Below are 57,671 nucleotides of genomic sequence, written 5' to 3'. Positions count from 1 at the left end.
TCATCCTGGAGGCAACTGCTGTAACTCCGCAGGGACGTATTTCTCCGCAGGATCTGGGAATATGGAGCGATGACCATATCGCAGGCCTGAGAGAATTAACCGGGCTAATGAAAGAACACGGGGCATCAGCCGGAATACAGCTTGCACATGCCGGCAGAAAAGCGACTGTCGAAGGAGAAATTCTCGCCCCATCGGCTATTGCTTTTAATGAAAAAATGAAAACGCCTAAAGAAATGACAAAAGAAGAGGTGTCCGAAACTGTAGAGTCATTCAAAAGAGGTGCTGAAAGAGCGAAAAAAGCCGGCTTTGAAGTAATTGAAATCCATGCGGCACACGGCTACCTGATTAATGAGTTTCTTTCACCGCTAAGCAATAAGCGAAGTGATGAGTATGGGGGATCAGCCGAAAACCGATACCGTTTCCTCCGTGAAGTCATTGAAGCAGTTAAAACGGTTTGGGATGGGCCTTTATTTGTTAGAGTATCAGCACATGATTATCATGATGAAGGGTTAACTGCAGAGGATTATGCAGAAATGGGCAAATGGATGAAGGGGCAGGGAGTGGATCTTATTGACGTAAGTTCCGGAGCAGTAGTGCCGGCTAGAATAAATAGCTACCCGGGCTACCAGGTCAAATTCTCTGAAACCATTAAGGAAGGTGCCAATATTCAGACTGGTGCGGTCGGGCTGATTACATCCGGCCTGCAGGCCGAAGAAATCCTGCAAAACGGACGGGCAGATTTAATATTCATTGCGAGGGAATTGCTGAGAGATCCTTACTGGCCTCGTACGGCAGCAAAGGAACTTGGGGCAGCAATTGAACCGCCTAAGCAATATGAGCGCGGATGGATTTAAGTTAAAATATAAAGAGAAAAGGGATGGTGAACCACCATCCCTTTTCTCTTATATAATCTGCAGTGAATCAAGGAATACAATGATGATGACCAAAGGCACCACATAACGCAGAAGGAAATACCACACGGAAAAGATCCCATTCAGCGATTTTGAACCTTGAATTAATTCATTTCTCAGCAGGTCCACCTTCATTTTGTATGAAACAAAAATAGAAATGAACAGCGCCCCTACCGGCATTAATACATTGCTGACAAGAAAATCAGCACTGTCAAAAATCGTTTTGCCGAAAATTGAAATATCTGATAGGCTGCTGAAGGAAAGTGCCGATGGGACTCCCACGATAAAGATTGCCAATCCTGTCAGCCATGCTGCACGGTTTCTTCCACTGCCCTTCTTATTCGTCAGAGCAGCCACCACAATCTCGAGCATTGAAAAAGCGGAAGTTAAGGTTGCAAATAAAAACAGTGCAAGGAATAGAAGCAAGAAAACTCGTCCAAACAGAATCTGATCAAAAACAGATGGCAGGACAATGAACAATAAACCAGGACCTGCAGCAGGCTCAAATCCCAGTGAGAAAACTGCAGGAAAAATAGCCAATCCGGCTAGAATTGAAATAAATAAATTCATTCCGACAACGGAAAAGGCCGGCTGCATCAGATTTTCATTTTTAGATAGATAAGAGCTGTACGTTACCATTACCGATACCCCGACACTTAGAGAGAAAAATGATTGACCCATCGCATAAAGGACAGTTTCAGATGTTAAATTTGAAAAATCAGGCTTTAAAAAGAATGAGACGCCTTCCATGGCATTATCCAATGTTAGAGATCGTGCAATCAAGATAATAAATAAAACGAACAAAGCCGGCATCATAATTTTGCTGACCTGCTCGATACCCTTCTGGATGCCCTTAGCCACCACTAAAACAGTTATGAATAGGAAGATCCCTTGTGCCGCTACAACAGACACAGAGTCTGACACCGATGCGCCAAATAGCTCTTCGTAATTGCCGGCTCCATTCATAGAACCGGTAACCCCGTAAACAATGTACTTCAGAATCCACCCGCCTATCACACTATAAAACGATAAAAGCAGAAAACAGGTAAATACGCCAAGGTAGCCAATCCAGTGCCACTTAGTTCCCGGAGCAATATCCTTATATGCCGAGATTGCCTCTTTCCCCGTGCTGCGGCCGATCACAAACTCAGCCAGCAAAAGCGGAAAACCAATTAAAAGGGAAAATAGCAGAAATAATAATATAAATGCTCCGCCGCCGCTTGTTCCCGTCACATACGGAAGCTTCCAGATAGCTCCAAGTCCGATTGCCGAACCGGCCGAGGCTAAAATAAATCCAATCTTCGATGACCATTGCTCATTTTGCTGCATGCCTGTACCTCCATAATTTAAAAATAAGAAAGTTTAAAGTTCCGAAATTCAATAACTGTCTAGCTCAAGACTCCAATAAACGGTGCCTGCAGCTGTTCTTAATAGAAACCGGCCGGATTTCCATTTTAAGATATTCTTCCAAAAAAACAAAAAAGCCACCTACTTCAAAAGGGACGCGAATCAGATTCACGCGGTACCACCCTTTTTGAAAGCATGTGACTTTCCACTCGAAATATAACGGATTAACCGTCTTTTCTGCTATATTGCAGAAAAGAAAAGCTCCAAGATGAAATTCATCTTATCTTTGTGCCAGTTTCCACCATCCACTGGCTCTCTATAAACAGGGAGATAAGACTTAATAGAGTCTCTTCATAGCTTTTTAATATAATGTTTTAAAGTATAAGTGTGATTATATTATGCCTGCAGGAAACCGTCAATGCCAAATTTGAAAAATTCAATTTTTCAAGTCATTACTTTTCGTTCCAAATCCGCCTCCAAACCGCACCCTCACTATCTGCCTTAATTTCGAAAACATCCGGGTTGCTCATCTTCATAAGATGCTCGAAGCCTGCATTTTCATCGAAATAGCGCAGCAGCAAAGTGGATAAATTGCCATGGCTGACCAGAACGAAATGATTTTCTTTAGAAGCAATTAATTCACCCAGCAGGGAAGCAGCTCGTTCCATACCTGACGAATGGGATTCTCCACCTTCGAAAACCAGATCAAAATCGGAAAAGCTTTGCTTAAGCTTCTCCTGCCAATCATCAAAAAGAATGGAGCTAAGCACCCTTTCCCCCAAACGGCTTTCCTCAACAATCTCAAGCTTTCTCGACTGTGCGAGCGGCCGGATAGTTTCAATCGCCCGCACAAAAGGGCTTGAGTATATGCGATGAATTTCCTTGCCTTTAAAGAAATCAACTAGTTTTAACGCCTGTTCCCTTCCGCTTTCTGTCAATTTAGCGGAAAAAGGCTGGCCCTCAGCCTTTGCATGGCGCACGATATAGAAAGTTTTCAATTAATTCTCCTCTCCTTTATCAAGCGGTATATGAATTTCTTTAAAGTCCTCAGCCATTACCGTATTGGGGAAAATTGTCTGCGATTCCTTCACAAGCTGTTCCCAATCCTGGCGTTCATATCGTGAACTGATATGATTCAGGCAAAGTTTCCTTGCGTTCGCCTTGCGAGCGACTTTGGCAGCCTGCAGGGTTGTCGAATGAAAATAATCGTATGCAAGCTTTTCTTCCCCTTGCGAGAAGGTTGCCTCATGAATTAATAGATCAGCATGAGCAGCTAATTCAATTGCCGCATCACAGATTCTGGTATCTCCCAGAACCGTGATAATTCTTCCCTTTTGAGCGGGGCCCAGAAAGTTCTTTGCTTCCAGAATACGCCCATCCTCAAGCTCTATATTTTCGCCATTTTTTATTTTCTTATATATTGGACCCGGTTTGATTCCCGCTTCGGCAAGCTTATCCGCGAGCAATGTTCCCGGACGGTCCTTTTCAGTGACCCGGTAGCCATATGAAGGAATCCCGTGCTCGAGCAAGCGCGCTTCCACCTTAAAGTCTTTTTCATCCAATATAGTGCCATCACTGATTTCAGCAACTTTCAAAGGGTATTTCAGGTATGTGCCGCTGACAGAGAGCGAGACTTCAATATATTCTTTCAGCCCTTTTGGTCCATAGAGAGTCACCTCAGTATCACCGCCCTGAAAAGAGCGGCTGGACAGCAATCCGGGCAAGCCATAAATATGATCTCCATGAAGATGGGTAATAAAGATTTTTTCAATTCTCCTCGGTTTAATGCTTGTATGTAATATTTGGTGCTGAGTAGCTTCCCCACAGTCAAAAAGCCAAATGCACCCTCTTTCATCCAGGAGCTTTAAAGCCATCGAAGATACATTCCTCAGTTTTGCTGGAATTCCCGCACCCGTACCCAAGAAAAAAACATCCATTGAAAAAAACAGCCTCCTTTCCGGCAGTTCGGATTAAAAACCTGTCAGGCCTTGCCAGTTCGAATATAAACAATATACCATAGCATCCTCGGAATTCATTCTAAAACAATTGGTTTTTGTTTTATTTGACAGGATAGTTCCTGGCCTTTAGAAAGAAACTATGTTAAAAAGGACAAACTTAATATTTGCGAAAATAGCTTTAAACAGATACAATTTTATACTTGTACAGACGTTTTTTTTCGAATGCAATATAACAGCTTTTTCTAAAGCTGCTGGCGGACAAATGTCAGTCCAGCCTTACATACAGAAATTTGTCGAAAAGAGGTTCTAGAATCGTGAAATCAAACGAAAAACCGACCGCATTAATAATGATATTTGGGGCAACGGGGGATTTGGCAAAAAGAAAATTGTTTCCCTCACTTTACCGCTTGTACAAAAAAGGCAGGCTGTCTGAACGTTTCGCGGTAGTCGGGATTGCCAGAAGGCCGCTCTCGAATGATGAATTTCAGGCAAGTGTCAAAACCTCTGTTGAGTCAGCTATTAAAGATAATGGAGAACTTGATGATTTTATTTCTCATTTTTACTACCATTCGCATGATGTGACGAATTCAAGCTCCTATTTGGCATTAAAGAGTATGGCCGAAAAATTGGATACTCATTATTCCCTTGAAGGCAACCGCATTTTCTACCTCGCCATGGCTCCTGAATTTTTTGGAACCATCGCAGAGCATTTAAAAGCCGATGGCCTGACGGATGTGGACGGCTTTAAGCGTCTTGTCATTGAAAAGCCTTTTGGTCATGATTTGGAATCAGCGAAACAGCTTAACAAGCAAATTCGAAAAGCTTTTTCAGAAAATGAAATATACCGGATTGACCACTACTTAGGAAAAGATATGGTGCAAAATATTGAAGTTATCCGTTTTGCCAATGCCATTTTCGAACCTTTATGGAACAATCGCTACATCTCAAATATCCAGGTTACATCAAGCGAAGTATTGGGTGTAGAAGAACGCGGCCGTTACTATGAAAAAAGCGGTGCTCTTCGTGACATGGTTCAAAACCATATGATGCAAATGGTTGCCCTCCTGGCAATGGAACCTCCAATCCGGCTGACAACGGATGAGATCAGATCTGAAAAAGTGAAGGTATTAAGAGCCATGCGTCCGCTTGAAGGGGATCAGGTGAAAGAATACTTTGTCCGCGGCCAATATGGAAAAGGCCAAATAAACGGACAGGAAGTCCCCGCTTACAATGAAGAACCGATGGTGGATGAACAATCAAACACCGAAACTTATGTTGCTGGCAAGCTGATGATTGACAATTTCCGCTGGGCAGGTGTGCCAATCTACATTCGCACTGGAAAAAGAATGGCTGCAAAATCAACGAAAATTGTTATCCAGTTCAAGGATATTCCGATGAACTTATATTATCAGACTGAGCAAACGTTAAATCCGAACCTTCTGGTCATCCATATTCAGCCTGAAGAAGGAATTACCCTTTATTTGAATGCACAAAAATCAGGTCAAAACATGGAAGCCACACCAGTAAAATTAAACTTTGCCAACAAAGGCATCGATGATATGAATACGCCTGAGGCCTATGAAAGGCTATTATATGATTGCATGCGAGGAGACGCAACCAACTTTACCCACTGGGATGAAGTGGCCCTTTCCTGGAGTTTTGTCGACAAAATTTCCGACGTATGGGAAAACACTAAAGAAGGTGGCTTCCCTAACTACGAATCCGGTTCAATGGGTCCAAACGAAGCAGACCAGCTGCTTGAAAAAGACGGTTTCTTCTGGTGGCCAGTAACAGACCTTGATGTTGAACAATGCTAAATAATTTTCGACCCCCCTGCCGCGGCAGGGGGGTCGTTTAGTGAATGCCATAATTCAGCTTCCTGCAATACAAAAAAACAGCGCCTTTTGGACGCTGTTTTTATATTACTCCATCCAATTGGTATGGAAGATGCCTTCTTTGTCTGTACGCTGATAAGTGTGTGCGCCAAAGTAGTCACGCTGTGCCTGAAGAAGGTTAGCAGGCAAAGTTTCTGTGCGGTAGCTGTCATAATAGGACAGCGCAGCAGAGAAGCATGGTACAGGGATGCCGTTTTTCACAGCCGTACTGATAATTTCACGGGTAGCATCCTGGTAGCTTTCCACGATTTCCTTGAAATACGGATCAAGAAGCAGGTTCTTTAAACCAGGCTCACGGTCATATGCTTCCTTAATTTTTTGAAGGAATTGAGCACGGATAATGCATCCGCCGCGGAAAATCATAGCAATATCGCCGTATTTAAGATCCCATCCATATTCTTCGGATGCTGCTCTCATTTGAGCAAAGCCTTGTGCGTATGAGCAGATTTTGCTCATGTAAAGGGCTTTGCGGACACTTTCGATAAAGGCTTTTTTATCGCCGGCGAATTCCGATGCGGCTGGCCCGCGCAGAACTTTGCTTGCGTTGACACGCTCTTCTTTCATAGCAGAAATGAATCGGGCAAATACGGATTCAGTAATGATTGGAAGCGGTACACCGAGGTCAAGCGCACTTTGGCTTGTCCATTTGCCGGTTCCCTTTTGGCCAGCTGTGTCAAGAATGACATCTACCAGCGGCTTGCCGGTTTCATCATCTTTTTTCGTGAAGATATCAGCCGTGATTTCAATTAGATAGCTGTCAAGCTCACCTTTATTCCAATCGGCAAATACTTCATGAAGCTCCTCAGCAGTCAAGCCAAGCACATTTTTCAAAAGAAAATAAGATTCGGAAATCAGCTGCATATCACCGTATTCAATGCCGTTGTGGACCATTTTTACATAATGGCCTGCCCCATCCGGACCGATGTATGTTGTGCATGCTTCACCACTAACCTTTGCCGCGATATCTTGAAAAATCGGGGCAACCAGCTCGTAGGCTTCTTTTTGGCCGCCAGGCATAATCGAAGGCCCTTTTAATGCGCCTTCTTCACCGCCGGATACTCCTGTACCGATGAAGTGGATGCCCAGCTCGCTTAATTCCTTATTGCGGCGCTGTGTGTCCACAAAGAAGGTATTTCCGCCATCAATCAGAATATCCCCTTTATCCAATAAAGGCTTTAACTGCTCAATTGTCGCATCTGTCGGACCGCCTGCTTTAACCATAAGCATGATTTTACGCGGTTTTTCCAGGGAATCCACAAACTCTTCAAGTGTATATGTACCTTTAAAATTTCTTCCTTCCACTTCTCTAAGCATCTCATCCGTTTTTTCACGTGAGCGGTTAAAAACGGATACAGAGTAACCTCTGCTTTCAATATTCATGGCAAGATTTTTGCCCATTACGGCTAAGCCGATAACACCAAACTGTGATTTCGTCATCTTTTTATTACTTCCCTTCTAGCCTTTATGCGTGTAATTGCTTGTTCAAAAAAAGCTTTCTTAAGAGTTTTTATGAACATTTAATCCAATAAAAGAATCCACTTTACTTTAGCAAGATTCCTATTCTTATTCAACTTTCCTGTCTTAGTTTAGCTTATAGCCGCCTGAAAAACTCATGAAATATCATCTTTTTCTTTTTTATTGCCCCTTTCAGGCATACTATGCAAAAAGTCTTTATTAAAGCTGGTATCAGTGCCGATTTTGGGGCGGGTCAATTTCATTTCCGAAAGTGCACCTGCATTGTCGATTATTTTAGTTCCGTATTTCTTGCGCAAAAGTTCCATTGTCTGAAATAACGGCTCCTTTCTGGCATCCTTTTCAAAACTGAATAGATCCAGCTGTTTAACCGCCTGTTCGGGATAAACAAGGTCTGTTCCTGTAATGCCCAGCAATCGTACTGCATTTCCATTCCAATGTTTTATAAAAAGCTCTTTTGCCATTTGATAAATATCTTCATCCTGCTGAATCGGATTCTTCAGTTTGCGGCTTCTGGTAATGGTTTTCCGGTCCTTATACCGAATGGTAATCCCCAGAGATACCGCCATTACTTTTTTCCTTTTCAGTCTGGAAGAAACCTGTGCAGCCAATTTTTCAAGCACCTGAAGCAGCTCTCTTTGATTTGAAACGTCCCTTGGCAGTGTAGTCGAATTCCCCACACTTTTAAATTCAGAAGCCGATTCCGGATCGACTTTTCTAAGATCTTGGCCATTAGCTTTTTGTTTCAGTCTCGGGCCATTGATGCCCAGGGCTGCTTTTAAATTAATTTCATCCGCTTTTGCCAATTCGCCGATAGTGGTGATGTTGAGATTTCTCAGCTTTTCCCCGGTTTTCTTGCCGACTCCGTGCATTTCTTCCACTTGCATTGGCCATAGAATATGCGGTACATCTCTTTTTCTGAGAACAGTAATCCCCATTGGCTTTTTCATGTCAGAAGCCATCTTGGCTAAAAATTTGTTGGGAGCAACACCGATGCTGCAGGGCAAATCGAGCTGCTGAAAGATCTGCTTCTGTATCGTCTCGGCAATCTCTATTGGGCTCCCAAACTCATAGCTGTCTGTTATGTCCACATATCCTTCATCAATGGATACAGGTTCAACAAGGGAGGAATATTCGTGCAATATATCAAACATTCCCATAGAAGCTGCACGATATCTCTCAAAATTTGGCTTCATTATAATCAGCTGGGGACAGAGCTTTTTAGCCTCCCATAGAGGCATGGTGGTTTTTACGCCGAAGCTCCTTGCCTCATAGCTGCAAGTCACAATTATTCCGCGCCTCTCCTCCGGATTGCCTGCGATCGCTAAAGGCTTGCCCTTTAATGTGGGATCATAAGCCATTTCAACCGAAGCATAAAAACTATTCATATCAACATGGAGGATAACTCTCCCGTTTTTTGGATACATTTGTTTCATGCCGGCACTTCCCTGTAAAAATAATTCAATTCTATTTTAGCAGAAATTTTTCTTTTCTTTTATTAGAAGGATTTTATAAAAGCAAAAACAGAGAATCTTGATCCCCTGTTTTTATATTCGATCACTATGCTGTTGTGTGCTGCGTTTTCATATACTCCTTTATTTCCCTTATTCCTTCCAGAGATTCCACCAGCTTTGCAGGGTCGATTATGGTAATCAGCCTGCTTTCGATATTGGCTACACCTGTAAAATAATTGGTCTTTTGATAGGCAATCAAACCTGGCTGTTTCAGGCAGTCTGCTGGAATATCGAGAATTTCCTTGGCTTCATTCACTAGCACTCCGAATGATAGCTCGTCTGTCTGCAGCACGATCATTCTTGCTGAGTCGCTATCGGGCAGTGTCCGGCTGTAAAGAATTTCTTCAAAATCAACAACGGGAATTAGCTCTCCCCGGACTTTAACAATTCCTCTTACATGACTAGGCAAATGAGGAATCGGTGTAATGCCCTCCATTTTTTCAATTGATATAACAAAAGGAATGGGCGTGGCATATTCCTCATTTCCTGCACAGAAAACGACAGCTTTATTATTTTCAGTCATTCCATTTCCTCCTCGGAAACTCTTATGTATAGAACTAATATACCATAGCCATTATTTTCTAACTAGTGAGGAAACTAATTGAATTCAGTAATATAAAAAAGAGAACCGCATCGGGTTCCCTTTCTTTAAGCTTACGCTTAGACTTCTTCGATAATGGCAATAACCATTTCAGCCAATTTATTTAATTCTTCAATAGGCATGCGCTCATTGGTTGTATGAATTTCTTCATAGCCAACAGCAAGATTGACTGTAGGAATTCCTAAACCGGCAATAACGTTCGCATCGCTTCCGCCGCCGCTGTGAAGAAGCTCGGAGCTCCTGCCAATCTTGGCAGCGGCTCTGCGGGCTACCTCAACGACATGGTCGCCTTCGCCAAATTTAAAGCCAGGGTACATAACCTGAACATCCACTTCAGCTTTGCCGCCCATTTCTTCGGCAGCACTTTCAAAAGCTTCTTTCATTTTAGCTACCTGCTGTTCCATTTTTTCAGGAATTAATGAACGTGCTTCTGCTAAAATATCAACATGATCACACACGATATTCGTCTGCTGGCCGCCTTCAAAACGCCCAATGTTAGCCGTTGTTTCTTCATCAATGCGGCCAAGCGGCATTCTTGAAATCGCTTTCGCTGCCATAGTGATAGCAGAAATGCCTTTCTCAGGGGCTACACCGGCATGTGCTGTTTTCCCTAGAATAGCAGCTTTTACTTTTGCTTGTGTCGGAGCGGCAACGATAATATTTCCCACTTTTCCGTCACTGTCCAGTGCATAGCCGAACTTCGCTTTAACAAGTGAAGGATCGAGTACCTTCGCTCCGACCAGTCCGGATTCTTCACCAACTGTGATTATAAACTGGATAGTTCCATGAGCAATATTCTGCTCTTTCAGGACTTTAACAACTTCCAGCATAACAGCAAGTCCTGCCTTGTCGTCGGCACCCAGGATCGTTGTTCCATCTGTTACAACATAGCCGTCCTTAATGGAAGGTTTAATTCCTTTTCCAGGAACAACCGTATCCATATGGGAAGTGAAATAAATTGTGTCTGTTCCTTCTTTAGTTCCCTGAAGAGTGCAGATGAGGTTGCCTGCACCGTGTCCGGTCTGTGCAGTTGTATCGTCTTCGTACACCTCAACCCCAAGATCCCTGAATTTTTTCTTCAGGACTTTTGCAATTTGAGCTTCATACTTTGTTTCAGAATCAATTTGCACCAGTTCCAGAAATTCGTTTAATAAGCGTTCCTCATTAATCATTTATGTACAAACCTCCAAATTTAAGCTTACTAAGCAAGTATAACTCCAAAATTTTGGCACAGCAAATAAGGAATCATTTATAGCGGAATATTTCCATGCTTTTTATGCGGCCTGCTTTCTTTTTTATTTCGCAGCATTTCAAGCGCCTGAATGATCTTGATTCTCGTTTCTCGCGGATCGATGACATCATCCACCATGCCCCTGCTTGCCGCCACATATGGATTAGCGAACTTTTCTCTGTACTCCTCGATTTTTTGTGCTCTGGTGGCCTCGGGATCTTCACTATTCTGGATTTCCCTTGCAAAAATAATGTTGGCTGCACCTTGAGGACCCATTACGGCTACTTCCGCATTCGGCCATGCAAATACAAGATCTGCGCCGATAGATTTACTGTTCAGGGCAACGTAGGCTCCGCCGAAAGCTTTTCTTAAAATAACAGTAAGCTTTGGCACTGTTGCTTCTGAGTAAGCATAGAGAATCTTTGCACCATGCCGTATGATCCCGCCATGCTCCTGTTTAACACCTGGGAAAAAGCCTGTAACGTCCTCAAATGTAATAAGAGGAATATTAAAGGAATCACAGAACCGGATAAACCTTGAAGCCTTATCGGAAGAATCAATATCAAGTCCTCCTGCCATTACCTTCGGCTGATTGCAGACAAGTCCCACCGTTTCACCCTTGATTCGGGCAAGCCCGACTACAATATTCTTAGCAAAGTCACGCTGTACCTCCATAAAAGTATCTTTATCCACTACCTGTTCAATGACTTTTCGGACGTCATATGGACGAAGGGCATCAAAAGGAATGGCGTCTGTCAGATCCGGACGGTAATCATCGTCCTCATCCCGTTCTGACAATGGCGGTTTTTCCTCATTATTCTGTGGAAGGTAGCTTAAAAGACTTCGCACCTGCTCAATAACTTCCTCTTCGGACTCGCCTCTAAAGTGTGCGTTTCCGCTGATTGTGTTATGCACACGGGCACCGCCCAGATCCTCCGGTGAAATTTTTTCCCCAGTTACCGTTTCGATTACTTTTGGGCCAGTTATGAACATCTGGCTCGTTTTTTCCACCATGAAGACAAAATCCGTGATCGCTGGAGAATAAACCGCTCCGCCTGCACAAGGCCCCATAATGACGGAGATCTGAGGAATCACTCCTGAATAAATGGAATTCCGGTAGAAAATATGGCCGTACCCATCAAGGGAAACAACACCTTCCTGAATTCTGGCACCTCCGGAATCATTCAAGCCTACAAATGGAGCCCCATTTTCTGCCGCCAAATCCATTACATTGGCAATTTTTTTTGCATGCATTTCCCCAAGGGCACCGCCAAAAACAGTAAAGTCCTGGGAAAATAAGAAGATAGGCCGTCCGTTGACTTTACCATAGCCCGTTACAACACCATCGCCGGGGCCTTTTTGGTTTTCCAATCCAAAATCTGTGCTGCGGTGCTCAATAAATGGATTCAGCTCAACGAATGTGCCCGGGTCAACTAATAAATCGATTCGTTCACGGGCAGTCAGTTTCCCTTTTTCATGCTGTTTTTGTATACGTTCATCCCCTCCGCCCAGTTCGACTTCCCTGCGGCGGTCGTATAACTCATTTATTTTCTCATAGATGTCTGCCATGCTTTATTTCAATCCTTTCTTTTCACAAAATTCGTATAATATGCCGCCTGTTGATTTCGGGTGCATAAAGGCTACCTGGGCACCGCCAGCACCAATCTTCGGTTCATCCTGCAGCATCCTGATGCCCTGTTCCTTCATTTGATTAATGCGTTCCTGTATGCTGTCAACACCTAATGCTACATGATGAAGACCTTCGCCTCGCTTCTCTATAAACTTGGCAATTGGACTTTCTTCACTTGTCGGTTCCAGCAGCTCAAGTTTCGTTTCCCCTGCTTTAATAAAAGCAACCTTTACCCCTTGACTTTCCACTTCCTCAATTCCGAGAAATTCTAGCTGCAGCGTTTCAGTATAAAATGGAAGCGCTTCATCAAGAGACCTGACTGCAATCCCTATATGGTCCACCTTCTGGATCATCTGATTTCCTCCTCATGGATGTCGGATATTATCAATTTCCCGCAGAATGCGGGCATATTTTAAGACTATTATTTAAATATTCGTTAAAAATGTCGAAAATCCTTTTAAAAATTGAGCGGTTGTTCAATTTGAAGATTCTTAGTAAAATAATAGTAAGAATTGGGACGAGGAGGAATAGAATGTCAAATAAGAAAATGACAAAGGTGATTGTTTATTTAATGATATTTGCAATGCTCGCATCTACACTCATTATGGGAATGTCGATGTTTTTATAACAGAAACTATGTAGATTTTTTCAGCTGCTGCGGATGGCCATTCCGGGCAGCTTTTTTTGTTTTATCCAACATATTTTTAACAGGTTATCTAATTTATCTAACATATTTTAGAATTTATTTTACATCTATAACACTTTCCAGTCATACAAGGCATTAAAAAACTGCATCCATTCAGATGCAGCTGTACATTCTTTTAATTATCTTTTTTTATTGCGCCGTATTCTCTTCCTAGTTCGTCAAAGTTTTTGGTTGAGGTGACTACTAAGATCTTTGTTCCAATCGGCACGGATTCATATAACGACTCGACAGCTTCATTCTGCAGTCTAATACATCCATTGGAGACATATCTGCCGATGGACGATGGATCGTTGGTTCCGTGAATGCCATAGATTCTGCCATCTGTTTCCTCTGCGTCAAACCCAATCCATCTTGACCCTAGCGGATTACGGGGGTCACCGCCTTTAATTTCCTTTTTCCTATAGTAAGGATCCGCTGCCTTTACAGTAACAGTAAACAGGCCTTCAGGTGTAAGATCATCCGTTTTCCCGGTTGCAGCTGAGATGACATTCTGGACATTATTATCCTGAATATACGCAACTTCATTAGTCCGTTTATTGACAATTAAAAATGGATCTCCTGGCAGCGGGTTGGGTCCCAAAGGCCAGATTGGGGAAAATGAAAAAAACATGATGGCCGCTGCAGCAAACTTCAGCATGATCATTCACGCTCCAATTCCTTTTCCTTAGTTTGCTTCTGCTGTCCTGTCTTGATTCATTTCCCTATCCTTTAATCCTATAAAAGAGCTTTTTATAATTAAATACTGTTCCATTTCTTTTACAAAGTGAAGCAGCGCAGCCCGTGCCTCAAATTCCTCTCTTGTCTTGGGGAGCTCCATATTTTCAAATGAAACTCTCATTCGGTATAATTTCTCCAGAAATTGAATGGCCGTATTCCCTGGATGAATGTGGTCCGATAACTCCTCAATAAAGTCAGCAATCATCTCCCCCTGTTCAACAGGCAATGCAATGGACGTAACACTTGGAAGAACACGCTCAATAATCTCAAATTGTTTTTCCCTCATTTTAAAATAGTGATAATATAAATTATCATTCCTTCGGAAATGGTTTTCGACATCTCTGAAAGCCAATGTTTTTGCCTTATCGATCAATTCCATCGTTTCAGTGATTTCTCTGCCATCCCAGCTGCTCTCATGTGTGCGCAAATACTTCACGATTTCATCAAAGATTATCTTAAAGTTATCCTCTATCTCGAGTCTATACTCCTTAAGCTTCGATTCCAGACTGGGCATATAGAGGTTTGCGATGAGCGCCACACCAATACCTACAGTAATAATGCCCAGTTCATTCAGCAGGAGTTCCTTTGAAACTTTCCCTGCAGAATAAATATGCAGAATAATAACGGAGCTTGTCACTATCCCATCACTGGCCTTTACCATGACAGCTGCGGGGATAAAAAACAAAAGCAGCAGTCCAATTACAAGCGGATGGTAGGCAATCCCCTCAAAAAACAAGGAAGAAAACACCATTGCCATTAAGCAGGCAAAAAAACGGTCCCATGAAGCGCGCAGAGACTTTTTCTTCGTTACTTTTATGCATAAAATAGTTAAGATTCCTGCAGAGACAAAATTATCAAGCTGCAGCATTTGTGCAATCATAATGCTAATGGAAGTTCCCACGGCAGTCTTGATTGTCCGGTAGCCAATTCTGTACTTCATTTAGTCAAACTCCTATATTCATTTGCCCGCATCAAATTATAAGAAGGCTGTTAGTTTTGAGAAAAGCGAAAGAGAAGATGATCCTTTTGATCATCTTCTCCCATAGCATATATCGATTATAGCATTTTTTGCAAGAAATCCCTTGCACGTTCACTCTTAGGATTAGAAAAAAATTCTTTAGGTGAAGAATCCTCTACAAGCACGCCGCCATCCAGGAAAAGCACCCTGTCTGCCACTTCACGGGCAAATCCCATTTCATGGGTTACAATTGCCATTGTCATGCCTGTATGGGCTAAATTTTTCATAACGTCCAGCACTTCTTTCACCATTTCCGGGTCAAGAGCGGATGTCGGTTCATCAAACAGCATGACATCAGGCTTCATAGCAAGAGCTCTGGCAATCGCGACCCTTTGCTTCTGTCCCCCGGATAACCGATTTGGATATTCGTATGCTTTGGCTGATAATCCGACCTTCTCCAAAAGCTCGATCCCTGCTTTCTCAGCGTCCGATTTCGAAACTCCCTTAACCTTCATTGGTGCATAGGTCAGGTTTTGCAGAACCGTTTTGTGTGGAAATAAATGAAAATGCTGAAAAACCATTCCCACATTTTGGCGCACTTTCATAATGTTCGTGCTCTTATCCGTAATGTTCTGCCCGCTAATCATGATCCGGCCGTCTGTAGGCATTTCCAGGAGATTGATGCAGCGCAGCAATGTTGACTTGCCGGAACCGGATGGACCAATAATTGCTACTACTTCGCCATCTTGAATACTGGTAGAAATACCTTTAAGAACTTCAAGTTTACCGAAATGTTTATGCAAATTTTCCACTTTAATCACTGCGTCTCATTCTCCTTTCGATCCCTTTTCCAAGCACAGTCAGGATCATAACCATAATGTAATAGATAAGCCCGGCAATCAGTATTGGTTCGAAGTATGAAAACTTTTCGCCTCCCACGATGTAAGCCCGGCGCATCACGTCTGTAACACCAATAACCGTTACGATTGCAGACTCTTTTGTCAGGGTAATAAACTCGTTCATCAAAGCAGGCAAAATGTTTTTCATCGCCTGCGGGAGAATGATATCCATCATGGCCGGCCTATATGGTACACCTAAAGCCATGGCCGCTTCACTTTGGCCCTTATCTACGGCCAGGATGCCGGCCCGGATAATCTCCGAAATATAGGCTGCTGAGTTTAGTCCAAAAGACAAGACGGCAGCTGTGGAAGGATCAATTTTATACCCGATCAGCTGTGGTGATCCATAATAAATGAGCATTAGCTGAAGAACAAGAGGTGTTCCTCTAAAGACGGATGTATAGGCATCTGCAATCCACCCAAGAGGTTTAAATCTGCTGATTTTAAAGAATGATAGAATAATGCCTAAGACAAAACCCAGTATCCCTGCCATAGAAACTATTTGAAGCGTGACGCCAATGCCTTTCAGTATATATGGAAGGGAGGGGATGAACTGCTGAAAATCCAGATTCACTATCTTTCCATCCTCTCTATAAGTAGTTTATTAGTTTTCGAGAAGAATAAAGCGTCCAAAGGAAAATATGCCTTGGACGCCAATTCCCAGCGGAATTATTTGTTATCAAACCATTTTACGATTAGTTCTTCCAATTCACCGTTTTCTTTCATCTTCAAAAGCTCTGCATTAAATTTTTCAGTTAAATCGCTTCCTTTAGGAAAAGCAATGGCCGAACCTGCCTCCGCTTCAGCTTCTTCGATAGTAAAACCGGCTAAATCTTCATTTTTTTCAAAGTATCCTTTAGCAACAGTGTCTTCAATCATGGCAGCATCAAAACGGCCTGCCATAATTTCCTGAATCAATTCAGGGATGCGATTGCGGTTTTCCACAGTCATATCAACTGTCTCACCAATTTCTTCTGCTTTATCTGCCTGGATGGAGGCAAGCTGAACTCCTAAAGTTTTTCCGTTCAAATCTTCCAATGACTCAATTCCGCTTCCTTTTTTTGAGACGATCATGTGGCTCGCTGTATAATATACATCACTGAAATCAACGTTTTGTTTGCGCTCTTCAGTAGGTGTCATACCGGCCAGAACAAAATCAACCTGGCTTGTTTCCAATGCAGGAATCAATCCGTTAAAGTCCATATCCTTTACTTGTATCTCATAACCCAGTTTTTCAGCGATCGCTTTGGCCAAATCCACATCAAAGCCGATAATTTCTTCCCCTTTTGCGGAATCTACATATTCAAATGGCGGATAATCCGCTGACGTGCCCATTGTTAATACTTTTTTATCTGAGTTTTCCCCTGATCCGCTTCCCGTGCTGGCTTCTTCACTTGTGCCGCATGCAGCTAATACACTGACTAAAAGTATACTTAAAGCAAACATGATGACTTTTTTCATTTTAGTTTCCCCCTATAAAATATGAATAATTTCTGCATAACTATTAATAAATATTCACTAAAATGAATTTTAACAGATTTTTATATTTATGCAATAACATTTTTAAATATTTATACAAAGTTTAATTATTCAGACAAGTATACACACAAAAAAAAGTCCCGAAATTCGGGACCTTCCGCTATTTAAAGCTCTTCGCAATATTTCTCAAAGGTATCCTGCAGTTTTTGAACAACAGCCATTGGCTCATGTCCTTCAATTTCATGGCGCTCGATCATCGTGCATAATTCTCCGTCTTTAAGAAGAGCAAAAGATGGTGATGATGGCGGATAACCGGTAAAATAAGATCTTGCTTTTTCTGTTGCTTCTTTGTCCTGGCCGGCAAATACAGTAACCAAATGGTCAGGGCGCTTATCATAATGCAGGGAATGCATGGCCGCCGGACGGGCAATTCCGCCTGCACACCCGCAGACTGAGTTCACCATTACAAGTGTTGTGCCTTTTTTATTAAGGGCTTCATCCACTTCTTCCGGTGTCGTTAATTCTGTATAGCCAGCATGCACAATTTCCTGCCGCGCCTGCCTTACAACATCATTCATAAATAAATTGAAATCCATATTCATAATCATCGCTCCTCTGCCAAATTTCTTTTTCACTATATACATAATACCAAGACAAGAACAAATTTTACAATCAAGTCAATTTTTCGAATAAAAAAGTTTAGCTTTTGGGTTATGGGGGAAAGATAAAACTACAGCTAGATCCATACCCCTAAACTCCCTAGATTCGCCAGTGCCCGCAAGGCACTGGCCATTTTTTTGTATGAAAAGCTGCCCCGGCGCGGGCAGCTTTATCTTTTCGAATAGATATTAAACAATTCTTCCACTGCAGATGTAACCGTCCTGTTTCCTGCGATGACCTCGTTTTCGATTTTTGGAAGGAGCGGCTTTACTGCAGGATGATAAAAAAAGCTGAATTGAAGCTGATCGAGGATCATGGAATGGATCCATTGTTTTGTCTGGAGTCTTCTTCTTTCCTCAAACACGCCTGAGGCTTTTGAGGTATCTTCAAATGTTTTGATTACTTTCCATATCTCAGGGATGCCCTGATTAAAAACAGAAGAGCAGGTATAGGCTCTGGTTTGCCATCCCTTTGTAGCAGGCTGGAGAAAATGAAGAATACGGTTATATTCTGCTTTTGTTTTCTCGGCCAATTTTTTATTGCTTCCATCGGCTTTGTTGACAATTACCGCATCCGCCAGTTCCATAATGCCTTTTTTCATTCCCTGCAATTCATCGCCTGCCCCTGTCAGCGTTAATAGCATAAAAAAGTCAACCATGTCCCTGACAATGACCTCACTTTGTCCCACACCGACTGTTTCGACCAGAATTACATCAAAGCCTGCCGCTTCACACAGAAGCATGGTTTCTCTTGTTTTCCGGTGGACTCCTCCCAATTTCCCTGCTGAAGGGGAAGGCCTTATGAATGCATTTGGGTTTCTGGACAGCTGCTCCATTCTCGTTTTATCGCCAAGGATGCTTCCGCCGCTCAAGCTGGAGCTCGGATCGACAGCAAGCACCGCTACTTTTAATCCTGCATCACATAGGTATGTCCCAAATGATTCAATGAATGTGCTCTTACCTGCTCCCGGCACCCCTGTTATCCCAATCCTGAGCGATTGTCCTGAATGGGGCAAAAGTTTGAGCAGGATTTCCTGTGCATGACGAAAATGATGTTCTGCATTACTTTCAATCAGAGTGATCGCTCTGGCAAGCACACCTCTGCTGCCATTCAAAATACCTTCTTCCAGAACGTTAAGATCAGGGAGGGCGGCAGATTTTTTTTGAAACCTGCCTTTTTTCTCAAATTTCAGCTCCGGCTCACCTGTATCCACACCACCGCGGACAATGCTTGAAAAATTATCTGCTTTTTCTTCATCAAACCATTCCGGTTTCTTATCCTCAGTCATTTACTGGGTCACTTCCTCATACCCGAGACGGCTGTATATCTCCCTGATGACTTTTTGGGCTGCCACTGGAATGACGGTGCCCGGGCCAAAAATGGCAGAAGCACCATGCTCATATAAATACTGATAATCCTGTGCCGGAATAACCCCGCCAATGACGACAATAATATCTTCCCTGTCCAGTTTTTTCAGTTCAGCGGCAAGCTGCGGAAGAAGGGTTTTATGTCCGGCAGCAAGTGAACTGATGCCAATGACATGTACATCATTTTCTACAGCCTGCATGGCTGTTTCTTCCGGTGTCTGGAAAAGAGGGCCTATATCCACATCAAAGCCGAGATCGGCAAAGGCAGTGGAAATGACTTTTGCTCCTCTGTCATGTCCATCCTGCCCCATCTTGGCAATCAGAATCCGCGGCCTCCTTCCCTCATTTTCAAGAAATTCATCTGTCATCTGCTTCACTTCTGCAATTTCATCTTCGTTGGAAAAAGCAGAACTGTACACGCCGCTGATAGAACGGATAATTGCTTTATGGCGATTGGCCACTTTTTCAATCGCTTCAGAAATTTCCCCAAGAGTGGCTCGAACCCTGGCTGCATTTACTGCTAGCTCAAGAAGATTTCCTTCCCCTGTATCTGCAGCTCTAGTAATAGCTTCCAAGGCTTCAGCAACTTTCTCATTATCGCGTGAAGCCTTCAGCTGCTCCAGCTTCTCGATTTGCTTTAATCGGACAGCTGTGTTATCAATGTCAAGAATATCAATCGGCTCTTCTTTTTCCAGCCGGTATTTATTCACACCTATTATGGTTTCTTTACCGGAATCAATTTGTGCCTGCCTTCTGGCAGCCGCTTCTTCGATCTTCATTTTTGGCAATCCTGTTTCGATCGCCTTGGCCATTCCGCCAAGATTTTCGATTTCTTCAATATGCTCCCAGGCGCGCTTAATTAACTGATCTGTTAAAGCTTCAACATAATAAGAGCCGCCCCAAGGATCAATTACATTCGTGATCCCTGTCTCTTCCTGAAGGTACAGCTGCGTATTTCTAGCTATACGGGCAGAAAAGTCTGTCGGCAATGCAATGGCTTCATCCAGTGCATTCGTATGAAGGGATTGTGTATGGCCCATTGAAGCGGCATGCGCCTCAATGAGAGTCCTTGTTACATTATTAAACGGATCCTGCTCTGTTAAGCTCCAGCCAGAGGTTTGAGAATGCGTTCTAAGTGCCATTGATTTTGGATTATCCGGCTCGAAGGTCTTCATCATTTTTGCCCATATGAAGCGGGCTGCCCGCATTTTTGCCACTTCCATAAAGTAATTCATGCCGATTGCCCAGAAAAACGAGAGCCTTGGTGCAAAGGAGTCGATATCGATTCCAGCTTTAAGGCCGGTTCTTACATATTCGAGACCATCTGCCAGCGTATAGGCAAGTTCAATATCAGCAGGAGCCCCCGCTTCCTGCATATGATAGCCAGAAATACTGATGCTATTGAACTTAGGCATGTATTTTGAAGTATATTCAAAAATATCGGCAATGATCTTCATGGACATTTCCGGAGGATATATATATGTGTTGCGCACCATATATTCTTTTAAGATATCATTCTGGATCGTTCCAGAAAGTTTCTCCTGGCTTACTCCCTGCTCTTCCGCTGTAACAATATAAAAAGCCATGACAGGCAATACCGCTCCATTCATCGTCATGGATACAGACATTTGATCTAAAGGTATCCCATTAAACAAAGTCTTCATATCCAGGATGGAATCAATGGCCACGCCAGCTTTCCCGACATCTCCCTCGACTCTTGGATGATCTGAATCATAGCCTCTATGAGTAGCCAGATCGAAAGCGACTGATAAGCCTTTTTGACCCATTGCAAGGTTGCGCCTGTAAAAGGCATTACTTTCCTCTGCAGTAGAGAAACCGGCATACTGCCGGACAGTCCATGGCCTGTTCACATACATGGTTGAATATGGCCCTCTTGTATAAGGGGGCAGTCCAGGCTTATCGTTTATGTGCTCCATGTCTTTAAGATCTTCATTTGTGTACAGAGGCTTTACATTTATTTGCTCATTTGTTTCAAAGAGAAGATGATCAATGGATGAATCGATTTCTTCCTCAGCTTTTCTTTTCCAGTCATCTTTGGCTGATTGTTTTGCTTTAAGAATATCCAGGCTTTTAAAATCAGGTTTATTGGCCATTGCTTGCCGCCTCCATCTCGTTCAGCATATTTAAGAGAGTTTCATAGCAATCGCTCTTTACATGAATGTATCCGCCGATGCCAGCGTTCTCATATTCATCCTTTTCCCTCTCTTCGGGAAGGCCGGCTAAATAGATTTCAGCTGACGGGAAAGCTTCTTTCAATTGTTTAATTAAAGGTACAGCCATGCTATCGTATAGTTCATTTGATCCGCAAATAAAATAATGCCTGCAATTTGTTTTTTGAATAAATGCTTCAGCATCTTCAGGGTTATATACCGAACCGCTTTTAACTGCATCAACTCCTCCGGGAGCCAGGAAGCCGGAAATAAAATCAGCACGCGCCTTATGGTCTTTCAATGCTCCCAGACAGATAAGACCTGCTTCAGGACGAATGCCCTTTCCTTTTAATCTTTCAGATAAATTCCGCAAACCCTCGAAAGACTCAGAAAGACGAACCTGTGTGATAGTCTTGAGATCACTCCTGCTGTTACGGACGGTTTCCATTTCTATCTGAAGCGGCTTTTCATCAAGATTTGCATATATATTCGTTCCGATGATACTTTGTTTTCTTGTATGAACATCTTTCTTCTTCTTTTCAAGTACTTGAATAATCTGATCCTGAACCCATCCTGATTGGAGGGCATCCGCCATTCCTCCCTGCTCTTCTATCTCAAGGAAAAGTTCCCAGGATTTAGAAATCAATTCATTTGTCAGATGCTCAATATACCAGGAGCCGCCTGCTGGATCAGACACCTTCAGTAAATGCGCCTCTTCCCTTAAAATCAACTGAGTATTGCGGGCAATCCGTTCTGAAAAAGGAGTTTGAGATCCTTCCGGGTCATTAAATGGGCTGACATGAAGGTATTGGACTCCTCCCAAAATTGCTGCAAACGCTTCATTTCCTGCTCTCAGCATATTCACATAGGAATCATAGGCTGACTTTGTAAAAAAGGATGTCTCTGCTGAAATGACCATTTTTTTACCGTCACCATCAGCTCCGTATGCTTCCGCCACTTTTCCCCATAAAACCCTTGCGGCACGCAGCTTGGCGATTTCCATAAAAAAGTTTGAGCCAACAGCAAACTTAAAAACCATTTTGGATAACATTTCTTCGGTACTTTTGCCTTTTTCAAGAAAATATTGCAGGTGATTTACCCCTGCTGCAAGTGAAAATGCAAGTTCCTGGACAGCATTTGCGCCGCCATTATGATAGATCGCAGAATTTACCATGATTGTTTTCAGGCTGGGCAGATTTACAGCTGCCACACTCACCGTTTCATTCAAATTTTCATATAGCTCATCGATTGAGCGGCCGTTCAGTGAATCGGCAGCAGCAATAGCTAGCGGGTCGGCGGCAATGTATCCAGAGACTTTTTCTTGTCCTTTTACTGCACTAAGACCTGCTATTAATAAGTGCTGATTTGGGCCTGCATCCACACTGAAAGGATATTTGTCATAGAGTTCGCCAACAGCCGCGCTTATCTTCTCTGGATTTTTTAACAGTTCAGGCTCGAAAGCCAGCGCTGTCTGCCCTTTATTTATGGCGGCATGGAGTTTATCTGACAGCTCTTCGGAAGAGGAAGCACTAATTTTCTGTGCAACCTTCCATTTTTCTGACAGGTATCCGGCTGCATAGGAACCTCTTCTAAAATCTTCTAAGCCCGGATACTGAGATAATGCACCAGTTCCCATGTCTTCTCTGGAATAAAGCGGTTTCAATTTTATGTTTTCATATGTATTTCGTGATAATGTTTCTAAGGATTTCCCTTTAAGAGCTTTTTCCGCATTTTGTTCCCAGTCTTGATTTGTCTGCTGCGGGAATTTTTCTTTAATCATTTTCTTTAATGACATAATTTGCTGTCCTTATTGCTGACAGCGTTCCCTCCCCTCATGCGGCAGCGGACCCGTTTCTTGTAAGAAACAATGCCGCAAGAAAATTATAATAAAATTCTAAATTCTCCATATACCTATTTTAGTATACAAAAGAGAAACAAGCAATGAACAATAAGAAACCGCTGCCCCTAAGCAGGGCAGCGGCAATTTTCTTTATTAATAAATAGTTGTATTTTCTTTAGATGTGTTCTCAAGAATTTCTTTCACGCGCTGCAGGAATCGTCCGCATACCAGGCCGTCAAGCACACGGTGATCCAGGGACATACAAAGGTTCACCATGTCACGGACAGCAATCATGCCATTGTTCATGACAACAGGACGCTTCACAATGGATTCAACCTGAAGAATTGCAGCCTGAGGATAATTGATAATGCCCATTGACTGGACAGAACCGAATGAACCGGTATTATTTACAGTGAAAGTTCCACCCTGCATTTCAGCGGAAGTCAATTTGCCTGTACGTACTTTTAATGCAAGGTCATTGATTTCACGGGCTATACCCTTAATCGTTTTTTCATCAGCTGCTTTGATGACCGGAACGAATAACGCGTCATCTGTTGCAACCGCAATGGAGATGTTGATATCCTTCTTCTGGATAATCTTATCTCCTGCCCACATGGAATTAATCTGCGGGAATTCCTTAAGGGCCTGCGCAACAGCTTTTACGAAGAAAGCAAAGAATGTAAGGTTGAAGCCCTCTTTTTGCTTAAACTCACCTTTGATGCTGTTACGGTATTCGACAAGATTTGTAACATCTACTTCCATCATTGTCCAGGCATGTGGTGCTTCATGTTTGCTGCGAAGCATGTTTGCTGCAATCGCTTTACGCACTCCAGTAACAGGGATTTCAACATCACCCGGCATTACTGGAACATTAGGTGCTGGCGCTGCCTGTTTTGGTGATGCTGGCTGGGAAGGTGCCGAAGACGGTGCCGGCGCTTCTGTCTTTTCCGGTGCTGGTGCTGATGCAGCCGCAGCAGCTGCCGCTGTAGGAATATCTCCGGACTCAATTATTTTCATAAGGTCTTTACGGGTAATTCGTCCGCCGGCGCCTGAACCTGTAACTTGATTTAAGTCAATGCCGTGTTCCTGTGAAAGCTTTAGGACTGCAGGTGAATAGCGGACTCCATTAGGAGCTTCTGATTTTGCAGGTGCCGCTTGTGCAGAAGGTGCTGACGCAGAAGGTGCATCAACTTCTTGCTTAGGCTCAGATGGAGCTGGTGCCGCCGCTGCTTCACCGCCGCCTTCAGTTTCGATTGTCAGAATAACCTGGCCAACTTCATAAGTTTCGCCTTCTTCTGCAACCAATTCTTTGATTACACCTGAGAAAGAAGATGGGACCTCCGCATTTACTTTGTCAGTCATTACTTCAGCAAGCGGATCATATTTATTTACTTTATCTCCAACGGAAACCAGCCATTTGCTGATTGTCCCTTCAGTAACACTTTCCCCAAGCTGGGGCATTTTAATTTGCTCAATAGCCATTGGGTAACCTCCTTCTAGCTGCCCGCATTTTGCGGGTCATGCAGCTGGTGCAGCTGATCCGGAATGAATTCCAGCCGGAGAGCCGCATCATCTGCGCTTTCCATTTTTATTAGCTAAGATGCCAGTTATTAAAATTCAGCCAATTCACGCATTGCTTTTTCTACTTTATCAGGGTTAACCATAAAATATTTTTCCATAGTTGGGGCGTAAGGCATTGCTGGCACATCAGGACCGGCAAGCCGTTTGATTGGTGCATCCAGTTCAAACAGGCAGTTCTCTGCAATAATGGCAGAAACTTCACTCATGATGCTGCCTTCTTTATTATCTTCAGTAAGAAGAAGCACTTTACCTGTTTTTGACGCAGCTTCGATAATTGCTTCTTTATCAAGCGGATAAACCGTTCTTAAATCAAGGATGTGCGCTGAGATGCCATCTTTGGCAAGTCTTTCAGCAGCCTGAAGAGCGAAATGAACACATAGGCCATAAGTGATCACTGTGATATCTTCACCCTCGCGTTTGACATCCGCTTTTCCGATGGGCAGAACATAATCATCATCAGGAACCTCGCCCTTAATCAGGCGATATGCACGCTTATGTTCAAAGAATAGTACAGGATCCTCGTCACGGATTGCCGCTTTCAATAACCCCTTTACATCATAAGGGGTAGAAGGCATAACAATCTTAAGTCCCGGCTGATTCGCAAATACTGCTTCGACAGATTGGGAATGATATAGCGCTCCATGAACACCGCCGCCATATGGTGCACGAACAACAATCGGACAGCTCCAGTCATTGTTGGAACGGTAGCGGACGCGTGCCGCTTCTGAAATAATCTGGTTAACTGCCGGCATTATAAAGTCGGCAAATTGCATTTCTGCAATCGGGCGCATTCCATACATCGCTGCACCGATTCCAACCCCTGCAATCGCTGATTCAGCAAGCGGAGTATCAATTACGCGGTCTTCGCCAAATTTATCATATAGTCCTTGTGTCGCTTTAAATACGCCACCTTTTTTACCTACGTCTTCACCTAAAACAAATACCTTTGGATCTCTTTCCATTTCCTCGCGGATTGCCATTGTTACCGCATCGATATAAGAAATTACAGCCATATTCTCTCCCCCTTACTGTTCAGCATAGACATGCTTTAAAGCAGATTCCGCTTCTGCATATGGAGCGTTTTCAGCATAATCAGTTGCTTCGTTTACCAATTTCATAACCCGGTCATTAATTTCCTTTTCGATCGCATCATCCATAACGCCATTTTCTTTCAGGTATGCGCCAAAAGTAATTATAGGATCTTTTGTTTTCGCTTCAGCCACTTCATCAGGAGCACGGTAGCTTCGGTCATCATCATCAGATGAGTGAGGAGTTAAACGGTATGAAATGGTTTCGACCAATGTTGGCCCTTCTCCGCGGCGGCCTCTGTCTGCCGCTTCTTTCACAGCTTTATATACTTCAAGCGGATCGTTTCCGTCAACTGTTATACCCGGCATGCCGTATCCAATAGCTCTGTCAGATACGTTTTCGCAAGCAAGCTGCTTTTCAATCGGTACTGAAATTGCATATTTATTATTCTCACACATAAAGATAACAGGCAGCTTATGAACACCTGCAAAGTTCGCACCTTCATGGAAGTCCCCCTGGTTTGAAGAACCTTCACCAAACGTTACAAAGGTTACCAGATCTTTTCCTTCCAGCTTTCCGCCAAGAGCAACGCCAACAGCATGAGGCACCTGTGTAGTTACAGGTGAAGAGCCTGTTACGATACGGTTTTTCTTTTGACCAAAATGTCCAGGCATTTGGCGGCCGCCTGAGTTTGGATCTTCTGCTTTGGCAAACCCTGAAAGCATTAATTCCTTTGCAGTCATGCCGAACGTAAGGACTACTCCCATGTCGCGATAGTATGGAAGAACATAATCCTTCTCGCGATCAAGTGCAAATGCAGCACCTACCTGAGCAGCTTCCTGTCCCTGACATGAAATAACGAAAGGGATTTTTCCGGCACGGTTCAAAAGCCACATACGCTCATCAATACGGCGAGCTAATAGCATGGTCTCATACATTTCAAGAACTTTCTCATCACTTAAACCTAAATCTTTATGACGGTTTTCAGCCATTTATACAACCTCCTAAGCTAATATGTATCCCGGGCTCCAAAAGTGAGCCTGGACTATTTCATTTTATTAAATTGAAACTTTATCCGTGGATAGCTTTTCCATCAACTGCAAGGGCAGCTTCACCGATTGCTTCAGATAACGTCGGATGAGGGTGGATGGTATGCGCTACTTCCCATGGAGTTGCATCAAGAACACGCGCCAGGCCTGCTTCTGAAATCATGTCTGTTACGTGCGGGCCTATCATATGGACACCCAGGATATCATCAGTATCCTTATCTGCCACAATTTTGACAAAACCGTCGGATTCACCAAATACGAGTGCCTTTCCGATAGCCCGGAATGAGAACTTGCCAGTTTTGACATTATGGCCTTTTTCTTTAGCTTCATCCTCTGTTAATCCAACGCTTGCCGCTTCAGGTGAACTGTAAATGCATTTAGAAACCAGGCTATAGTCAATTGGAGAAGGATTCTTGCCGGCAATGTGCTCAACGGCTGCAATGCCTTCATGAGAAGCAACATGAGCCAGCTGAAGGCCGCCAATAACGTCACCAATTGCATAGATATGGGATTCCTTTGTCTGGAAGTATTCGTTTGCTAAAACAAATCCCTTTTCAATCTGAATATCAGTATTCTCAATTCCAATGCCCTCTGTATTTGCCTGACGCCCCACAGAAACAAGCAATTTCTCTGCGGAGAATTCCGCTTGAGATCCTTTCACTTCAGCTGAAATCGTAACTCCTTCGCCTTTCTGAAGGGTTTCAGGAAGCACTTTTGCTCCTGTTACAATTTTGACTCCCTTTTTCTTCATAAGGCGCTGCATTTCTTTTGAAATTTCTTTATCTTCCGTAGGAATAATGCGGTCAGCATATTCGATAACTGTTACCTCAGCACCAAAGTCTGATAACATTGATGCCCATTCGATGCCGATGACTCCGCCGCCAACAATTATAATGGAGCTTGGCACTTCTTCCAAAGCTAAAGCCTCATCCGAAGTCATTACAAGCTGTCCATCAATGTCCAATCCTGGCAGGGTACGAGGACGTGATCCAGTTGCTACAATAACATTTTTAGGGATCAGCATTTCATTTTCGTCCCCATTGTTCATTTCAACAGAAATTGTCCCTGGCATCGGAGAGAAAATAGAAGGTCCAAGTATGCGGCCAGTCCCTTCGAAAACATCAATCTTGCCTTGCTTCATCAAGTGCTGAACACCTTTATGAAGCTGATCAACGATTTTGTTTTTTCGTTCCTGCACCTTACTGAAATTGATTGATACATCACTTGTCATTACACCAAAATCTTCACTGTGTTTAGCGGTAGCAAACACTTCAGCACTTCTTAATAAAGCCTTGCTTGGTATGCAGCCTTTGTGAAGGCAAGTCCCTCCAAGTTTTCCTTTTTCAACGATTGCCGTTTTTAAACCAAGCTGTGAAGCACGGATGGCAGCTACATAACCGCCTGTGCCTCCGCCTAAAATCACCAAATCATATTCCTGTGCCAAGTTGCTTCCCCCTTCTATTTCAACGCTGCTTTGCCAGCTTTTTTCCCAGGATATTCTTTTTCAATCTCTTCACCGCGGAGGACACGAAGAGCGCCTTCTGCGAGTGCCTGCAGTTCATTTTCACCAGGCTGCACAATAACATCTGCAATCCAGTTAATCCGCTCACTGATTTCGTTTACAAAGTCCTTGCCGTAGGCAAGACCGCCTGTAAGGATGATGGCATCAACCTTTCCGCCAAGTACTGCACTGGCAGATCCGATTTCCTTAGCCACCTGATAAGCCATTGCGGAGTAGACAAGCTTTGCTTTCTCATCTCCGCTTTCAATCATCTTTTCAACTTTTACTGCATCATTTGTTCCCAGGTAACCTACAAGACCGCCTTGTCCAACAAGCTTCTTCATCACTTCTTCACGATAAAAGCTGCCGGAGTAGCAAAGTCCCACCAAATCACCGGCAGGTACTGTACCTGCCCGTTCCGGACTGAATGGCCCGTCTCCATGAAGTCCGTTATTAACATCCACTACTCTGCCTTTTTTATGAGCGCCTACAGTTATACCTCCGCCCATATGCGTAACGATCAGGTTAAGCTCCGCGTACTTTTTGCCAAGTTCTTTGGCTACTCTCCTGGCAACAGCTTTCTGATTCAAGGCATGGAAAATACTTTTTCTTTCTATCATTGAAAAGCCTGAAATACGGGCAATTGGATCCAATTCATCAACCACAACCGGATCGACAATGAACGAAGGAATATTTAAACCCGAAGCAATCTCATATGCCAGGATTCCGCCAAGGTTAGAAGCATGCTGACCAGCAAAACCGGCACGAAGATCCTCAAGCATTGCATCATTAACTGAATATGTGCCTCCTTCAATCGGTCGCAGCAAACCGCCGCGTCCGCACACTGCACTTAATTTGGAGATATTGATTCCTTCATGATCAAGTGTTTCCAGAATGGTCTGCTTGCGGAATTCATATTGATCGATAATACTTTCATAAGAGTTAATGACATCTGCATCATGGCGCAATGTCTTCTCCAGGACAGAGATCTCATTATCGAAGACTCCAATCTTAGTTGAAGTGGATCCCGGATTGATGACGAGAATTCGATGTTCTTGTTCTAGCACGTTTAAACCTCCATAAAGAGCGGAAATTTCCCTTGTAAAAGCATACTCTTACTCAGGTACTATAACTGCCGCTGCATTTTTTCTACTTTGTTTTTAAAGGCAAAGACGCTGAATATTCCATTCAGCGCTTTGCATTTCAGGAAAGATAGTCCTCCCTGAAACTTATCTGCGGCTTAGAATATGATGGCCATTTTGGAGGAATTGTCCGCGTGAATTACGCATTCTTTCAATTCTTTCCTCAACCATGCGGTCAGCCGCTTTATATGTCGGAATTCCATCCCTTTTAGCAATCTCAATAACTTTTTCAATATTATTGTATACAGTTTCAACTTTTTTCATTGCACGTTCGCGGTTATATCCGTACAGCTCATCTGCAACATTAATAACTCCGCCTGCATTAATTACATAGTCTGGAGCGTAAACGATGCCTATCTCATGGATTAAATCACCATGGCGTGTTTCTTTAAGCTGATTGTTGGCAGCTCCAGCGATTACTTTGGCTTTCAGCTGTGGAATTGTATCATCATTAACTGTCGCACCTAGAGCACAAGGAGCATAAATATCGCATTCAACTCCATAAATTTCATTTGGTTCAACTGCTTTAGCACCGAACTCTTCAACGGCACGCTGTACAGCTTCTTTATTAATATCCGTAACAATCAGCTGTGCACCTTCTTCATGCAGATGGCGGCAAAGATTGAACGCAACGTTTCCAACACCCTGAACAGCAATTGTTTTGCCTTCAAGAGAGTCAGTTCCGAATGCCGCCTTTGCTGCTGCCTTCATTCCTCTGTATACCCCATAAGCTGTAACTGGTGAAGGGTTGCCGGAAGATCCGAAAGCAGGTGAAATTCCTGTTACATAATCTGTTTCCTCATGGATCAGGTCCATATCAGCTACAGTAGTACCCACGTCCTCAGCAGTAATATAGCGTCCATTTAAGCCTTGGATATAGCGTCCGAATGCACGGAACATTTCTTCGTTTTTATCTTTGCGCGGATCGCCGATAATAACTGTTTTACCGCCTCCAAGATTTAAACCAGCTGCTGCATTCTTATAAGTCATGCCTCGTGCAAGGCGCAATGCATCCTCAATAGCTGCTTCTTCAGATTCATAAGTCCACATGCGTGTACCGCCAAGTGCTGGGCCTAAAGTGGTATCATGAATAGCAATAATAGCTTTTAAACCTGATTGTTTGTCCTGGCAAAACACCACTTGTTCGTAATCGTAAGTTTCTAGGTATTTGAAGATTTCCATGTTATAATTCCTCCCCGGATTTAATAAAAGTAGTATGTTCGTTTGGATAATAAATTTTTAATTGCGATTTATAAAATGCTGAATGAATTATCAGATCCATTACTTTGCTGAACATATCGCTAAAGCCAGTGAATAAACCTTGCTTTCAGCCGAATCTGCTCTTGAAGTAAGAACGATCGGAGCTTTGGCACCTGCGATAACGGCTCCTACTTTTGCTTTAGCAAAATAGACAAGTGATTTATATAAAGTATTCCCAACTTCGATAGTCGGCACTAATAAAATATCTGCCTGTCCGGCAACTTCGCTTTTGATCCCCTTATGTTCAGCCGCTTCAAAAGAAATTGCATTATCCAGTGCAAGAGGACCGTCGACAAGACAATCTGTTATTTGGCCCCTTTGGTTCATAAGAGTTAATGCTGAGGCATCCAGAGTTGCCTGCATAGCAGGGTTAACAACCTCTACTGCAGCAATCGGAGCTGCAAGAGGCTTTTCTATTCCTATGCTCCTTGCAATTTCAACTGCATTTTTCAGAATTTGTGCTTTTTGGTTAAGGTCCGGTGCAATATTCATCGCTGCATCAGTGACAATTGTAAATCGTTCAAAACCTGGAACCTCAAATACGGCCACATGTGATAAAACATTTCCTGTTCTTAAGCCGAATTCTTTATTTAAGACAGCTTTTAAAATACCTGCCGTCGGGATATTTCCCTTCATCAGTACATTGGCTTTCTGCTCTTTTACAGCCCTTACTGCCAATTCTGCAGCATATGCAGACGATTCTGCATGAATGATTTCAAGCTTAGGGCTATCAGCTGCTGCGCTATGATTCTGATTTAAGATTTCGCGGATTTTTACCTGATCCCCGAATAATAAAAAGCTTGCTAAGTTCAGCTTAATTGCTTCTGCAACGGCTTCGAGAACTTCTTCGTCTTCCGCTGCGGCTACGGCTACAGTTTTCTCACCATATTGGGTTGCTTTCGTTAGAAGCGAATCCAATTTCATCTGTTCAACCCCCTTACTAGAAAAGCGCGTGCCTCACCCTCCCCGACACCTCGCGGGGGCAGGCTGCTTGTGCTAGACAATTATCGACGCCTTTCTCTTGATGTCCATCCGTTTTTTATACTTGCAAGAAGTGTGCCAACTTTAAAACGCTGTGAAAACGCTTTATTCACCGAACTAAAGTACGCAAATAATTGCACACTATGAAATTTATTGCATGCCATCTTTTGCAATATTGTATTTCTCCAGTTTATAGTAAAGATTCCTGACTGAGAGTCCAAGTAATTTAGCTGTCTTGGTTTTATTCCCATCCAGCTTGTAAAGTGTTTGTCTGATCATTTTCGCCTCATACAACTCTATCAGCTGAGCTAAGGTTTTAGTTTGTACTTCTTCACTTGTTTCAACGATTGGCGAAGGATTATTGGCACCTATTAAATCCGGAATATGCCGTTCCTCTATTTCCGTTTCATTGTAATTCATAAAAATAATGGCTCTGCCGAGAATATTATCAAGTTCTCTGACATTTCCCGGCCAATCATAGGCCATCAGTTTATTAACAGCTTGTTCTGTTACACCTTCTACATTCCGTCCATATTCCTGGTTGATCTTTTGAATAAGCCTGCTGCATAGAAGAGGAATATCCTCCTTCCTGCGTCTTAATGAAGGAATATGTATGGGCATTCTATTCAGCCTGTAGTATAAGTCTTCCCTGAAGGTGCCGTCTGCAATTCCTTTTTCTAAATTCACATTAGTCGCAGCAATAACACGAACATCTATTGAGATAGGCTTAGTCCCTCCCACTCTTGTAATTTCATGTTCTTGAAGCACTCTGAGGAGTTTCGCCTGAGTGTTAGCTGTCAGCTCTCCAATTTCATCCAGAAATATACTGCCTTTATCAGCTTCCTCAAACAAACCACGTTTGCCGCCTCTTTTCGCTCCCGAAAATGCCCCTTCTTCATAGCCGAATAATTCGCTTTCCAAAAGAGACTCTGATAATGCGGCGCAATTAACCCTGATAAATTTGTTATATTTTCTGTCGCTTGCATTATGTATAGCGTGGGCGAACAATTCTTTTCCTGTCCCTGATTCTCCTCTAAGCAAAACGGTAGCTGGAGTTTTAGCTCCGAGTCTTGCCTGTTCAATTGCAAGCGTCATCTCTTCAGATGTTCCAATAATATCCTCGAATGAATATTTCGCTTCCAATGTACGAATAATCTGTCTTGCCCGGCTTAATTCACGGTTCAGATTCTGAATTTCCGATACGTCGTGAATAACACCCACACTTCCTTTTAACTTTCCGTCAACAATAACAGGCGCAACATTTACAATAACATCTTTTCTTTTCGGTCCGACCCTCATGGCCACACCTCTCATAGCCCTTCTCGTTTGAAGAACCTTCATATGAACACTTTCACCTTCGGAAATATCAGCTGTGGCAGGCTTCCCGATCACTTTTTCTTCTTCCAGGCCGGTAAGCCTGGAATATGCCGGATTAATTAAAATCCCTTCCCCATTTTCATCAACCACAGAAATAGCTTCCTCACTTGATTGAATAATCGCCTGAAGCATCGTCTGTATCTCTTTCAAATTCGTAATTTCTTCCGCAAGCGAGACTACTTCTGTTATGTCCTTAAAAACAGCAAATGCACCCATTAATTCGTTATTTTCTCCAAGCATCGGTATTCTTGTCGTAATAATTTTCAGGCCATTTGCCAAAGTCATTTCCTGATTCGCTTCAATTCTCCTTGTTGCCATAACTCTGGGAAGCATACTGTCTGTGATGACTTCATTAATTTTTCTTCCTAAAGCGTCTTTCCTCTTAATACCCGTCATTCTCTCCGCACTTCGATTAAAGACTGTAATCTCACTAAGGTTATTGATTACAATCATTCCGTCATCAGTTGAATTAAAAATCAAATCATGCTTATACGTTTCATTTCTGAATTTTGAAATCAGCTCTTCCTTTTCTTCAAGTAATTTCGCGATTAAAAAAGCTACACTTCCAGGTATTAGGACCGTATTTTTGCTTCTGGCTTCCCTGATGTCGATAAACACTTGTTCATTTCCGGTGACTTCAATAATGATATCAAGATCTTGATCCATAAAATGACGCCAATCAGTGCCAATCGGGATGCCGCTTTCATTGGCAATCTGAAGCCCCTCAGCATCCGGATCAATATCCACCATTGCTTTTACATCCAGAACAGCCGTTTCTTTTATTATTTTTAGGATAGCCGTACCGCCTTTTCCTGCACCGACAATCATTACTGTTTGCATCGTTTTACCTCTTTCATTGAAAATTCTTGCACACTTGACAATATTCCGTGCAACATTCTTCATGAATTTATTTTAGCATAGCAGCGGCACTTGACAAATTTATTTAATGATTTATGATTTCGGTAGGTAATTCGATTTGAAGGGGAATTTTTTATGATTAGACTAATTGCTTTATTGATTTTACTCCTGCCGGGCATATTGGCTGTCTATGGAATAAAATTAATGAGAGATATGGTCTTTGGCATACTGCAAAGCCCATTTCCATATTTATGGCTTCAATTTGTTTCAGGTTTCCTTTTCTTAATCATAGGCCTTGGCTTTATCGCAGGATTTATTCTTTATCGCGATCGAAAGAGAAACAAAGTACAGGAACGCTTTAAAACCAAATAAGTTAGTGGGGGATAAAAGTGAAGCCGCTGCAGATATCACCGGAAACAGCATTAAAGCTTGCTGAAAAACTAAATCTTCCTCTTGAGCAAATCATGCATATGCCTCAGCACATTCTGATTCAAAAGATGATGGAGCTTGAGAAAGAAGAAAAGAAATAAATTAAAAAGGTTCAGTTTGAGAAATTTCAAACTGAACCTTTTTGGTTCCGGAGTTTAAAGGATAATAAAAACGCCCCATAAGGAGCGCAGCAAAATTAATAAATGATTTTTTTATAAGTCCTTACCCTTTCAAGAAGCTTTATGCTCCAGACGCAGCTTATCTGCAACCATTGCAATAAATTCTGAGTTGGTCGGCTTTGCTTTTGTCATGCTGACTGTATATCCGAAAAGAGAGGAAATGGAATCAATATTACCGCGGCTCCACGCAACTTCAATCGCATGGCGGATTGCACGCTCCACACGGCTTGCCGTAGTATTAAACTTCTTAGCAATATCAGGGTACAGTACTTTTGTAATGGAACCGAGAAGTTCTATATCATTGTACACCATTGAAATTGCTTCACGGAGATATAGGTATCCTTTAATATGGGCAGGAACGCCAATTTCATGGATGATACTGGTGATGCTGGCATCCAGGTTCTTAGGCTTTGCTTCTGCCTGAGGACGGTAAGATGGAGCGGGTTTGCGGAGAAATGAATTTGATTTTCCGCTGACCTGACGTATATGGCTTGCCAGATTGTCCATGTCAAATGGTTTAAGGATAAAATATGAAGCTCCCAAATCCACCGCCTTCTTGGTAACGTCTTCCTGGCCGAATGCAGTAAGCATGATGACATTAGGGAGTTTATTCAAATTTAAGTTTCTCATTTTTTCGAGTACAGCAAGTCCATCCAAGTGAGGCATGATGATATCCAATACAAGAACGTCGGGCTGTGTCTGCTCTAATATTTCGAGGCAATCCTGTCCATTATGTGCAACTCCGGCAACTTCCATGTCTTCCTGGGAAGATATATATTCCTCTAAAAGCCCAACCAGTTCCCTATTATCATCCACAACACAAACTTTTATTTTCTTCACTTACTTTCCTCCTCGGTCCAATTATGGTCTCTTTAATGAATGTTCATTTTCGAACACGCTCTTTTTGATATCTATTTTCTATTCTAAATGAGAAATTCGACAATGCAACAAAAATTCCTCTACTTTTTTGAAATTTTCTTAAAAAACCAACTAAACCTCATTTATTCTTTTGTTTTCTTCTGTTTTCGACCGATTTCGTCATACTCTTTGCAATTCGTGTATTTTTGTCGAAAAATCTTTATTCTCATTTTAACATAACCAATGTCTGTTTTCCTCATAGTTTTTGTTTAGCCTGTTATGCGCCTGTTTTATTTCACTGTACAAGAATAGAAAAAAGACGGGTTTTACCCGCCTTTTAAAAGATCCATTCATTATTTAGGATGCTTTTTCTTCAGTTTTTTCATATATATCGATGCCTGCTTCATTTAGCATCCATTCAATATGGACACCATATCCTGAAGTAGGATCATTTACAAATACATGTGTCACTGCTCCAATAATTTTGCCATCCTGGATAATCGGGCTTCCGCTCATCCCCTGAACTATGCCGCCTGTTTTTTCAAGCAGCTTCTGATCCGTCACTTTTATGACCATTCCTTTTGTTGCCGGAAACTTCTGCGGAATCGTACTGACAATTTCAATATCAAACAATTGTACTTCATCATTGTCGACCACAGTTAAAATTTGAGCAGCTCCCTCTTTTACCTGATGGGATAAAGCTATTGGCATCGGTTTGTCAAAAATTCCGTTCTTCATATCCCGGTTCAATTCCCCAAATATTCCGAAAGGACTGTTTCTGACTATATTTCCTATTATTTCTTTATCTGAGGAAAATCGTGCAAGTTTTTCACCGGGATTGCCATTGCTGCCTTTTTCGATTGAAGTAACAGTCGATCTGACAATTTGTCCGTCTTCAACCACAATTGGCTTCTTTGTGTCCATATCGGAAATAACATGGCCGAGTGCTCCATATTTTTTTGATTCAGGGTGATAGAAAGTCATCGTCCCAATGCCTGCCGCAGAGTCACGTATATATAATCCAAGCTTATAGGTTTCTTCCCCGTTTTCTTTTAAGGGAGTCAGCTCAGTTTTAACCTTCCCGCTTTCCCGGCTTACAATAATTTGGAGCGGATTGCCGCTTTTGCCTGCATCTTGAACAAAGGGAGCAACATCTGACATCTTTTCTATTTTCTTTCCATTGATTTCTGTAATGATATCTCCAATCTTTATGCCGGCTGTTTCGCCTGGGGAAGCTTTTCCTTCAGCCGTATTAACCTGATGGTGTCCAACTACTAACACGCCTACTGTATTCAGTTTAACCCCAATCGATTGGCCACCTGGAATTACTTTAAAATCTTTTAAGACGTTAACATCAACTTTCTTTATCGGAAACCCTGCCAGCTCGAGAAGCATTTCATTTTTTCCATTTTCATTTGCATGAAGCGATATCGAATGGGTATCTTCCTTAAGTGAAACACTTGTATTATCTATGGACAGTCCAGCCGACACTGCTTCTGCCTTTACAATGTCCAGCTGCTGCCCTTCAAAAAGAGTAATATTTGCAGGTATTTGCAAATATTCCTGAACAGGCTTGGAAAAACCTAAAGCAATTAATGAAACAAGGAGAATTCCACCAATTATTTTGCGTAAAACATCATATGTCAAATTTTTCACTCTCCTCGCTTCTAGTCCATTCACGTCAAATGGCTACATCTTTAATTTTGCCTGCATCGAAGGCATTTATAACAGCCATTCACATAAAAAAAGCTATCCTGCTTTGGATAGCTTTTCAAGGTATTAGATCTGATAGCGCCGCCGATGGGAACAGACCTTATAATTGATCAAAATTACTTTAGCTGATTAGCCAGATGCAGCAGCTCTTTCGCATGCTCTTTTGTCAAATCAGTAATTTCCACTCCAGAAATCATACGGCCGATTTCTTTGATTTTTTCATCCTCAGTCAGCGGTTTTACTGTTGTTTTTGTCCGCCCATCCTTTGTGTTTTTAGCAATAAATAAATGAGTATCTGCCATGGCCGCAACCTGCGGAAGATGAGAGATGCACAGCACCTGTGAATCCACGGAAACGTGATGAATCTTTTCCGCGATGGCTTGTGCAACCCTGCCGCTCACGCCTGTGTCTACTTCATCGAAAATAATACTTGTGATACCCTGATGTTTTGAAAATATGCTCTTTAAAGCAAGCATGATCCGGGATAATTCACCGCCTGATGCAATTTTAGACAGCGGCTTTAGCGGTTCCCCCGGATTGGTGGATATGTAGAACTCCGCCCTGTCAACTCCGTTCTTCAGGAAGACTTCGGGATCAGAAAAGAATCTGACCTCAAAAATTGTCTTTTCCATATATAATTCCTTAAGCTCTTTATGAATTAACTTCGTTAGCTTAAGAGCAGATTTTCTGCGCAGCTTGCTCAATTCTTCCCCTTCAACCAGTAAATCTTTTTTCAAAGCAGCAACTTCCTTTTGCAGCTTATCAATATGGGTTTCTTTATTTTGCAGAGTTTCAATTTCTTCTTCTATCTTTGCAGCGTATTCCAGAACTTCTTCAACCGTTTTTCCATATTTTCTTTTTAGCCCATTAATTTCATTCAATCTGCTTTCTATTTCATTAAGCCTTTGTGGATCATATTCCATAAAGTCCATTTCATTTCGGAGTGATCTGGCTGCATCTTCAAGCAAATAAAAACTGTTTGCCACATTTTCCGCTATTTCTTTATAGGCGTGGTCCAGTTCCGCAGCATCATTCATATAGCCCATAACCATTCCGATCCAATCAAGCCCTTTTTGTTCTCCTTGAAGGGCATTATAGCCTGACTGAAGAGAATCAAAAATACGTTCATAATTGGAAAGCTTGCTCTTTTCTTCAATTAAATCTTCATCTTCGTTCAACTTCAGCTGAGCCGATTGAATTTCATCCAGCTGAAATTGAATTAAATCAAGCCGATGCGCCATTTGCTGTTCATTTTCACTTAAATTCTTAAGCTTTTTCAGAGTACCTTCATATAACCTGTAGATAGCCTGGTATTCAGTTAAGGCGGCGGATATCTTGGATCCTCCAAACTGATCAAGAAGAGGAAGATGAAAGGTTTCATCCATTAATTCCTGATGTTCGTGCTGACCATGTATATCAATAAGTGAACTTCCAATTTCTCTCAATACAGAAATAGTAACAAGTTTTCCGTTCACTCTGCAGACGCTTTTTCCTGTCTTTGATATATCCCTGCGGAGAACAATCATTCCATCTTCAATCTCTATCCCAAATTCAGCAGATCTTCTATAGCAAGGGTGTTTAGGATCATCCAGGATAAAAAGCCCCTCAATTTCAGCCTTATCTTCACCATGGCGGACAAATTCTGCTGATCCCCTTCCTCCAGCCAGCAAGTGAATGGCATCGATAATGATGGACTTTCCTGCCCCTGTTTCACCAGTTAAAACAGTTAAGCCCTTTTCAAATGAGACAGAAAGGGCTTCGATTATGGCAAAGTTTCGTATGGATATCTCGTTTAACAATCATATCACCTCATAAGAAAAGCGCAAGCGCCTTGCCCACCCCCCGACACCTCAAGGGAGCAGGCGCTGGAGCTAGACAGTTATCTAACTTCAGAATTTGTACATTCTCATCTTTTAAGAAAAGCAAAGAACGCCCGCCTGCCAGATTAAGACCTCGAAGCGTTTGCCTCTCAGCCAAAAAAATGATCTACAGCATTTCAAGAAACCTGTTTGAAATTGCTTCTGTATCTTCAGGGGTTTTACATATGATCAGGCATGTGTCATCCCCGCAGATTGTTCCCAGAATCTCTTCCCAGTCAAGGTTATCAATAAGTGCGCCAATAGCCATGGCATTGCCGGGAAGAGTCTTCATTACAAGAAGATGTCCTGCCGTATCCACTCTGACAAAGGCATCCATTAAATTTCTTTTAAGCTTTTGCAGCGGATTGAAACGCTGATCCGCCGGAAGACTGTATTTGTACCTGCCGTCCATTAATGGAACTTTCACCAGGTGAAGCTCTTTAATATCTCTTGAGACAGTCGCCTGAGTTACATTAAACCCGGCATTTTTCAATTCATCCACCAGGTCATCCTGTGTTTCAATATCGTTATTTGTAATAATCTCGCGGATTTTAATATGTCTTTGCCCTTTATTCATTTTTTCACCTCTATAATCAGCCGCTTGACAGCAGGCAGAAAAAAATTAATTTAAAGTGTTTTGTACTCTAATGTTAGCTGATTTTCTCAATAAAGTACAATTTTTCCCGTATATTATTTTATATAATTCGTTGAAAGTCGACAAATTCCTTTTAAAAAAAGGAACAGGCAGTAAGCCTATTCCTCTTCTTTCCCCTGCTTCGTTTTCAGCTCGGCATGGGCTTCTTTTACAACCTCATCTGTCTGGGCTTTAAGAAGGTTCTCTCCTTCTTCTTCGCTGCCTGACCAATACAGATGGAGGAGAAATTCTATGTTACCGTCTCCGCCTGTAATGGGTGAATAGGAAACGTCCTTGACGTCATAGCCTAGGCCCGATGCAAATTCGATAATTTTATCAAGCACGGCTTCATGTATTTTAGGATCTCTAACAATCCCCTTTTTCCCAACCTGTTCCCGTCCAGCTTCAAACTGCGGTTTCACTAGGGCAACTGTGTCACTGCCAGGAACCAGCAGTGTTTTTAATACAGGCAAAATAAGCTTTAGAGAGATGAACGAAACATCAATTGACGCAAAATCAGGCATACCGGCTGAAAGGTCGGCTGGGGTTACATACCTGAAATTGGTCCTTTCCATTACAACTACCCGTTCATCCTGCCTTAATTTCCAGGCAAGCTGATTATATCCGACATCTAAAGCATAAGACATTTTGGCTCCATTCTGCAGGGCACAATCTGTGAAGCCCCCCGTTGAGGATCCAATGTCAAGGAGTATCTTGCCTTCGATTTCTAAATCAAAAACCTTTAGCGCTTTCTCAAGCTTTAAGCCTCCTCGGCTGACATATGGCATGACCTTCCCCTTTAAAGTGAGAGGAATATCTGCATTAACCTTCTCGCCGGGCTTATCCATCCTGCTTTCATTGCTGAACACCAGGCCGGCCATTACGGCTCTTTTCGCTTTTTCTCTTGTCTCCGCAAGACCTCTTTCAACTAATAAAACGTCTAATCGTTCTTTCTTTGTTTTCATTCTTTAAGCCCTTTTTTGTTTTTTTCTTGCCAGTTTTCCCATTCTCTCAACAGCATCTTCTGCAGTCATTCCGATTTCTTCTAATAGTTGATTTACATTGCCATGTTCAATAAATTTATCAGGTATCCCCATACGGTCGATTTCGGCATGATGGAAGCCATGCTCGTGTGCATATTCAAGAATTGCACTTCCAAATCCACCCTGCAGCACAGCTTCTTCTATAGTAAGAATAGGCATATTGACTGTGAACAATTCATGCAGCATCTTTTCATCAAGCGGCTTAATAAACCTCGCATTGATGACTTTAATGGAGTGTCCCTGCTTCTCCAGGAGCTGAGCTGCCTTCAAAGCCATTGGAATGGTTGTCCCAAAGGTTAAAATCGCTCCGTCATTGCCATCGCGCAGAACTTCCCATGTTCCGATTGGAATAGTCTTAAGTTCTGTGTCCATAGGCACTCCGATGCCATTTCCGCGCGGGAAGCGCATAGCGATAGGGCCATCATTATATTCTATAGCTGTTTTTACCATATGCTGGCCTTCATTTTCATCTTTTGGCATCATCAATACCATATTAGGCAAATGCCTTAAAAACGCAATATCGAATACTCCCTGATGAGTTTCCCCATCTGCACCTACAAGTCCTGCCCGGTCTATACCGATAAATACATTCAAGTTCTGGCGCGCAATATCGTGAACGACCTGGTCATAAGCACGCTGCAGGAAAGTAGAATAAATCGCAAGGAACGGCTTCATATTTTGAGTTGCCAGCCCGGCAGCTACCGTTGCTGCGTGCTGTTCAGCAATACCAACATCGTACATTCGATCCGGAAATTCACTTGCAAATCCTTCAAGCTTCGAGCCGACAGGCATTGCAGGAGTGATTGCAACGATTCTTTCATCTTCTCTTGCAAGCTTCCTGACGGTTTCTGAGACAAGCTTGCTCCATGCAGGCGGCGTACTTGCAGGTTTCACAAAGTCGCCTGTCTCCATTTTATATGGGCCTGTACCATGCCATGTGCCAATCCGGTCGCTTTCGGCAGGGTGATAGCCTTTTCCTTTTTTCGTTATAACATGGAGAAGCACTGGGCCTTCAGTTTTCTTTGCATAAGCAAGGTTCTCGAATAAGGCTTCATAGTTATGCCCATCAACAGGGCCCAAATAGGTAAAACCTAATTCTTCGAAGAACATGCCTGACACAAACAGATACTTTAGGCTATCTTTCAGCCTTTCAGCAGTTGAGGCCAATTTCCCCCCGACTGCCGGAACCTTTTTTAATAAATATTCAAGTTCATCTTTTACCCAATTATATTTGCCTGCAGTCCTTAACCTTCCAAGGACATTGTGAAGAGCACCAACATTAGGGGCAATTGACATTTCATTGTCATTTAATATGACAATCATATCTTTTTTTTCATGACCGATATGGTTTAAGGCTTCTAAGGCCATCCCGCCTGTTAAGGCACCATCCCCAATTACCGGAATGACATAATTATTCTCTTTTTTCAAGTCCCTGGCAATAGCCATTCCCATCGCAGCAGATAAAGAAGTGGAACTGTGCCCCGTTTCCCACACGTCATGCTCGCTTTCAATCATTTTTGGGAAACCGCAAAGACCTTTATATTGTCTTAAAGTATCGAATTGGCACGCACGGCCCGTAAGAATTTTATGGACATATGACTGATGTCCGACATCCCAGATGATTTTATCCTTCGGACTGTCAAAACATTTATGCAATGCAACAGTCAGCTCAACAACTCCAAGATTAGGGCCAATATGCCCGCCTGTGCCTGAAAGCTTTTCTATTAGGAAAGTGCGGATATCCTGACTCAAACTTTCCAATTCTTTATTCGAGAGCCCTTTTAAAAAGGAAGGGTCTTTAATTGATAACAGATCCATACTGCGGACCACTCACTTTCGTATCTTATTCGTCCGTTTTTTTTCGTAATGTTAGGCATTGCTGGCATTAGCCTCAACAAACCATAGCCTAATTATTTCAGAGTCTAGCCTGTCTAAAAGATAATATCTTAAGATTACCTTATTACAGGAGATTTTCCAAATGCTTTTCAGATTAAACAGCTTTCAAAATATGCTTTCTTGATGGGTCACTGCCGCTGTCCCAATGCATGCACAGGAAAAAAATGCGCAAACTCCTCCGGCAGCAATTCCTATGATACCAAAATATACACATTGAAGACCATCATTTTATTAAACAGCAAATGCCGCTGATACAAAAGTACAGCGGCAAGACCATCGTTTTTCTAATTCATTTTCGGCACCCTGACTTCCGATTTAGTGATCCCTGTTTGCAATTATATCTGTTATTTCTTCGAGCAGCTCTGTTTGAAGGCCTGTTTCCCTCAGCTTTTCTTTTGCAGATCTGATATGTTCTTCAAGCGCCTCTTTCGCCCCGCTCATTGAAAGAAGTGATGGATATGTACTTTTATCTTTTGATTCATCACTGCCTACAGGCTTCCCGATTATCTCCTCTGTCCCTTCAAGGTCGAGGATATCATCCCTGATCTGAAAAGCCAGTCCCAGGTGATAGGCAAATTTAGATAGAGCCTGAATCGTTTCCTGACTGGCATTTGCCAAAATTGCTCCTGATACAACACTGCATTCCAGCAGTTTGCCCGTTTTGTGCATGTGGATGTACTCAAGATCCTCTAAGCCCAGCTGCTTGCCTTCCCCTTTAATGTCTGCTGCCTGGCCGCCTACCATCCCCTCAGCACCGGAAGCTTTCGACAGTTCCTTGATTAAAGAAAGCTTTGTCTCAGCAGAAGCAAATTCTTCTGGCGTTTCCGCAATTGTTTGGAAGCTGTAAGTAAGCAAGGCATCGCCTGCCAGGATGGCAAATGCTTCTCCAAATACTTTATGGTTAGTCGGTTTGCCTCTTCTTAAGTCATCATTATCCATGCTTGGCAAGTCATCGTGAATGAGCGAATAAGTATGGACCATTTCAATTGCCGCCGCAGTCCATAGCCCTTTCGACGTATCCTCGCCAAAAGCAGCCAATGAAGCAAATAACAGCATTGGCCTTATCCGCTTTCCTCCTGCTTCAAGTGAATAGAGCATCGATTCCTTGATTTCAGAAGGAGCGTTTAATTTATGTACGTAATCCTTTAAATGAATTTCCAGTTTCTGTTTATGCAGTTCAGAGAAAGAACTTAAGGATTGCTGCAAGATTATTCCTCCTCCGGAATGGCGAAGTTCGATTTACGGCCATCCTCCGTCAGTATTTCCGTAAGCTGTGATTCCACGTTTTTAAGCTTATCATGACATAATTTTGAGAGCTCCATGCCTTTTTTATAAATATTTATAGCCTCTTCAAGGGGAACATCTCCCTCTTCAAGCTTTTCTACAATAACTTCAAGTTCTTCCATTGCTTGTTCAAATGAAAGTTGTTTTTCATCCGCCATGCCATTCACTCCTCAATATCCGTTACCTTGCATTCAATGGTTCCATCAGACACCTTCAATTTTATCATATCATCCGCTTTAACTTGGGACACGGTCTTTATTAGGGTTTCCTTTTCTGTATAAGCAAGGCTATAACCCCTATCCATAATTTTGAGCGGACTGAGCGCCTCGAGGGTTGAAATAACTCTCGCAAAGTCTTTTTCTTTTGCAGCCAGGATGTTTGCCATTGTTCTGTTTAACAGTTTATGAAGCCTATCATTGTTTTCTTTCGCCTGATCCTTCAGCTGCCCTGGATGACTCCGAACCAGCCTTTTTTGCAGGGTTTCTGCCTGCTCAAGCTTTAAATCGTGCAGCCTTCTTGAGCCTCTCATTAACTGTTCGGTCACTTTATCCAGCTGTTCCATTTTTTGCTCATATAATTTTTGCGGGTACCTGAAAGCGTATGATTTCTTCACCCTTAGAAGCCTTTCATTTTGCAGTGCAACTTGTTCTTTCATCGCTCTTATCAGCCGTGATTGCCTGTTGAAAAGCCTTTCCATCAAGTCATCGATATGCGGAACAGCCAATTCTGCAGCTCCCGTTGGGGTTGGGGCTCTTAAATCTGCAACAAAATCTGCTATTGTAAAATCCGTTTCATGGCCGACTGCTGAAATTATAGGTATTTCAGACTTGAATATTGCCCTGGCTACGGCTTCTTCATTAAAGGCCCAAAGCTCTTCAATGGAGCCTCCGCCCCGGCCGATGATTAAGACATCTGCATCCCTGGAAACATTAGCTTCCGTTATCGCCTTCACAATCGAGGGAGCTGCCTGGTTCCCCTGAACAAGCGCAGGGTATATAAGTATGTTTGCAATTGGATAGCGCCTTTTGAGCGTTGTCAAAATATCTCTGATTGCAGCTCCAGTAGGGGATGTGATAACCGCAACTGTTTTTGGATAACGCGGAATATCTTTTTTATGCGCAGGTGAAAAGAATCCTTCTTTCTCAAGTTTTTCTTTAAGCTGTTCATAAGCCAGATACAGTTCACCAATCCCGTCCGGCTGCATTTCCTGTACGTATATTTGATATTGCCCGCTGGATTCATAAACGGATATGGCTCCGCGAACTAAGATTTTCATGCCATTTTCCGGCCTAAATTTCATTGTCCTCGCATTTCCTGCAAACATTACGGCTAAAATTCGGGCTTTCTCATCCTTTAAAGTGAAGTACATATGGCCGCTGGAATGCTGTTTAAAGTTTGAGATTTCTCCCTTAACCAAAATATTTTGCAGATGAGGGTCGGCATCAAATTTTCTTTTTATGTATTTGGTCAGTGCGTTTACTGTCAGATACTGCTGTTCCTTCATAACAATCTCCTTTATGCTGAAGCTGCATTGCATCTGTTGCAGAGCAATAACTCAAGAAAAGCGCAAACGCCTTGCACACCCCCGACACCTTGAGGGGGTAGGCGCTCCTCCTAAAAGCTTGAGCTTTTAGTCGTGCGATGACATAGCTGTCGAAGCTTTCCTTGTGGAGCTAGACAATTATCAAAGTTCAAGATTATTCTTTCTTACCTATTAAAAAAACTGTCCTTCCACTCACCCGCATGCTTATACCTGCATGACAGGTTTTCCTAATTACAGGATAATGGAAATGGACAGATTTTGCATCTATGGCGGCCATTACTTTTAAATTTTGCTTTTGGAAAGCTTTGCTGCCTTTAGCGTATTATGCATTAACATGGCAATTGTCATCGGTCCCACTCCGCCTGGAACAGGAGTTATAAATCCTGCTTTTTGCCTAACTGCATCGAAATCAACATCGCCGCAAAGCTTTCCTTCCCCATCTCGATTCATGCCGACATCTATTACGATTGCGCCATTTTTAACATGGTCTTCAGTGATTAAATTCGCTTTCCCTGCTGCCGCCACCAGTATATCCGCCCTCTTTGTATATTCCTTCAGATCAGCCGTTTTCGAATGGCAGTATGTAACAGTAGCGTCTTCATTAAGGAACAGCTGCCCCGCGGGCTTTCCTACAATGTTGCTTCTCCCAATAACCACTACATGCTTTCCGGAAATGTCTGCACCAATGCTATCCAGCATTTCAATGATCCCTGCGGGAGTACAGGGTATATAAGCATCCTGAGCTGTCATCATCCTGCCAATGTTTATGGGATGAAACCCATCAACATCTTTTTCAGGAGATATGGCCTCGATGATGGCTTTTTCATTAATATGGCTTGGGAGCGGGAGCTGGACAAGGATTCCATGGATATCTTCATTTTCGTTTAACTCAGTGATTCTTATGATAAGCTCTTGCTCGCTGACGTTTTCGGAAAGTTCAATAAGCATAGAATTCATTCCCAGCTTATCGCAGGTTTTCTGCTTGTTTTTTACATATGTTCTGGATGCCTGATTATTTCCCGCTAAAATAACGGCCAGGCCTGGCGTGATCCCTTCCTCCTTCAGCTTCTGCACTTCTGAACCGATATGATCCTGTTTCTTTCTTGCAATTTCTTTTCCATCTATTAATTCTGCAGCCATTTCTATCCCCCTATCAGGAACTCGGAAGCGCCTATGATAAGGACTGCCGGCCCGCTTCCATCCAGAAAGTGCCAGCACATCCAGTGTGAGTCAGAGTTCTAATGTTTTTAAAGCTTTTCTTTTACCTTTGATAAAACACCATTAATAAACTTGCTTGATTGATCATCACCGTAAAGCTTGGCGATTTCAATTGCTTCATCGAGCACCACATTGGCTGGCACTTCCTCCGCTAAATACAGCAGCTCAAAAACGGATAAGCGCAGAAGATTGCGGTCTACAGTAGCAAGCCTCTCCAGTGTCCATTTTTCAAGAAATCCTTTGATTTCGCCATCAATTATTTCTTTATGCTGCAGGACACCTGATACTAGTTTGTTCAGGTACGCATCGCTTTTTTCACCCTCTAAAACATGTTCGATGGCGGTCTCGGGCTCTGTCTGGCTTACATCAATTTGAAATAATGCCTGCAATGCTTTTTCTCTGGCTGTTCTTCTCTTCATCTTTATAAAACCCCTTTATGGCTAACATAGTAATTTTCATTTTTGAGCATTTGCACGTCCAAAAATTGCATAAGAAGATAATAGCATAAGTAAGGAATCTTCGCACTACAACAAGAGCATTATGTTTGGACAGTAACATGAATTTAGGCTGGAAACTTATAAATTTAATTTTCCCTTTAAAAACTCCTTTATAACGTCTTGAGGAGTGAATGATGATGAGAATGAACCATGAGAAAAGCCAAAGACGAGTTTTATGTCTTTGGCTTGATGGTGAGTTACATTTCCTGTTCGTATTCAACCTCGTGCTTTTGGTTTTCAAACATGATTCCTACTACGTGAATGTTGACTTCCTGGGCGTCAAGGGCTGTCATATTCAGGAGGGCCTGACGGATGTTATCCTGAATTTTTTGGGCAACGCTTGGAATGGAGACGCCGAATTTCATCAGACAATATACATCAACTTTGATGCCTTCTTCTGTTAATTCGACTTTTACGCCTTTGCCATGGTTCTTCTTACCGAGCCTTTCAACCACTCCTGTAGCAAAGTTTCCGCGCATTTGCGCTACGCCTTCTACTTCTGAAGCAGCAATGCCGGCAATAACCTCAATAACTTCCGGTGCAATTTCCACCTTGCCAAGGCCAGAATTTTCAGGGCTCATTTCGAGAATATTATTTTCGCTCATTTTAGCACCTCCACAAGTCTTTAAGAATTCATTACATCATGCAATTCAAGAAATTTCGTATTAAACTGCCCTTCCACAAAGTTTTCGTGGCTTAGGAGCTTGAGGTGGAATGGGATTGTTGTATGTACCCCTTCCACTACAAATTCACTTAATGCCCGTTTCATTCGGGAAATGGCTTCTTCTCTAGTATTGCCGTAAGTGATCACTTTTGCAATCATTGAATCGTAGTATGGAGGAATCATATAGCCAGGGTAGGCAGCAGAGTCCACTCTGACACCCAGCCCGCCAGGAGGCAGATACATATTGATCTTTCCTGCTGATGGCATAAAGTTCTTCTCAGGGTTTTCCGCATTAATTCTGCATTCGATCGACCAGCCGCTAAAAGTAACATCACCCTGTGTGAAATTAAGCTTTTCACCTGAAGCAACCTTAATTTGCTCCTTGATTAAATCGACCCCTGTAACCATTTCTGTAACTGGATGCTCCACTTGAATACGCGTGTTCATTTCCATGAAATAGAATTTGCGATTTTGATAATCGTATATAAATTCTATCGTGCCAGCGCCTGTATAATCAACCGCTTTTGCTGCTTTAACAGCTGCATTTCCCATTTCTTCGCGTGTTTCCCCGTCAAGAGCAGGTGAAGGCGTTTCCTCCAGCAGCTTTTGCAGACGCCTTTGAATGGAGCAATCCCTTTCTCCCAGATGAACGGTGTTCCCGTAATTATCTGCAAGAACCTGGATCTCCACATGGCGGAAGTCCTCAATATATTTTTCAATATAAACGCCAGGATTTCCGAAAGCCGTTAGTGCTTCCTGCTGAGTGATCGTAATTCCTTTAATAAGCTCTTGCTCAGTGCGGGCTACACGGATTCCTTTCCCGCCTCCGCCGGCAGTCGCTTTAATAATTACCGGATATTCAATCTTTTCAGCAAGCTGAATAGCATCTTCTGTATCCTTTATGATTCCGTTGGAGCCAGGAACAATCGGTACTCCTGCTTCCTTCATGGTTTCCCTTGCAATATCCTTTGTGCCCATTTTGCTGATGGCTTCTGGAGTCGGGCCGACAAAGATAATATTGCATTCTCTGCACAGTTCAGCAAAGTCCGCATTTTCAGCAAGGAATCCATAACCTGGATGGATGGCGTCACAGCCTGTAAGCTTAGCGACACTAATTATATTGGTGAAATTCAAATAGCTGTCCTTTGACGCTGTTGGGCCAATGCAGTAAGCCTCATCGGCCAGCTGAACATGGAGTGCTTCCCTGTCAGCTTCTGAAAATACAGCTACAGATTCTATCCCCATCTCGCGGGCTGCCCTAATGATGCGCACCGCTATTTCTCCTCTGTTGGCAATCAAGAGTTTTTTGATCATCTGTAACCGCTCCTTATTCAGGCTTTACTAAAAATAGTGGCTGGCCATATTCTACTAACTGGCCATCCTTTACAAGCACTTCTACAATTTCGCCATTAACTTCTGCTTCAATTTCATTAAATAACTTCATTGCTTCCACAATGCAGACAATGGAATCTTTTGTAACCTTGGAGCCGGCTTTTACATAAGCATCGGCATCAGGTGAAGATGATTGATAAAAGGTTCCTACCATCGGTGAGACAATCTTATGTAGATCTTCCGCGGCATCGGCCTGTGGTGCCGGCGCATGTGCTGGCGCTTCAGCTTTTGGCTCTTCCACCTTTACAGCAGCTGGCTGGACTGGCTGCGGAGCAGGAGCTAATGCTTGAACAGCTGCCGGCTGAACTTGCTGAACAACTGCTGCTTCATTGCCCTTTTTCTTCATCTTAATTTTTGAACCTTCATGCTCATATACAAATTCATCAATATTTGACTGATCAACCAATTTAATCAGTTCACGGATTTCTTGTACTTTTAACATTTTGGCACCCCTTGTTTTCTCACTGCATGACAATCCAATTAATCCGTATCCATCCCTTTGATGCAAAGAATTAGAACATACGGCAGGAATGTAATGCATGATTTAATTATGACTAGATACTAATATCATACGATAAGACCTTATAAAACTTCAACATCCTATTATGTACTGGATAATAATTTCTCTATCCATCCTCTGTTCCATTTTAATATTTTTCTAATTTTTTGTGAAATGTTAAGGATTTTACGTGAAATTCAGCCAGATTTCTATAGTAAACAGGACTTTTATATTATGCACTTATATGAAAAAGTTACCAAACATATAATAAAATTATAAAAGGGAGCCCGCAGGAATTATGCTGGCTCCCCCTATATTATCTACTTTTCAACCTGGAACTCAACGGCTACAGCCTCAAGCTGTCCAATTTCGTTCCTTACTTCCTGAATAATATTGTTTGCAGCAGAAGCTGAATGATCTTTTGCCTTAACCGTAATTTGAACCTTCTTTCCATCAGCACGGACAAGTACATCTTCATAATCCATCGCCCTTATTAATGTTTCAAGCATCGCTTCTTTTTGAGCGATTTCATTTAATTCATCAATTTGATCTTTTGCCTTCATTCTTTCTTCAGCCGGAAGATCAGTTTGACCGAGGACCTCTGTAAGATCCTCCTTCATGCGGCTGCGCTCATCGTCAAGCTGAAGGCGCAAAGTCTCAAACATTTCATCACTGGCAGTGTTTGTAATGATTGCCTTGCCATCTTCACTTTCAACTGATTCCATTTCTCCCTCTGCCTTTTCTTCCATTGCAGCAAGGTCACTGCCTTTTTGCTCCGGAGATGTTACATAATATACAGATAAGACAACCACCAAACTCAGCATTGTTAATAGCCAGACCGTTTGTTTCTTTAAAAGCATCTATTATTCCCCCTTAGTTTTTTTTGGCATTACAGATACTCTATGACTTGGAACATCAAGCGCTCTTGTTACTGCCTCTATAATCCACTTTTTCACTTGTATATTTTCAGCCCCTTTTGCCACAACCAGCACTCCCCTTATTTCAGGTTTCTTGGTTTCTATGACAATGGGAACCTCTTTTTCTCCATTTCGGACAATCACAAGCTGTTCCTCCTGTGACTGATCCTCAACCTTCCTTTTGCCGCCTTCCCGATCTGTTTCATCGGTTTTCTGTGTTTGGGTCGTTTTGTTTTTTTCAAGGACTTTCTTCTCTGTGGCATCCACATTAACCACAACAGTGGCATCTTCTACGCCGACGATTGCGTCAAGTGCCTCTTTTATTTGAGCTTCGTATGCCTTTTCATAATTGGCGATTGTGTCATTTCCTCCAGATTTCTGCTGGCCGAATACCGGCACCTCTTCTTCCTGCTTCACTTCTTCCCCATTCTTAAAAACGGATAAATCCTCGGTGGAGCCGTCATCTTGAAACAGCGTATTGCTGATCAGCATGATCGCTGCTCCAAAAAGTAGTACAAGCAGCAAATAATGGAATTTACCGGGTTTCTTATCAGACTGACCATCTTTGGAAATCAGCTTCTTTATCCATGTGAAAGGACCTTTTTCATTATCCATCCTTATCCATATTCCCCCCTTCTACCAGAACTTCGATTGAGTTTGCGTCTACATTCCATTTTTGTGCGAGAAGAGAAGCAATTCCTACTGCATCTTCATGTTCGGGCCCGCTGGATGGAAGAGGTTTCCCGGCATTGATTTCCACTGTTTTAACCACTTCTACAGCTTCAGCTTCTGCATCTTCTGCTTTGAGTTGGATCATGACCTTTTGCAGGTTATCCGGGAAGGCTTGATCACTGCTTTCATCTACTAAAATATCAATGTTAGCAATTTCCAGACCGTACTGTTCCATCAACTCCTCTTCTGCGTCCTGTTTCATGTGGACAGCCATTTGTTCTCAAATATATGCATCACTTGAGGCTTGTATTTCTTTTTTCTTCATTTCTATTAAATTTTCCATGTTTTTTTCTCCGGATGCCTCAAAAACCGGCACTGAAACAAGTGCCTCTTCAAAATCACTTGATATAATTCTTAAAATTGGTGTAAGTATAATCGCAATCAGCAGCAGCCCTGTCACCATTTTTGTGTATTTCTGAAGCTTGGAACTGGGGAGGAGCATATCTATGACAGTGGCAAGCAGAACAAATAATATGATGTTCGTTACCCATTCTTTTATGAAATCCACTTCATTCCCTCCCTACCTGACCATCATGGTCAAATTACCGGCTGCTATAATAACCGTAATACTAAGGAAAAACATCAGGGAGACGATGGCCAGAGCGGCAAAAACATAGATGATGCTTTTGCTGATTATATCCAGGCAGGATATGATCGGCCCTCCCCCCAGCGGCTGCAAAATGGCTGCCGCGAATTTATATATAAACGCAATCATCAAAATTTTGATTGCAGGAAAAGCTGCGATAATAAGGAGAATGGCGACTCCTGCTATCCCAACAGTATTTTTCAATAGCACCGAAGCGCTAATTACTGTATCGGTCGCATCTGTAAACATCCTTCCAATGACCGGAATGAAATTTCCAGTAATAAATTTTGCTGTACGAATGGTAATTCCATCTGTAACCGCAGCTGAGGCTCCCTGAACTGATATAACTCCCAAAAAGACTGTCAGAAACATCCCAAGAAGCCCTATGCTCCAATTCCGGAGCAGATTCGCAAGCTGAGTTACCTTATAGTGTTCTGACAATGTGCTGACAATGCTTAACAGGGCTGATAAAAATAAAAGCGGAAGGATGACATACTGGATAAATAATCCGCTGACATTCATCAAAAATAAAATCACCGGGTGGAAAAAAGCAGCGGATACCACACCTCCCGAAGAAGCAATCAGTGCAAGCAGCAGCGGTATTAGAGCCATTATGAATGACACCATGGTTGAAATGGTTTCCTGTGTGTAAGTGATCGCAACATGAAAGCTGTTCAGTGCAATAATTATTAAAACCATGAACACGATTGAGTATGCCGCTTTACTGACAGTGCTTTTTTCAAATGAATTCTGCAGAGACTGGAGGAACATGCTGAATACCGTCAGCAATATCAGGGTTCCCAGCAGCTTTCCATTTACAATGAACTCATGGAACACAAACTTCGTTGCACCGGCAGCCCACTCTTTCAGTGAGAATTCCTTTTCTCCCTTTATAAATTCATATAGACTCCCCTTTTGGCTTTCAGGCAAAAAGCCTCCATACTCAGTTGTGATTTCTTCCCAAAATCCTTTTAATTCATTAAGATCTAACTTCTCCACCTGAGATTCTACTAAATCCTCGGGAGATATCGTTTCCTCTGCTTCGCCGGTCTTAGGTGAGGCTTGTACAATTGGTGCCAGGAAAAAGAATAGAATTAAGCTAAACCATAAAATTTTCTGCATCCTTTGCTTCATTTTTTCACCTCTTTTAAAAGACCCTATCTAATACAGCAATATGTGCTTGTCCACTCCGGCGGCCTTCATATTCAGAAGACCTGAGCAAGCTAGCTCGGAATCATGCGAATGATGGTTTCGATTAATACAGTAAGGATCGGGATTGCCATGGCTAGGATAAGTATCTTCCCGCCCATCTCAATTTTTGCTGCAATGGCCCCCTGTCCTGCATCTTTCGTGATCTGGGCTGCAAATTCAGCAATATAGGCTATTCCGATTATTTTTAAAATGGTTTCAACATATACGATATTCACCTTTGCATTGACGGCAATCTTTTCAATCATATGGATAATGGCATAAATTTGGTCGACCAGAAAAAGAAAGATGGCACAGCCGACAAAAACAATCAGCAAAAAAGCAAAATTGGGTTTTTGCTCCTTTACAATCAGCGCCAGGAAAGTGGCTACAAGCGAAAATCCGACTATCTGCAGAATTTCAATGGCTGAGCCCCCCTTTTAACCCTGAAACAAAAAAACAGATTTTATTTTTTGGAACAGGTTATCTACAATGGAAGCAACCATGAACAAGATATATATAAATCCGAACAGCGTCACCCATTGTGCGTATTCCTTTTTGCCCACCTGATCAAGAATAGTATGCAAAAAGGCTACAACGATTCCGACACCTGCAATCTTAAATATGATATCTACCTCTAGGCCCATCTTTTCTCCCCCTAAGCTCTGATCAGCGTCCGGCAATTCAAGCTGCCGGCGTGTCCTACATTAGTAAAATAATTAAGAGCAATCCGGATAAAAACCCCAGACTTTTGACCATTCTCTCGTATTTCACTTGTCTGTCATGTGCATCTGCTTCTTCACGTTCCAGGTGGGAAAGGGTCAGCATGATCTGCTTTTGCTGGGATAGACGGTCATGTCTTCCAAGTGTTTCGCCAAATTGCTTCATAATCTCAAATTCCCCCTGTTTAAAAGCTGTCATTTTCCAAGTTTCCTTCAAACTTTCTTCCCAGGCGTCCTTAACGGTCGTCTCGGAATCAGTCAATTTCTTTGCAAAGGATTCAAAGAACCAGGATAGCGGCTTGGAAAGCTGGGCAGAAAGTCTTCTGGCTGCTTCATGAAGAGGCGTATGGCCATACATAATCTCAGCCTCCAGCGACTGCAGGGCCGATTTAAGCTGGCGAAGCTGGCGCGGCCTTTCGGTCAGATGCCTCGAAGCTTCAAACCCTGCCCACGTTGTAGCAATGATGATCAAAACAGCTCCAATAACCTTCATCATTTACATCACGCCCGCTTTATATGGGTATCCTGCAACGTCTGAGTTTCTAATGCACAAAATGCTGCCTGGCCCTTCTTTCCTGCCCAGTTCAATAAAACGCTGAAAAATGCCCATTTCCAGTATGGCTTGTAAAGTGGGGCGCTTCTTAATTTCTTCCAGCGAATTTCCATGTGTGGTCATAATCAGCTTTATTCCGGCATTTACAGCCTCCATTATGGCCTCTGCATCTTCATGCCTGCCAATTTCATCAACAACCAGAACCTCGGGGCTCATGGAACGAATCATCATCATCATGCCTTCAGCTTTTGGACAGGCATCAAGGACATCAATTCTATTCCCAAATGTCATTTGCGGGATCCCGTTCACACATCCTGCTATTTCGGAGCGTTCATCCACAATCCCAACCTTGCTGGCAGGAAAGTCATCATTGGGATCACCAGATGAAATGATTCTTGCAATGTCGCGCAGTAAGGTGGTTTTACCAGTCTGCGGCGGACCAATAATCATGGTATGCAGCCACCCATCATTGTAAATTCGGGGAATCAGATTCTTGGCAATGCCAATTTTCTCCCTGGCAATTCTAATGTTAAAAGAGGAAATATCTCTGATTGCCTTAACCTTTCCTTGTTCAAGAATGACCTTTCCGGCAAGCCCTACCCTATGGCCGCCTTCAATCGTGATATAACCTCTCTTCAGTTCTTCCTCCAGTGTATAAATGGAAAAATGGCTTATTTTATTCAGCAAATGCACGGCATCCTCTGACTCAACTATATAAGGGAGATAATGCGGCACCCCCCTTGCTGTCAGCTCAATGGGTCTGGAAATGCGGACCCTGATTTCCTCCAGATCGTCTAAGATTTGCGGAGGGATTCTCAGTATTTGTTCGGCAATTTTTTTCGGCAAAAAGGCTATAATCGTTTCCATGTCTGCTCCTCCATTCATCATCTGATTTCGGACTAGCTTCTCATTATTTAAAATGTATGCCTGAGGCAAAACAATATGACTTAGATTTGCAAGCTTCTCATTTATTTAGGGACAAGCTTTTCGCCGAGTAAAAAAAATCTTTTCTCCAAAAAATAACCCTAAGAAAGTTGGTAAAGGCGGGTGTCATTATATGAAAGCTAAATGTGTTTACATTATGGTTATTTTTCATCTTTTAGTCCTTGGCTTCTTCCCTGCAGAAGGAATGGCTCAACAGAAAATTGCAAAAGGACCGCAAAATGTCATTCTGATGATTGGAGACGGAATGGGAATTGGCCAGATTGAGATTGCAAGAAAACTGGAATATGGAAAGGATGGTCGGTTGTTTCTGGAATCTCTCCCTCACACGGCATTGGTGCATACCGAATCTGCCAATAATTTTGTTACAGACTCAGCTGCCGGCGGCACTGCACTTGCAATTGGAAAAAAAACAAATAATGAGATGATCGGAGTCACTCCTGATGGTAAGGAAACAGACAGCATTCTCGATTTATTCAAGAAAAGCGGAAAAAAGGCGGGGATTATCTCTACCAATACAGTTACAGACGCAACACCTGCCGCCTTTACAGCAAGTGTTACAAACAGATGGTCTGGACAGGAGGAAATTGCACGCCAGCAGCTGAATAATGAGGTGGATGTGTTAATGGGAGGCGGGAGAGCCTATTTCAGTCAGGAAAAGCAAGGCGGAAAGGATTTAATTAAGGAGGCCAGGATGAAAGGCTATGACTATGCTGGCAATCGGGAGGAAATGCAGAAAGCAAAAGGGGGAAAACTTCTTGGATTGTTCAATAATGGATATATGAACTTTAAACTGGACCGTCCTTTAAAAAACAGCAAGGAACCAAGCTTAAAAGAAATGACTGAAAAAGCGATCAGTGTTCTCTCAAAAGGTAATCATGGATTTTTCCTTATGGCTGAAGGCGCAAGGATTGACCACGCTTCACACGCAGGCGATATTACAAGCATCTGGAAAGAAACCATTGAATTTGATGAAGCTGTCAAGTATGCGGTTGAATGGGCAAAAAAGGACAAAGAGACACTGGTGTTGGTTGCCGCTGATCACGAAACCATGGGTATATCAGCATCAGAGCCGCTGGATATACAGCAGTTAAAAGAAATCAAGGCGACCCCGCAGTATATGGTCAGCCAATTTGCCAGAGATGAAAATAGGGGCACTTACCGGTCAGAAAGCGTTAAGAATGTCTTAAAAAAGTATGCAAATATTGATTTAACCGAGCAGGAAATTGAAACCTTTAATGGCAAGCTGATGAAAACAGACAGCCAGGTTTATCCTCAATATTTAGCTGCATGGGAAATAGGCAGCCTGATTGCAGAAAAATATCATGGGGGAATTTTAACGAATAAAGTAAGATCTCTCAGCTCAACCGGCGGACATACAGGCAATATGATCCCTTTATTTGCTTATGGCATTGGGAGCGAAACTTTTACAGGAGTGATGGAGAATACGGATATCCCTAAGAGAATTGCGCGGCTGTTGAATTACAGCTGGGATTAATAATGTACGCATTTTCTTTCTTTCTCCCGCGTAATTCTAGAAAGATACCTCAATGAAAGCGGGGAATGAAATCCATGTATTATTATCAGCCCTTTGTCCGCAATTCTGTGCAAACAGGAAGCCATTCCAGATCAAAGCCAAATATTTTAAGGGTTTCAGGTGAGGGGAAGCTAGCTGTACAGCCTGACCAGGCTAACATAAAGCTGGGGGTTTTAACAGAAGACCAGGAGCTTCAGAAAGCACAGGAACAGAATGCAGGTGCCATTTCAAGTATCAAAAAGGCTCTTAATGATATTGGAATAACAGAAAAGCAGATTCAAACGTCCGATTTCAACATTTTTCCGCAGTACGATTTTGTGGATGGCAAGCAAATTTTCCGCGGGTACAGGGTTGAGCATATACTAGGCATTACTGTCGATGAGATAGAAAATACGGGACTTGTAGTGGATACAGCAGTGGATAACGGCGCAAACATTGTCAGAGGAATTCATTTTGAAGCTGAAAACCAGTCAGAATTGTACCAGCAGGCATTAATTCAGGCCGTTATGGATGCCTGCAAAAAGGCAGAAACAATCGCCTCTGCACTTAGAGTACATTTGATCAGCACCCCTGTATCCATTGCGGAAAGAACTTTAGGCATAGAACAGCCTGTATCGTATCAATCCTCAGATCGGAAGAGCGTCGTGTAGG

At 42.6% G+C, this 57,671-nt stretch carries 54 protein-coding genes, 1 pseudogene and 1 other annotated feature (1 of these 56 running past the window's edge); of the genes and pseudogenes, 7 read left to right on the top strand and 48 right to left on the bottom strand.

All coding sequences use genetic code 11. The features are described from left to right. A protein-coding gene (gene namA / locus ACEQ1T_RS22140; protein WP_206838401.1) for an NADPH dehydrogenase NamA crosses the window boundary here: on the top strand, nt 1–854 show its 3' portion. Its footprint begins 166 nt before the window's first position; 854 of the gene's 1,020 nt are visible here — the last part of the coding sequence; the start codon falls outside the window, past its left edge; the stop codon is at nt 852–854. Between the two features lie 48 nt (nt 855–902). On the opposite strand, the gene ACEQ1T_RS22135 is transcribed toward namA, so the two are convergent. The 3 genes from ACEQ1T_RS22135 to rnz form a co-directional block, all read right to left on the bottom strand. Further along, complete coding sequence (locus tag ACEQ1T_RS22135; protein ID WP_370224767.1) at nt 903–2,240, bottom strand: sodium-dependent transporter; 1,338 nt, start codon at nt 2,238–2,240, stop codon at nt 903–905. A gap of 166 nt (nt 2,241–2,406) precedes the next feature. Then, nucleotides 2,407–2,622 (bottom strand) — a binding site (T-box leader). A gap of 88 nt (nt 2,623–2,710) precedes the next feature. Further along, nucleotides 2,711–3,256, bottom strand: a complete 546-nt coding sequence (locus ACEQ1T_RS22130) for a histidine phosphatase family protein (protein ID WP_370224766.1) — start codon at nt 3,254–3,256, stop codon at nt 2,711–2,713. Then, entirely contained in the window at nt 3,257–4,195 is a 939-nt protein-coding gene (gene rnz, locus ACEQ1T_RS22125; protein ID WP_206838407.1) for a ribonuclease Z, read from the bottom strand. It lies immediately after the preceding gene. A 335-nt stretch (nt 4,196–4,530) separates the two neighbouring features. Here rnz and zwf point away from each other — a divergent pair, with 335 nt between their 5' ends. After that, nucleotides 4,531–6,033 carry a glucose-6-phosphate dehydrogenase gene (zwf, locus tag ACEQ1T_RS22120; protein WP_206838409.1) on the top strand — a complete coding sequence of 501 codons (1,503 nt, stop codon included), beginning with the start codon at nt 4,531–4,533 and terminating at the stop codon, nt 6,031–6,033. A gap of 105 nt (nt 6,034–6,138) precedes the next feature. Here zwf and gndA read toward each other — a convergent pair whose 3' ends face one another. The 6 genes from gndA to mce form a co-directional block, all read right to left on the bottom strand. Next, on the bottom strand, nt 6,139–7,548 hold the full coding sequence (gene gndA, locus ACEQ1T_RS22115; RefSeq protein ID WP_370224765.1) for an NADP-dependent phosphogluconate dehydrogenase: 1,410 nt from the start codon (nt 7,546–7,548) through the stop codon (nt 6,139–6,141). A gap of 173 nt (nt 7,549–7,721) precedes the next feature. Next, entirely contained in the window at nt 7,722–9,020 is a 1,299-nt protein-coding gene (locus ACEQ1T_RS22110; protein ID WP_370224763.1) for a DNA polymerase IV, read from the bottom strand. A 124-nt stretch (nt 9,021–9,144) separates the two neighbouring features. After that, complete coding sequence (locus ACEQ1T_RS22105) at nt 9,145–9,621, bottom strand: chemotaxis protein CheW (protein ID WP_206838416.1); 477 nt, start codon at nt 9,619–9,621, stop codon at nt 9,145–9,147. 137 nt (nt 9,622–9,758) lie between these two features. Beyond that, a complete protein-coding gene (locus ACEQ1T_RS22100) occupies nt 9,759–10,871 on the bottom strand; it encodes a tripeptidase T (protein WP_370224762.1) in 1,113 nt (370 codons plus the stop codon). 77 nt (nt 10,872–10,948) lie between these two features. Then, nucleotides 10,949–12,499: an acyl-CoA carboxylase subunit beta gene (locus ACEQ1T_RS22095; protein ID WP_370224761.1), complete on the bottom strand. Its 1,551-nt coding sequence runs from the start codon at nt 12,497–12,499 to the stop codon at nt 10,949–10,951. 3 nt (nt 12,500–12,502) lie between these two features. Continuing rightward, a complete protein-coding gene (mce, locus tag ACEQ1T_RS22090) occupies nt 12,503–12,913 on the bottom strand; it encodes a methylmalonyl-CoA epimerase (RefSeq protein ID WP_206838422.1) in 411 nt (136 codons plus the stop codon). Between the two features lie 179 nt (nt 12,914–13,092). Here mce and prli42 point away from each other — a divergent pair, with 179 nt between their 5' ends. Further along, nucleotides 13,093–13,188, top strand: coding sequence for a stressosome-associated protein Prli42 (gene prli42 / locus ACEQ1T_RS22085; protein WP_019380208.1), 96 nt, complete (start codon nt 13,093–13,095; stop codon nt 13,186–13,188). 193 nt (nt 13,189–13,381) lie between these two features. On the opposite strand, the gene ACEQ1T_RS22080 is transcribed toward prli42, so the two are convergent. The 17 genes from ACEQ1T_RS22080 to ACEQ1T_RS22000 all read right to left on the bottom strand — a co-directional run bounded on the left by ACEQ1T_RS22080 (nt 13,382) and on the right by ACEQ1T_RS22000 (nt 34,117). After that, on the bottom strand, nt 13,382–13,909 hold the full coding sequence (locus tag ACEQ1T_RS22080; protein WP_206838425.1) for a L,D-transpeptidase: 528 nt from the start codon (nt 13,907–13,909) through the stop codon (nt 13,382–13,384). A 21-nt stretch (nt 13,910–13,930) separates the two neighbouring features. Beyond that, a complete protein-coding gene (locus tag ACEQ1T_RS22075; protein WP_206838428.1) occupies nt 13,931–14,923 on the bottom strand; it encodes an aromatic acid exporter family protein in 993 nt (330 codons plus the stop codon). Nucleotides 14,924–15,039: 116 nt separating this feature from the next. Next, nucleotides 15,040–15,762 carry an amino acid ABC transporter ATP-binding protein gene (locus tag ACEQ1T_RS22070; RefSeq protein WP_370224759.1) on the bottom strand — a complete coding sequence of 241 codons (723 nt, stop codon included), beginning with the start codon at nt 15,760–15,762 and terminating at the stop codon, nt 15,040–15,042. Continuing rightward, a complete protein-coding gene (locus ACEQ1T_RS22065; protein WP_206838435.1) occupies nt 15,755–16,414 on the bottom strand; it encodes an amino acid ABC transporter permease in 660 nt (219 codons plus the stop codon). The genes ACEQ1T_RS22070 and ACEQ1T_RS22065 overlap by 8 nt, the downstream gene beginning before the upstream one ends. 95 nt (nt 16,415–16,509) lie before the next feature. Next, the gene (locus ACEQ1T_RS22060) at nt 16,510–17,301 is read right to left on the bottom strand and encodes a transporter substrate-binding domain-containing protein (RefSeq protein ID WP_370224758.1); all 792 of its coding nucleotides are present in this window, start codon (nt 17,299–17,301) and stop codon (nt 16,510–16,512) included. A gap of 182 nt (nt 17,302–17,483) precedes the next feature. Then, the gene (locus ACEQ1T_RS22055) at nt 17,484–17,921 is read right to left on the bottom strand and encodes a BrxA/BrxB family bacilliredoxin (protein ID WP_009332872.1); all 438 of its coding nucleotides are present in this window, start codon (nt 17,919–17,921) and stop codon (nt 17,484–17,486) included. Between the two features lie 227 nt (nt 17,922–18,148). Next, on the bottom strand, nt 18,149–19,267 hold the full coding sequence (meaB, locus tag ACEQ1T_RS22050; protein ID WP_370224756.1) for a methylmalonyl Co-A mutase-associated GTPase MeaB: 1,119 nt from the start codon (nt 19,265–19,267) through the stop codon (nt 18,149–18,151). Further along, nucleotides 19,268–21,460: a methylmalonyl-CoA mutase gene (gene scpA / locus ACEQ1T_RS22045; RefSeq protein ID WP_370224755.1), complete on the bottom strand. Its 2,193-nt coding sequence runs from the start codon at nt 21,458–21,460 to the stop codon at nt 19,268–19,270. Then, nucleotides 21,450–23,312, bottom strand: a complete 1,863-nt coding sequence (locus ACEQ1T_RS22040; protein ID WP_370224754.1) for a methylmalonyl-CoA mutase family protein — start codon at nt 23,310–23,312, stop codon at nt 21,450–21,452. Before ACEQ1T_RS22040 ends, scpA begins: the two co-directional genes overlap by 11 nt. Before the next feature lie 198 nt (nt 23,313–23,510). Next, the gene (locus ACEQ1T_RS22035) at nt 23,511–24,839 is read right to left on the bottom strand and encodes a dihydrolipoamide acetyltransferase family protein (RefSeq protein ID WP_370224753.1); all 1,329 of its coding nucleotides are present in this window, start codon (nt 24,837–24,839) and stop codon (nt 23,511–23,513) included. A gap of 128 nt (nt 24,840–24,967) precedes the next feature. Then, nucleotides 24,968–25,951: an alpha-ketoacid dehydrogenase subunit beta gene (locus tag ACEQ1T_RS22030; RefSeq protein ID WP_113884415.1), complete on the bottom strand. Its 984-nt coding sequence runs from the start codon at nt 25,949–25,951 to the stop codon at nt 24,968–24,970. A 12-nt stretch (nt 25,952–25,963) separates the two neighbouring features. Beyond that, nucleotides 25,964–26,959: a thiamine pyrophosphate-dependent dehydrogenase E1 component subunit alpha gene (locus ACEQ1T_RS22025; protein WP_206838453.1), complete on the bottom strand. Its 996-nt coding sequence runs from the start codon at nt 26,957–26,959 to the stop codon at nt 25,964–25,966. Nucleotides 26,960–27,038: 79 nt separating this feature from the next. Continuing rightward, nucleotides 27,039–28,460, bottom strand: a complete 1,422-nt coding sequence (gene lpdA, locus ACEQ1T_RS22020) for a dihydrolipoyl dehydrogenase (protein ID WP_206838455.1) — start codon at nt 28,458–28,460, stop codon at nt 27,039–27,041. A gap of 14 nt (nt 28,461–28,474) precedes the next feature. After that, a complete protein-coding gene (gene buk / locus ACEQ1T_RS22015) occupies nt 28,475–29,584 on the bottom strand; it encodes a butyrate kinase (RefSeq protein ID WP_370224751.1) in 1,110 nt (369 codons plus the stop codon). Nucleotides 29,585–29,746: 162 nt separating this feature from the next. Then, the gene (gene bcd / locus ACEQ1T_RS22010) at nt 29,747–30,841 is read right to left on the bottom strand and encodes a branched-chain amino acid dehydrogenase (RefSeq protein ID WP_370224750.1); all 1,095 of its coding nucleotides are present in this window, start codon (nt 30,839–30,841) and stop codon (nt 29,747–29,749) included. Nucleotides 30,842–30,940: 99 nt separating this feature from the next. Next, complete coding sequence (yqiS, locus tag ACEQ1T_RS22005; protein ID WP_206838460.1) at nt 30,941–31,843, bottom strand: phosphate butyryltransferase; 903 nt, start codon at nt 31,841–31,843, stop codon at nt 30,941–30,943. Between the two features lie 207 nt (nt 31,844–32,050). Further along, nucleotides 32,051–34,117, bottom strand: a complete 2,067-nt coding sequence (locus ACEQ1T_RS22000; RefSeq protein ID WP_206838464.1) for a sigma-54-dependent Fis family transcriptional regulator — start codon at nt 34,115–34,117, stop codon at nt 32,051–32,053. Nucleotides 34,118–34,270: 153 nt separating this feature from the next. Between ACEQ1T_RS22000 and ACEQ1T_RS21995 the strand changes: the two genes are divergently transcribed. Further along, the gene (locus ACEQ1T_RS21995; RefSeq protein ID WP_019380202.1) at nt 34,271–34,507 is read left to right on the top strand and encodes a DUF2627 domain-containing protein; all 237 of its coding nucleotides are present in this window, start codon (nt 34,271–34,273) and stop codon (nt 34,505–34,507) included. A 17-nt stretch (nt 34,508–34,524) separates the two neighbouring features. Further along, nucleotides 34,525–34,665 (top strand): YycC family protein, encoded by a 141-nt coding sequence (locus ACEQ1T_RS21990; RefSeq protein ID WP_113884408.1) that lies wholly within the window; start codon nt 34,525–34,527, stop codon nt 34,663–34,665. Nucleotides 34,666–34,794: 129 nt separating this feature from the next. On the opposite strand, the gene spo0A is transcribed toward ACEQ1T_RS21990, so the two are convergent. From spo0A to spoIIIAA, 22 genes and pseudogenes are all read right to left on the bottom strand, one after another. After that, complete coding sequence (spo0A, locus tag ACEQ1T_RS21985) at nt 34,795–35,583, bottom strand: sporulation transcription factor Spo0A (protein WP_206838467.1); 789 nt, start codon at nt 35,581–35,583, stop codon at nt 34,795–34,797. 375 nt (nt 35,584–35,958) lie between these two features. Then, complete coding sequence (gene spoIVB, locus ACEQ1T_RS21980; protein ID WP_206838468.1) at nt 35,959–37,248, bottom strand: SpoIVB peptidase; 1,290 nt, start codon at nt 37,246–37,248, stop codon at nt 35,959–35,961. Between the two features lie 182 nt (nt 37,249–37,430). Further along, complete coding sequence (recN, locus tag ACEQ1T_RS21975) at nt 37,431–39,113, bottom strand: DNA repair protein RecN (RefSeq protein ID WP_370224747.1); 1,683 nt, start codon at nt 39,111–39,113, stop codon at nt 37,431–37,433. Between the two features lie 187 nt (nt 39,114–39,300). Next, nucleotides 39,301–39,750 carry a transcriptional regulator AhrC/ArgR gene (ahrC, locus tag ACEQ1T_RS21970; RefSeq protein ID WP_009332889.1) on the bottom strand — a complete coding sequence of 150 codons (450 nt, stop codon included), beginning with the start codon at nt 39,748–39,750 and terminating at the stop codon, nt 39,301–39,303. 176 nt (nt 39,751–39,926) lie between these two features. Beyond that, nucleotides 39,927–40,772 (bottom strand): TlyA family RNA methyltransferase, encoded by an 846-nt coding sequence (locus ACEQ1T_RS21965; protein ID WP_370224745.1) that lies wholly within the window; start codon nt 40,770–40,772, stop codon nt 39,927–39,929. Between the two features lie 3 nt (nt 40,773–40,775). After that, complete coding sequence (gene dxs, locus ACEQ1T_RS21960) at nt 40,776–42,668, bottom strand: 1-deoxy-D-xylulose-5-phosphate synthase (RefSeq protein ID WP_206838473.1); 1,893 nt, start codon at nt 42,666–42,668, stop codon at nt 40,776–40,778. Nucleotides 42,669–43,061: 393 nt separating this feature from the next. Next, nucleotides 43,062–43,952, bottom strand: a complete 891-nt coding sequence (locus ACEQ1T_RS21955; protein ID WP_206838475.1) for a polyprenyl synthetase family protein — start codon at nt 43,950–43,952, stop codon at nt 43,062–43,064. 2 nt (nt 43,953–43,954) lie between these two features. Continuing rightward, nucleotides 43,955–44,188, bottom strand: a complete 234-nt coding sequence (xseB, locus tag ACEQ1T_RS21950; protein ID WP_258758805.1) for an exodeoxyribonuclease VII small subunit — start codon at nt 44,186–44,188, stop codon at nt 43,955–43,957. Between the two features lie 5 nt (nt 44,189–44,193). After that, nucleotides 44,194–45,534 (bottom strand): exodeoxyribonuclease VII large subunit, encoded by a 1,341-nt coding sequence (xseA, locus tag ACEQ1T_RS21945; protein WP_370224743.1) that lies wholly within the window; start codon nt 45,532–45,534, stop codon nt 44,194–44,196. Between the two features lie 321 nt (nt 45,535–45,855). Further along, a complete protein-coding gene (gene folD / locus ACEQ1T_RS21940; protein WP_206838481.1) occupies nt 45,856–46,713 on the bottom strand; it encodes a bifunctional methylenetetrahydrofolate dehydrogenase/methenyltetrahydrofolate cyclohydrolase FolD in 858 nt (285 codons plus the stop codon). Between the two features lie 107 nt (nt 46,714–46,820). Next, a complete protein-coding gene (gene nusB / locus ACEQ1T_RS21935) occupies nt 46,821–47,210 on the bottom strand; it encodes a transcription antitermination factor NusB (RefSeq protein WP_206838484.1) in 390 nt (129 codons plus the stop codon). Between the two features lie 275 nt (nt 47,211–47,485). Continuing rightward, on the bottom strand, nt 47,486–47,893 hold the full coding sequence (locus ACEQ1T_RS21930; protein ID WP_009332897.1) for an Asp23/Gls24 family envelope stress response protein: 408 nt from the start codon (nt 47,891–47,893) through the stop codon (nt 47,486–47,488). A gap of 20 nt (nt 47,894–47,913) precedes the next feature. Beyond that, nucleotides 47,914–49,266, bottom strand: a complete 1,353-nt coding sequence (gene accC, locus ACEQ1T_RS21925) for an acetyl-CoA carboxylase biotin carboxylase subunit (RefSeq protein WP_206838486.1) — start codon at nt 49,264–49,266, stop codon at nt 47,914–47,916. A 13-nt stretch (nt 49,267–49,279) separates the two neighbouring features. Beyond that, nucleotides 49,280–49,786, bottom strand: a complete 507-nt coding sequence (accB, locus tag ACEQ1T_RS21920; RefSeq protein ID WP_370224740.1) for an acetyl-CoA carboxylase biotin carboxyl carrier protein — start codon at nt 49,784–49,786, stop codon at nt 49,280–49,282. 377 nt (nt 49,787–50,163) lie between these two features. Further along, nucleotides 50,164–50,703, bottom strand: coding sequence for a SpoIIIAH-like family protein (locus ACEQ1T_RS21915; RefSeq protein ID WP_206838491.1), 540 nt, complete (start codon nt 50,701–50,703; stop codon nt 50,164–50,166). 3 nt (nt 50,704–50,706) lie between these two features. Beyond that, entirely contained in the window at nt 50,707–51,375 is a 669-nt protein-coding gene (gene spoIIIAG, locus ACEQ1T_RS21910) for a stage III sporulation protein AG (protein WP_206838493.1), read from the bottom strand. After that, a pseudogene (spoIIIAF, locus tag ACEQ1T_RS21905) lies at nt 51,368–52,000 on the bottom strand (stage III sporulation protein AF). The gene spoIIIAG and the pseudogene spoIIIAF overlap by 8 nt, the downstream one beginning before the upstream one ends. A 12-nt stretch (nt 52,001–52,012) precedes the next feature. Next, nucleotides 52,013–53,212: a stage III sporulation protein AE gene (gene spoIIIAE / locus ACEQ1T_RS21900; RefSeq protein ID WP_206838497.1), complete on the bottom strand. Its 1,200-nt coding sequence runs from the start codon at nt 53,210–53,212 to the stop codon at nt 52,013–52,015. 89 nt (nt 53,213–53,301) lie between these two features. Further along, nucleotides 53,302–53,691 (bottom strand): stage III sporulation protein AD, encoded by a 390-nt coding sequence (gene spoIIIAD / locus ACEQ1T_RS21895; protein ID WP_172581968.1) that lies wholly within the window; start codon nt 53,689–53,691, stop codon nt 53,302–53,304. A gap of 15 nt (nt 53,692–53,706) precedes the next feature. Continuing rightward, the gene (spoIIIAC, locus tag ACEQ1T_RS21890; RefSeq protein WP_009332905.1) at nt 53,707–53,913 is read right to left on the bottom strand and encodes a stage III sporulation protein AC; all 207 of its coding nucleotides are present in this window, start codon (nt 53,911–53,913) and stop codon (nt 53,707–53,709) included. 55 nt (nt 53,914–53,968) lie between these two features. Beyond that, on the bottom strand, nt 53,969–54,484 hold the full coding sequence (spoIIIAB, locus tag ACEQ1T_RS21885; protein WP_206838499.1) for a stage III sporulation protein SpoIIIAB: 516 nt from the start codon (nt 54,482–54,484) through the stop codon (nt 53,969–53,971). Next, complete coding sequence (spoIIIAA, locus tag ACEQ1T_RS21880; RefSeq protein WP_206838501.1) at nt 54,485–55,408, bottom strand: stage III sporulation protein AA; 924 nt, start codon at nt 55,406–55,408, stop codon at nt 54,485–54,487. A gap of 190 nt (nt 55,409–55,598) precedes the next feature. Between spoIIIAA and ACEQ1T_RS21875 the strand changes: the two genes are divergently transcribed. Further along, nucleotides 55,599–56,981: an alkaline phosphatase gene (locus tag ACEQ1T_RS21875; protein WP_370224736.1), complete on the top strand. Its 1,383-nt coding sequence runs from the start codon at nt 55,599–55,601 to the stop codon at nt 56,979–56,981. 74 nt (nt 56,982–57,055) lie between these two features. Beyond that, nucleotides 57,056–57,670 (top strand): SIMPL domain-containing protein, encoded by a 615-nt coding sequence (locus ACEQ1T_RS21870; protein WP_372530255.1) that lies wholly within the window; start codon nt 57,056–57,058, stop codon nt 57,668–57,670. Nucleotide 57,671 lies beyond the last annotated feature (1 nt).

Source organism: Cytobacillus sp., from assembly GCF_964223445.1.
Taxonomy (GTDB): domain Bacteria; phylum Bacillota; class Bacilli; order Bacillales; family Cytobacillaceae; genus Cytobacillus.
This window is presented reverse-complemented; position numbering and strand designations above follow the sequence as displayed.

What these genes read in the sequence shown, in the direction of transcription:
- ACEQ1T_RS22135 (WP_370224767.1), bottom strand. Translation starts at nt 2,240, where the DNA reads ATGCAGCAAAATGAGCAATGGTCATCGAAGATTGGATTTATTTTAGCC.
- rnz (WP_206838407.1), bottom strand. Translation starts at nt 4,195, where the DNA reads ATGGATGTTTTTTTCTTGGGTACGGGTGCGGGAATTCCAGCAAAACTG.
- gndA (WP_370224765.1), bottom strand. Translation starts at nt 7,548, where the DNA reads ATGACGAAATCACAGTTTGGTGTTATCGGCTTAGCCGTAATGGGCAAA.
- ACEQ1T_RS22110 (WP_370224763.1), bottom strand. Translation starts at nt 9,020, where the DNA reads ATGAAACAAATGTATCCAAAAAACGGGAGAGTTATCCTCCATGTTGAT.
- ACEQ1T_RS22105 (WP_206838416.1), bottom strand. Translation starts at nt 9,621, where the DNA reads ATGACTGAAAATAATAAAGCTGTCGTTTTCTGTGCAGGAAATGAGGAA.
- ACEQ1T_RS22100 (WP_370224762.1), bottom strand. Translation starts at nt 10,871, where the DNA reads ATGATTAATGAGGAACGCTTATTAAACGAATTTCTGGAACTGGTGCAA.
- ACEQ1T_RS22095 (WP_370224761.1), bottom strand. Translation starts at nt 12,499, where the DNA reads ATGGCAGACATCTATGAGAAAATAAATGAGTTATACGACCGCCGCAGG.
- mce (WP_206838422.1), bottom strand. Translation starts at nt 12,913, where the DNA reads ATGATCCAGAAGGTGGACCATATAGGGATTGCAGTCAGGTCTCTTGAT.
- prli42 (WP_019380208.1), top strand. Translation starts at nt 13,093, where the DNA reads ATGTCAAATAAGAAAATGACAAAGGTGATTGTTTATTTAATGATATTT.
- ACEQ1T_RS22080 (WP_206838425.1), bottom strand. Translation starts at nt 13,909, where the DNA reads ATGATCATGCTGAAGTTTGCTGCAGCGGCCATCATGTTTTTTTCATTT.
- ACEQ1T_RS22075 (WP_206838428.1), bottom strand. Translation starts at nt 14,923, where the DNA reads ATGAAGTACAGAATTGGCTACCGGACAATCAAGACTGCCGTGGGAACT.
- ACEQ1T_RS22060 (WP_370224758.1), bottom strand. Translation starts at nt 17,301, where the DNA reads ATGAAAAAAGTCATCATGTTTGCTTTAAGTATACTTTTAGTCAGTGTA.
- ACEQ1T_RS22055 (WP_009332872.1), bottom strand. Translation starts at nt 17,921, where the DNA reads ATGAATATGGATTTCAATTTATTTATGAATGATGTTGTAAGGCAGGCG.
- meaB (WP_370224756.1), bottom strand. Translation starts at nt 19,267, where the DNA reads ATGACTGAGGATAAGAAACCGGAATGGTTTGATGAAGAAAAAGCAGAT.
- scpA (WP_370224755.1), bottom strand. Translation starts at nt 21,460, where the DNA reads ATGGCCAATAAACCTGATTTTAAAAGCCTGGATATTCTTAAAGCAAAA.
- ACEQ1T_RS22040 (WP_370224754.1), bottom strand. Translation starts at nt 23,312, where the DNA reads ATGTCATTAAAGAAAATGATTAAAGAAAAATTCCCGCAGCAGACAAAT.
- ACEQ1T_RS22035 (WP_370224753.1), bottom strand. Translation starts at nt 24,839, where the DNA reads ATGGCTATTGAGCAAATTAAAATGCCCCAGCTTGGGGAAAGTGTTACT.
- ACEQ1T_RS22030 (WP_113884415.1), bottom strand. Translation starts at nt 25,951, where the DNA reads ATGGCTGTAATTTCTTATATCGATGCGGTAACAATGGCAATCCGCGAG.
- ACEQ1T_RS22025 (WP_206838453.1), bottom strand. Translation starts at nt 26,959, where the DNA reads ATGGCTGAAAACCGTCATAAAGATTTAGGTTTAAGTGATGAGAAAGTT.
- bcd (WP_370224750.1), bottom strand. Translation starts at nt 30,841, where the DNA reads ATGGAAATCTTCAAATACCTAGAAACTTACGATTACGAACAAGTGGTG.
- yqiS (WP_206838460.1), bottom strand. Translation starts at nt 31,843, where the DNA reads ATGAAATTGGATTCGCTTCTAACGAAAGCAACCCAATATGGTGAGAAA.
- ACEQ1T_RS22000 (WP_206838464.1), bottom strand. Translation starts at nt 34,117, where the DNA reads ATGCAAACAGTAATGATTGTCGGTGCAGGAAAAGGCGGTACGGCTATC.
- ACEQ1T_RS21995 (WP_019380202.1), top strand. Translation starts at nt 34,271, where the DNA reads ATGATTAGACTAATTGCTTTATTGATTTTACTCCTGCCGGGCATATTG.
- ahrC (WP_009332889.1), bottom strand. Translation starts at nt 39,750, where the DNA reads ATGAATAAAGGGCAAAGACATATTAAAATCCGCGAGATTATTACAAAT.
- ACEQ1T_RS21965 (WP_370224745.1), bottom strand. Translation starts at nt 40,772, where the DNA reads ATGAAAACAAAGAAAGAACGATTAGACGTTTTATTAGTTGAAAGAGGT.
- dxs (WP_206838473.1), bottom strand. Translation starts at nt 42,668, where the DNA reads ATGGATCTGTTATCAATTAAAGACCCTTCCTTTTTAAAAGGGCTCTCG.
- xseB (WP_258758805.1), bottom strand. Translation starts at nt 44,188, where the DNA reads ATGGCGGATGAAAAACAACTTTCATTTGAACAAGCAATGGAAGAACTT.
- xseA (WP_370224743.1), bottom strand. Translation starts at nt 45,534, where the DNA reads ATGAAGGAACAGCAGTATCTGACAGTAAACGCACTGACCAAATACATA.
- folD (WP_206838481.1), bottom strand. Translation starts at nt 46,713, where the DNA reads ATGGCTGCAGAATTAATAGATGGAAAAGAAATTGCAAGAAAGAAACAG.
- nusB (WP_206838484.1), bottom strand. Translation starts at nt 47,210, where the DNA reads ATGAAGAGAAGAACAGCCAGAGAAAAAGCATTGCAGGCATTATTTCAA.
- ACEQ1T_RS21930 (WP_009332897.1), bottom strand. Translation starts at nt 47,893, where the DNA reads ATGAGCGAAAATAATATTCTCGAAATGAGCCCTGAAAATTCTGGCCTT.
- accC (WP_206838486.1), bottom strand. Translation starts at nt 49,266, where the DNA reads ATGATCAAAAAACTCTTGATTGCCAACAGAGGAGAAATAGCGGTGCGC.
- accB (WP_370224740.1), bottom strand. Translation starts at nt 49,786, where the DNA reads ATGTTAAAAGTACAAGAAATCCGTGAACTGATTAAATTGGTTGATCAG.
- ACEQ1T_RS21915 (WP_206838491.1), bottom strand. Translation starts at nt 50,703, where the DNA reads ATGCTTTTAAAGAAACAAACGGTCTGGCTATTAACAATGCTGAGTTTG.
- spoIIIAG (WP_206838493.1), bottom strand. Translation starts at nt 51,375, where the DNA reads ATGGATAATGAAAAAGGTCCTTTCACATGGATAAAGAAGCTGATTTCC.
- spoIIIAE (WP_206838497.1), bottom strand. Translation starts at nt 53,212, where the DNA reads ATGAAGCAAAGGATGCAGAAAATTTTATGGTTTAGCTTAATTCTATTC.
- spoIIIAC (WP_009332905.1), bottom strand. Translation starts at nt 53,913, where the DNA reads ATGGGCCTAGAGGTAGATATCATATTTAAGATTGCAGGTGTCGGAATC.
- spoIIIAB (WP_206838499.1), bottom strand. Translation starts at nt 54,484, where the DNA reads ATGATGAAGGTTATTGGAGCTGTTTTGATCATCATTGCTACAACGTGG.
- spoIIIAA (WP_206838501.1), bottom strand. Translation starts at nt 55,408, where the DNA reads ATGGAAACGATTATAGCCTTTTTGCCGAAAAAAATTGCCGAACAAATA.
- ACEQ1T_RS21875 (WP_370224736.1), top strand. Translation starts at nt 55,599, where the DNA reads ATGAAAGCTAAATGTGTTTACATTATGGTTATTTTTCATCTTTTAGTC.
- ACEQ1T_RS21870 (WP_372530255.1), top strand. Translation starts at nt 57,056, where the DNA reads ATGTATTATTATCAGCCCTTTGTCCGCAATTCTGTGCAAACAGGAAGC.